43 protein-coding genes and 2 tRNA genes (1 of these 45 running past the window's edge) are annotated in these 48,399 nt (G+C 50.3%); 13 read left to right on the top strand and 32 right to left on the bottom strand.

The features are described 5' to 3' along the window. Positions 1–202 precede the first annotated feature (202 nt). Positions 203–1,003, bottom strand: a complete 801-nt coding sequence (locus IQ256_RS04050) for an isoprenyl transferase (RefSeq protein WP_228024548.1) — start codon at positions 1,001–1,003, stop codon at positions 203–205. A 407-nt stretch (positions 1,004–1,410) separates the two neighbouring features. Between IQ256_RS04050 and IQ256_RS04045 the strand changes: the two genes are divergently transcribed. Then, the gene (locus IQ256_RS04045; protein WP_193854267.1) at positions 1,411–2,730 is read left to right on the top strand and encodes an ATP-binding protein; all 1,320 of its coding nucleotides are present in this window, start codon (positions 1,411–1,413) and stop codon (positions 2,728–2,730) included. A 105-nt stretch (positions 2,731–2,835) separates the two neighbouring features. Here IQ256_RS04045 and IQ256_RS04040 read toward each other — a convergent pair whose 3' ends face one another. The 7 genes from IQ256_RS04040 to IQ256_RS04010 form a co-directional block, all read right to left on the bottom strand. Further along, positions 2,836–4,578 carry a serine/threonine-protein kinase gene (locus IQ256_RS04040; RefSeq protein ID WP_193854266.1) on the bottom strand — a complete coding sequence of 581 codons (1,743 nt, stop codon included), beginning with the start codon at positions 4,576–4,578 and terminating at the stop codon, positions 2,836–2,838. A 274-nt stretch (positions 4,579–4,852) separates the two neighbouring features. Beyond that, positions 4,853–7,012, bottom strand: coding sequence for a ribonuclease catalytic domain-containing protein (locus tag IQ256_RS04035; RefSeq protein WP_370623343.1), 2,160 nt, complete (start codon positions 7,010–7,012; stop codon positions 4,853–4,855). Between the two features lie 122 nt (positions 7,013–7,134). Then, positions 7,135–7,350, bottom strand: coding sequence for a 30S ribosomal protein S18 (gene rpsR / locus IQ256_RS04030; protein ID WP_006456672.1), 216 nt, complete (start codon positions 7,348–7,350; stop codon positions 7,135–7,137). A 41-nt stretch (positions 7,351–7,391) separates the two neighbouring features. After that, positions 7,392–7,580, bottom strand: a complete 189-nt coding sequence (gene rpmG / locus IQ256_RS04025) for a 50S ribosomal protein L33 (protein ID WP_071776896.1) — start codon at positions 7,578–7,580, stop codon at positions 7,392–7,394. A 191-nt stretch (positions 7,581–7,771) separates the two neighbouring features. Then, positions 7,772–8,407 carry an NYN domain-containing protein gene (locus IQ256_RS30280; protein WP_370623342.1) on the bottom strand — a complete coding sequence of 212 codons (636 nt, stop codon included), beginning with the start codon at positions 8,405–8,407 and terminating at the stop codon, positions 7,772–7,774. 174 nt (positions 8,408–8,581) lie between these two features. Next, on the bottom strand, positions 8,582–9,151 hold the full coding sequence (locus tag IQ256_RS04015; protein WP_193854264.1) for a phycobiliprotein lyase: 570 nt from the start codon (positions 9,149–9,151) through the stop codon (positions 8,582–8,584). 66 nt (positions 9,152–9,217) lie between these two features. Continuing rightward, the gene (locus IQ256_RS04010; protein WP_193854263.1) at positions 9,218–10,480 is read right to left on the bottom strand and encodes a HEAT repeat domain-containing protein; all 1,263 of its coding nucleotides are present in this window, start codon (positions 10,478–10,480) and stop codon (positions 9,218–9,220) included. A gap of 135 nt (positions 10,481–10,615) precedes the next feature. On the opposite strand from IQ256_RS04010, the gene IQ256_RS04005 reads away from it, so the two are divergent. Together IQ256_RS04005 and IQ256_RS04000 are read left to right on the top strand one after the other, a co-directional pair. Beyond that, positions 10,616–11,515 (top strand): HEAT repeat domain-containing protein, encoded by a 900-nt coding sequence (locus IQ256_RS04005; protein WP_193854262.1) that lies wholly within the window; start codon positions 10,616–10,618, stop codon positions 11,513–11,515. Positions 11,516–11,579: 64 nt separating this feature from the next. After that, entirely contained in the window at positions 11,580–12,686 is a 1,107-nt protein-coding gene (locus IQ256_RS04000; RefSeq protein WP_193854261.1) for a hypothetical protein, read from the top strand. 24 nt (positions 12,687–12,710) lie between these two features. Here IQ256_RS04000 and IQ256_RS03995 read toward each other — a convergent pair whose 3' ends face one another. Beyond that, on the bottom strand, positions 12,711–13,298 hold the full coding sequence (locus tag IQ256_RS03995) for a Uma2 family endonuclease (protein ID WP_193854260.1): 588 nt from the start codon (positions 13,296–13,298) through the stop codon (positions 12,711–12,713). Positions 13,299–13,385: 87 nt separating this feature from the next. Then, complete coding sequence (locus tag IQ256_RS03990; protein ID WP_193854259.1) at positions 13,386–14,267, bottom strand: glycosyltransferase; 882 nt, start codon at positions 14,265–14,267, stop codon at positions 13,386–13,388. A 176-nt stretch (positions 14,268–14,443) separates the two neighbouring features. Here IQ256_RS03990 and IQ256_RS03985 point away from each other — a divergent pair, with 176 nt between their 5' ends. Further along, the gene (locus IQ256_RS03985; protein ID WP_193854258.1) at positions 14,444–15,232 is read left to right on the top strand and encodes an alpha/beta hydrolase; all 789 of its coding nucleotides are present in this window, start codon (positions 14,444–14,446) and stop codon (positions 15,230–15,232) included. A 69-nt stretch (positions 15,233–15,301) separates the two neighbouring features. Here the strand turns inward: IQ256_RS03985 and IQ256_RS03980 are convergent, their stop codons facing one another. From IQ256_RS03980 to IQ256_RS03970, 3 genes are all read right to left on the bottom strand, one after another. Then, positions 15,302–17,296 carry a DUF3054 domain-containing protein gene (locus tag IQ256_RS03980; RefSeq protein WP_193854257.1) on the bottom strand — a complete coding sequence of 665 codons (1,995 nt, stop codon included), beginning with the start codon at positions 17,294–17,296 and terminating at the stop codon, positions 15,302–15,304. A gap of 283 nt (positions 17,297–17,579) precedes the next feature. Beyond that, the gene (locus IQ256_RS03975) at positions 17,580–19,058 is read right to left on the bottom strand and encodes a pitrilysin family protein (protein ID WP_193854256.1); all 1,479 of its coding nucleotides are present in this window, start codon (positions 19,056–19,058) and stop codon (positions 17,580–17,582) included. Positions 19,059–19,093: 35 nt separating this feature from the next. Then, the gene (locus IQ256_RS03970; protein ID WP_193854255.1) at positions 19,094–20,899 is read right to left on the bottom strand and encodes a pitrilysin family protein; all 1,806 of its coding nucleotides are present in this window, start codon (positions 20,897–20,899) and stop codon (positions 19,094–19,096) included. Between the two features lie 446 nt (positions 20,900–21,345). Between IQ256_RS03970 and IQ256_RS03965 the strand changes: the two genes are divergently transcribed. Continuing rightward, entirely contained in the window at positions 21,346–22,140 is a 795-nt protein-coding gene (locus IQ256_RS03965) for an MlaE family lipid ABC transporter permease subunit (RefSeq protein ID WP_193854254.1), read from the top strand. 37 nt (positions 22,141–22,177) lie between these two features. After that, complete coding sequence (locus tag IQ256_RS03960) at positions 22,178–22,573, top strand: DUF3119 family protein (protein WP_193854253.1); 396 nt, start codon at positions 22,178–22,180, stop codon at positions 22,571–22,573. 28 nt (positions 22,574–22,601) lie between these two features. Here IQ256_RS03960 and plsY read toward each other — a convergent pair whose 3' ends face one another. The 10 genes from plsY to IQ256_RS03910 all read right to left on the bottom strand — a co-directional run bounded on the left by plsY (position 22,602) and on the right by IQ256_RS03910 (position 32,813). Further along, positions 22,602–23,258, bottom strand: coding sequence for a glycerol-3-phosphate 1-O-acyltransferase PlsY (plsY, locus tag IQ256_RS03955; protein ID WP_193854252.1), 657 nt, complete (start codon positions 23,256–23,258; stop codon positions 22,602–22,604). 41 nt (positions 23,259–23,299) lie between these two features. Next, the gene (locus IQ256_RS03950) at positions 23,300–24,391 is read right to left on the bottom strand and encodes a DUF3086 domain-containing protein (RefSeq protein WP_193854251.1); all 1,092 of its coding nucleotides are present in this window, start codon (positions 24,389–24,391) and stop codon (positions 23,300–23,302) included. A gap of 105 nt (positions 24,392–24,496) precedes the next feature. Continuing rightward, positions 24,497–25,342, bottom strand: coding sequence for a pyrroline-5-carboxylate reductase (proC, locus tag IQ256_RS03945; protein ID WP_193854250.1), 846 nt, complete (start codon positions 25,340–25,342; stop codon positions 24,497–24,499). Positions 25,343–25,559: 217 nt separating this feature from the next. Continuing rightward, complete coding sequence (locus IQ256_RS03940; protein ID WP_193854249.1) at positions 25,560–26,165, bottom strand: cell division protein SepF; 606 nt, start codon at positions 26,163–26,165, stop codon at positions 25,560–25,562. A 672-nt stretch (positions 26,166–26,837) separates the two neighbouring features. After that, positions 26,838–27,530, bottom strand: coding sequence for a YggS family pyridoxal phosphate-dependent enzyme (locus IQ256_RS03935; protein WP_193854248.1), 693 nt, complete (start codon positions 27,528–27,530; stop codon positions 26,838–26,840). A gap of 15 nt (positions 27,531–27,545) precedes the next feature. Next, a complete protein-coding gene (pipX, locus tag IQ256_RS03930) occupies positions 27,546–27,812 on the bottom strand; it encodes a transcriptional coactivator PipX (protein WP_193854247.1) in 267 nt (88 codons plus the stop codon). A 236-nt stretch (positions 27,813–28,048) separates the two neighbouring features. After that, the gene (locus tag IQ256_RS03925) at positions 28,049–29,584 is read right to left on the bottom strand and encodes an anthranilate synthase component I (RefSeq protein WP_193854246.1); all 1,536 of its coding nucleotides are present in this window, start codon (positions 29,582–29,584) and stop codon (positions 28,049–28,051) included. Continuing rightward, entirely contained in the window at positions 29,581–30,531 is a 951-nt protein-coding gene (locus IQ256_RS03920; RefSeq protein ID WP_193854245.1) for an energy-coupling factor transporter transmembrane protein EcfT, read from the bottom strand. The genes IQ256_RS03925 and IQ256_RS03920 overlap by 4 nt, the downstream gene beginning before the upstream one ends. A gap of 36 nt (positions 30,532–30,567) precedes the next feature. After that, on the bottom strand, positions 30,568–31,968 hold the full coding sequence (gene der / locus IQ256_RS03915) for a ribosome biogenesis GTPase Der (protein WP_193854244.1): 1,401 nt from the start codon (positions 31,966–31,968) through the stop codon (positions 30,568–30,570). Between the two features lie 134 nt (positions 31,969–32,102). Further along, positions 32,103–32,813 carry a J domain-containing protein gene (locus IQ256_RS03910; RefSeq protein ID WP_193854243.1) on the bottom strand — a complete coding sequence of 237 codons (711 nt, stop codon included), beginning with the start codon at positions 32,811–32,813 and terminating at the stop codon, positions 32,103–32,105. 96 nt (positions 32,814–32,909) lie between these two features. Between IQ256_RS03910 and IQ256_RS03905 the strand changes: the two genes are divergently transcribed. Together IQ256_RS03905 and IQ256_RS03900 are read left to right on the top strand one after the other, a co-directional pair. After that, positions 32,910–32,994 (top strand) — tRNA-Tyr (locus IQ256_RS03905). Between the two features lie 16 nt (positions 32,995–33,010). Continuing rightward, positions 33,011–33,082: transfer RNA gene (locus IQ256_RS03900), tRNA-Thr, on the top strand. 91 nt (positions 33,083–33,173) lie between these two features. On the opposite strand, the gene rpe is transcribed toward IQ256_RS03900, so the two are convergent. Beyond that, positions 33,174–33,875, bottom strand: coding sequence for a ribulose-phosphate 3-epimerase (gene rpe / locus IQ256_RS03895; RefSeq protein ID WP_193854242.1), 702 nt, complete (start codon positions 33,873–33,875; stop codon positions 33,174–33,176). 252 nt (positions 33,876–34,127) lie between these two features. Between rpe and IQ256_RS03890 the strand changes: the two genes are divergently transcribed. Next, a complete protein-coding gene (locus IQ256_RS03890) occupies positions 34,128–35,762 on the top strand; it encodes a S8 family serine peptidase (RefSeq protein WP_193854241.1) in 1,635 nt (544 codons plus the stop codon). 20 nt (positions 35,763–35,782) lie between these two features. Here the strand turns inward: IQ256_RS03890 and stpA are convergent, their stop codons facing one another. From stpA to minC, 4 genes are all read right to left on the bottom strand, one after another. After that, positions 35,783–37,090, bottom strand: a complete 1,308-nt coding sequence (gene stpA / locus IQ256_RS03885; RefSeq protein WP_193854240.1) for a glucosylglycerol 3-phosphatase — start codon at positions 37,088–37,090, stop codon at positions 35,783–35,785. Between the two features lie 25 nt (positions 37,091–37,115). Continuing rightward, positions 37,116–38,021, bottom strand: a complete 906-nt coding sequence (gene minE, locus IQ256_RS03880) for a cell division topological specificity factor MinE (RefSeq protein ID WP_228024547.1) — start codon at positions 38,019–38,021, stop codon at positions 37,116–37,118. Positions 38,022–38,171: 150 nt separating this feature from the next. Beyond that, a complete protein-coding gene (minD, locus tag IQ256_RS03875) occupies positions 38,172–38,969 on the bottom strand; it encodes a septum site-determining protein MinD (protein ID WP_193854239.1) in 798 nt (265 codons plus the stop codon). Further along, a complete protein-coding gene (minC, locus tag IQ256_RS03870; protein WP_228024546.1) occupies positions 38,966–39,919 on the bottom strand; it encodes a septum site-determining protein MinC in 954 nt (317 codons plus the stop codon). Before minC ends, minD begins: the two co-directional genes overlap by 4 nt. Before the next feature lie 386 nt (positions 39,920–40,305). Between minC and IQ256_RS03865 the strand changes: the two genes are divergently transcribed. The 3 genes from IQ256_RS03865 (at position 40,306) to psbA (ending at position 44,754) form a co-directional block, all read left to right on the top strand. Next, entirely contained in the window at positions 40,306–42,177 is a 1,872-nt protein-coding gene (locus IQ256_RS03865; RefSeq protein WP_228024545.1) for a substrate-binding domain-containing protein, read from the top strand. Between the two features lie 44 nt (positions 42,178–42,221). After that, positions 42,222–43,304 carry a tRNA lysidine(34) synthetase TilS gene (gene tilS, locus IQ256_RS03860; RefSeq protein WP_193854237.1) on the top strand — a complete coding sequence of 361 codons (1,083 nt, stop codon included), beginning with the start codon at positions 42,222–42,224 and terminating at the stop codon, positions 43,302–43,304. Positions 43,305–43,671: 367 nt separating this feature from the next. Further along, positions 43,672–44,754, top strand: a complete 1,083-nt coding sequence (gene psbA / locus IQ256_RS03855; RefSeq protein WP_193854236.1) for a photosystem II q(b) protein — start codon at positions 43,672–43,674, stop codon at positions 44,752–44,754. A gap of 177 nt (positions 44,755–44,931) precedes the next feature. Here psbA and queA read toward each other — a convergent pair whose 3' ends face one another. Beyond that, positions 44,932–46,029 carry a tRNA preQ1(34) S-adenosylmethionine ribosyltransferase-isomerase QueA gene (gene queA, locus IQ256_RS03850; protein WP_193854235.1) on the bottom strand — a complete coding sequence of 366 codons (1,098 nt, stop codon included), beginning with the start codon at positions 46,027–46,029 and terminating at the stop codon, positions 44,932–44,934. A 249-nt stretch (positions 46,030–46,278) separates the two neighbouring features. Here queA and IQ256_RS03845 point away from each other — a divergent pair, with 249 nt between their 5' ends. Continuing rightward, the gene (locus tag IQ256_RS03845) at positions 46,279–46,668 is read left to right on the top strand and encodes a hypothetical protein (protein WP_193854234.1); all 390 of its coding nucleotides are present in this window, start codon (positions 46,279–46,281) and stop codon (positions 46,666–46,668) included. A 48-nt stretch (positions 46,669–46,716) separates the two neighbouring features. Here IQ256_RS03845 and IQ256_RS03840 read toward each other — a convergent pair whose 3' ends face one another. From IQ256_RS03840 to IQ256_RS03830, 3 genes are all read right to left on the bottom strand, one after another. Continuing rightward, entirely contained in the window at positions 46,717–47,226 is a 510-nt protein-coding gene (locus tag IQ256_RS03840; protein WP_228024544.1) for a YraN family protein, read from the bottom strand. Between the two features lie 11 nt (positions 47,227–47,237). After that, positions 47,238–47,657 (bottom strand): DUF4346 domain-containing protein, encoded by a 420-nt coding sequence (locus IQ256_RS03835; RefSeq protein WP_193854233.1) that lies wholly within the window; start codon positions 47,655–47,657, stop codon positions 47,238–47,240. Positions 47,658–47,796: 139 nt separating this feature from the next. Continuing rightward, positions 47,797–48,399: the 3' portion of a GNAT family N-acetyltransferase gene (locus IQ256_RS03830; protein ID WP_370623341.1), read on the bottom strand. The gene runs 597 nt beyond the window's last position; the window shows 603 of its 1,200 coding nt (coding positions 598–1,200); its start codon lies off the right edge, out of view; its stop codon occupies positions 47,797–47,799.

The raw sequence follows: 48,399 nt of genomic DNA, 5'->3' as shown, positions 1-48,399 counted from the left end.
GGACGTTAATTAAAATGCTTGTCGAGACGGGCTGACGGGGGTACTTAAGCTTGCTTAGGTATCTAGTTAAGAGTCTTTGAAGCAAGAATCTCCGACTATACCCATAGGGTTAGGGGGAGAGCGTCAATAAATCAAGATCAGTTAGGGAATGAGAAAACTCAGATGTAAGCTATTCCCTATCCCCTACTGCCCGTCTCACCCCCTACGCCGTTAGCGCTGTCTTCTCTTCTGCTTTTTGTAGGGAAATAGCATCTTTCGCGTTTCCGAATCGCCGATCGCGCGCCTGATAGGTCAATAGCGTCTGATGGAACTGCGCTCGGTCAAAGTCTGGCCAAAACGCATTCGTAAAGACCATCTCGGTATAGGCTAGCTGCCAAAGCAGAAAATTGCTTAGCCGCTGCTCACCGCTGGTGCGAATCAACAGATCGGGATCGCTACCTCGTGTGTACAGATGCTCAGCAATCGTATGTTCAGTGACGTCGCTAGCAGCCATGTCCCCTTTCTCTACCTTCTGAGCTATCTGCTGACAGGCAGTCGCAATCTCGCTGCGGCTGCCGTAGTTGACAGCAACGTTAAAATCGATTGCAGTATTGTTCGCAGTTTCTTCTACTGCCCGGCTCATTTCTCTTTGTAATGCTGGCGATAGCGCTGAAAGATCGCCAATGAAGCGAACGCGAACGCCTTCTTTGTGCATCGCCATTAGCTCTTTTTTCAGCATCTTTTCAAACAGCACCATGAGAAAATCAACTTCTGTTGTCGGACGTCTCCAGTTTTCTGTAGAAAAGGCGTAGGCAGTTAGCGCGCCAATTCCCCAATCCTTGCAGCAGCACAATAGATCTTTGAGCACCCTAGCGCCTTGTCTGTGTCCAGCAATTCTAGGCAGTCCTCGCTGATTGGCCCAGCGGCCATTGCCATCCATAATCACAGCCACATGCCGAGGCACACATAGAGGATTGATATCATCAGGAAGCACAGAATAGGTGTGCATATCAGTTAGCCGCATAGATGGTCACAAAGACGTTGTCAGAATTCCCGTCGTTTCACTGGAGCTAGCAGTCCTTGCTAATATGCGTAGGCGCAGCCCGCCAGAACAATCGCTGAATCGGTTGGCATCGTCAAGGGTTCAGGCTATCGGACGCATCGCTTCGATGTCAGTCGGAAAAAGTCGGCTGTCTCTTTGGCCTAATTATTTGGGCAGTCTCTTTGGACTGGCTCTCTGGTCTGGCTCTCTGGTCTGACTCCCTAGCCTAATGTAGCTGTGACCATCAGAGGGTTGTGACTAGCTAACGCTTATTCCCAAAGATTTAGTTTGTTCGGAACATTCCCCCTAGGATAGGTAGTCTACTATGCAGGCAGAACTACGATGTCTGCCTAATTTAGCTGAAGCCAGTACATACACTTGAAGGGGTTATGAGTATAGAGCAAGCTATTGAGTACGCCGATCAGTTGCTATTCGACCAGACCGGAAAACATCTGAGCGATCTGCAAAGCCACATCATTCAGCAGAGCTGGCATGGCAGAACCTATGGACAGGTTGCCACTTTGGCTGGATATAGCGAAGGCCATGTAAAAGATGTCGCTTCTCAGCTATGGCGGCTATTGTCTAGTGCGCTAGGAGAGCGAATTACTAAGGGAAATTTGCGATCGCGCCTAATCAACCGCATCAAGCGTACTCTCAAAAAAGCCTCTACTGCTAACTTCCTAACGGCTTCTCACGTGCTATCGGCTCCAGATTTCATCGGTCAAGAACAGACCCTTTCAACGCTGCAGGCCCTGAGTCAGCGACAGCCTATCATTGTTATTCAAGGAGAAGGTGGCCTAGGCAAAACGACGCTTGCTCAGCGCTACTGCCAACCGTTCAAACAGGTGCTAGAGCTGCTAGTAGCCAGAGAAACTAGCCACATTGTCAAAGCAGAAAGCGTCGTGGAAGAATGGTTGCAACATCACTTCAAGCAGCCACCTGCCAAGGCGTTTGGCATTACGCTTAGTCGGCTAAAGCATCAGTTAGAACAGAATGAAGATAGCGTAGTTTTTATTGACAATCTAGAGTCAGCGCTGCTAGGCAACGGACAGTTTGCCACAGAGTACAAAGGCTATGTAGAACTCTTGCGCGTATTAGCTACGACAAAAACAACAACAATCATCACCAGCCGCGATCGCCTTTGCGAACCTAGCTTGAAAGTCTATCACTATCGCCTGCCTGGTTTGCCACTATCTGCCTGGTGCCAGTTCTTTCAAGCGCACATCAAGCAAACCAACATTAAGCAAACAAATCTTAGAGAATCCGATTTCACTAACATCTTGAAAAGCATGCACCGGGCCTATGCTGGTAACGCAAAGGCAATGGAAGTGCTATGTTCAGCGGTTGTAGAAGACTTTGGCGGGGATATCAGTGCCTACTGGCAACAGAACGAAACTAATCTGTTGGGCAGCGCTGAGCTGAGGAACCTGATTAGCAGCCAAGTTGACCGTTTGCGCGCCCTAGATCCAGAATCATATACAGTGTTTTGTAGATTAGGAAGCGAGCACATGCTAGATAAGTCGCGTTGGCATGCGGCTGAGATCTTGGCATTGATGTGGGATATTCCACTTGAACGGCAGCGAGCAATCTTGAGTTCGCTGCGCGATCGCTCGTTATTGCTGCTGCAAAAAGGTATCTATCGCCTGCATCCTGTGATTAGAGCCGAGGCTGGAATGCGATCGCGCACTCCTAACGCCTTCACAACATAACCCGAAAGAGTTGAATGGTTTAGCTGGGGGCCTCACTTCTAGAGACTTAGACCAGTGCGACGCCTTTTCTTGAGGTAGGATAGCGAAGCACCTCACTGAGCCTATTCACTGACCGGTTTTATTTCTGGCCTTGATGACGCGCACGAATCGAGAATCAACAATACGGGGTTGACCGTCAATTGTTTCTAGTATGAAAGTTCGCTCTTCTCGCTGAATCTCACCGTTGGGATATACATAGGTGTTGTGTCCAGTCAGCGTCAGTGCTTCCTCTGTTTGATCGACAACCACAAGATTTTCTACGGTGACACGCTCAAACCTCTCAAAGAACTCTCGGCTAAAGCTAGGAGCAAGGTCTTCTGAAAAGACAGCAACCGCATTATTCCAAGATTGACTAGAGATGTCGCTATAGAGCGTTTCGACTAGGGCGATCGCCTCTTCAGGATTAGGCGTAGGTTCTTCTGTAATATCGGATGTGGATCTAGGTGTGGGTTCATCTGTAGATTCAGGTATGGACTCAGGTTCGGGTGCAAAGCCTCCATCGATCGAGGGCTGTTCTAAAGGCTGTTCAACCCGCTCAAAGCCACCTGTTTGCACGGGTCTATCTGGTTGCACAGCAGGCTCCGACACAGTAGGCTCCGACACAGCAGGCTCTGATATATTGTTACGCCAAGCTAGTAGACCAGTGCTAAATATAGCAACGGTACCTATCGCAAGGCCAAAGGGCAGCAAAACGTTTCGACTAGAAGCGGGGGTTGAAGGTGCTGCTGGTTTATGGGTCTGTAGCGACAAATCAGCTTGTGATGAGTCAGCCTGTCCTGCTTGCGATGATACAGCTACAGTTTTAGCCATAGTAGGCGATAGCAGCGTCTGGGTAGATAACGACAGCGTTCGGGTAGGATCCGCAGGATAATAGTCCGAACTATTTGAGCCAAGATGTGCATACTCCTCAGCAGCTAGGGTAGTGAACTGGCTCAGTTCGCTAGGTAGACAGTTCAAAGCGCTAAGTGCAACTGAAGCAGTTGGGAAACGGGCGCGAAAGTCATAGCGCACCATGGTGTCTAAGAATGTTTTGAGGGCAGGGTGAATATGGGGTATGGTTGTCCACCAGCTAATTTCTCCGGTCTCAGGATCGATTGGAAGCGTGCTGGGGTGACGTTGGGTTAAGCCTTGGATCGCAATCATGCCGACGGCATAGATATCGCTGCTAAAGTGGGGGCGACCTGCGACCTGTTCACTGGGCATATAGCCTCGAGTCCCGATAGAAATAGTTCTACCTAAGCTTGACTGCGATCGCGTAAGCTGAGTAGTTACCTGTTTGACCGAGCCAAAATCGATTAGCACTAGGCGGCTATCAAGTTCGCGACGAATCAGATTTGAGGGCTTAATGTCGCGGTGAATCACCTGCTGCTCATGCACAAACTCCAAAGTATTTAGTAAATCGCCTAAAAAGCTGATTACGATAGCTTCTGACCAGCGGGCTGCCGGCTGCGTAGCCAAACTCAACTCAAATTCTAATGAATGGCCCCGGACCAAATCCTGTGCTAGGTAGAACTCTTGGTTTTCTTCAAAATGGGCTAATAAACGAGGAATTTGAGGATGATCTCCAAGCTCAGAAAGTACCCTAGCCTCTGTTTCAAACAGTCGTCTAGCAACTTGTAACTCTTCAGCACTACTAACTTGAGGCTTGAGCTGTTTGACAACGCACTCAGGGTAACCAGGCCGATGACGATCTTGCGCTAAGAAAGTTTGTCCAAATCCGCCAGCGCCTAACTGTCCTGTAATCTGATAGCGTCCACCCAGCAGAGGTAGACCTTCTGTGTAGTTCGGCGGATGAGGTTGATTGCTCATAGAAGATTGACTGTGGAAAGAGCGCGCGTCAGGCAGTGGGTATAGACTTTAGTCCATACATCTGGCATTGCACTTAGCACCCTAGTTACGCTTAGCGCTCTAGCTCTATTAGCGCCTTATAGGATAAGAGAAGATAAGAGTTACCGCTTCTATCAATAGTTTAAGCTAAGCGCGGGTTGCTATAGCTAGCGTGTGAATGCATCCGCCCGCTAGCTGACCACTTTACTTTTCTATACACAGTGCAAATATATACAGTGCAAAGATGGAACGGTTTCTAGCTAGCTGACTCTTCAATAACAGCTTCCGCCTGGTCTGTTGCCATGATGACTTCTTTGAAGCGAATCATTTCTTGACGAGGGTCAGCGTAGCTTACCTGAATCGTTAGCCGCTCGCCGACTTCTACGGCCCGGTCGAAGCGCATAACGAATTCTAAACCCAAGTCCTCGAAGATAATCAGACCTAAGCTTTCATGTTCACGCAGCCAGCGCACCATGACCACATCCCAGGGCTGTCCTGGGTTTGCTTCATCCTGCCGCTTCAGGTACTCGATCGCCCAGTATTTCTTCGTCTGTCGCTCTACCATCACGGCTTCATAGGCGGCGTTAGCGACGCTAGCAATAATCTCAGGCATCTCTACGGGCGTGAACGGCAGATCGGCTCCGCGCAGGTGGGCTTTGAGCTGAAAGTGTCCCATCAGATCTGTGTAGCGACGAATCGGTGAGGTGACTTGGCAGTAGCGATCTAGCCCCAAAGTGGCATGACGCGCGGGGGTAATGCTCATTTCGCTGCGAGTCATGCATCGACGAATAGCAGAATCACGTACCCATCCGGCTTCTAGCTGCATCAGTTCTTCTTCAGAAGGGAGTTCGGGCTGTGGCTGAGCGCGAAAGGGCAGTGGAATCTTGTTGTCTTCGCCGTAGCGAGCCGCTATCTCGCCAGTGAGGATCATCATCTCGGCCACCATCTCACGAGAGTTCGATGATTCGAGGATATCGATGGTAATGACGTCATCGTCAACTTTAATCACAGATTCAGGCAGCTGAATATCAATAGCACCTTGTGATTTTCGCCAGGCTAGACGCCGTTTAGCATGCTCGAACAGCGTTAGCAGTTCGCTCTCTGCCTGAACGCCTAGCTCGATCATTTCGTCTGCATCATCATAAGTCAGTCGATAGGTCGGCTTCACGAGGCTAGGCTGAATGCTGTATTCTGCAACACTGCCGTCTTCGGCTAATAGCACACCGAAGCTGAGCGCGTTGCATATCTGGCCTTGAATCAGGCTCATCGGCCCAGCAGCTAGCTCGAACGGGAACATAGGAATGACGCCAGTGGGCAAATACACAGTGGTACAGCGTCTGCGAGCTTCTGTGTCTAGGCTGTCATTGATGCTGATCCACCGGGTGGGATCGGCGATGTGAATCCACAGCTTGTAGCGGCCATCAGCTAGAGTTTCACAGCTCAGGCCGTCATCGATTTCTCGGGTGCTTTCATCGTCTACGGTGTAGACCTTTAGGTGAGTTAGATCGGCGCGATCGCCCTCAACTTCAGCAGGCGGTGATTCAATAATCTGCGCGACCCTTTCACTAAGCTCTTCAGGAAACTGAGTGGGAATCTGTCGGCGTCGCAGCGCTAGATTTTCATGCTGAGCCCACAGCCCTAAAGCAACCAAGAAGTCAAAAGCTGCCTCTGGCGACTTGTCTTGATCAAGCTCAGCGAGTAGCTCTTGGGCGGCGTTCTTTTGACTAGATTCATCACCTAGCAGCGCATAGCGTTCAACAATTTCTAGGCGCGGGCGATCGCTCTTCTCCCACTCAACTGACTCACCCGATAGGCCCGCCTGAATCCGCGCCAAAAAGCCTTCTCGCTCCGCCTGATTAGCGGCTTCACGGGCAATTTTGTGCTGCAGCTCTTCAACTTGGCTAGCAGACCGGGGCTCGTAATGATCGCCCTTTTGCTTGAAAAATATTTTGTCTTCGCTTAGCAGACGATGTGCCGCGTAGCACAGGGATGGACTTTGGTCTGAAAATAATAGCTGCGCTAGAGAAGCGGGTGTGGCTGGTTCTTCTAGCTCTAGCAATAGCTCCCATGCGACCTCTAGGTTATCTGGGTCGATGTAGTTTTGCGCTTCAGTTACAAACCCTTCGATCTCTGTCGGCTCGTAGCTGGTTCTACCTTCTTCTGTGCCCACTTCGTAGATGATCTGCCGAGGATGAATGATATGCGACTGTCCAGAGTAATCGACCAAAACCCAGTTCTTTTTGCCCTCTGGTCTATCGGCGACGGCTAGATGGGGCGATCCCTTCAGCTTGAATTCTACGAGCGTTCCCTTTTCCACAGTTCCTTGGGTGCGAGTTTCTGGTGTAAGCCTTCTCAGTACAGATCTGTTTGCTACAGCAAAAAAGCTACCTGCACTACTAGTCAAAGTAGCAGACAAAAGAAACGAGTCCTTGCCTAGTGCAGATAGCTTGATATTTATTTGTTTGTCCGACACAGAGTCTCTTCGGCGTGGTCTCTTCAGGACAATTGCTTCAGCAGGGCAAAAAGCCCAATAGCAATCTAGCCGTCTTCGTTGACGTAGGGTAGCAAAGCGACCACACGAGCGCGCTTGATTGCCTTGGTTAGGTCGCGCTGCTGCTTGGACGTCAAACCCGTAATCCGGCGAGGCAAAATCTTACCGCGCTCAGTGACAAACTTGCGAAGCAAATCTACGTCTTTGTAGTCAATTTTTTCTTCTGGTTTAATCGGGGAAACCCGACGACGGAAGTAAGCCATAACCTTTTATTCTCTATATCCTTAGCTTGTCGATCTCTGGTCTACTTAATTTCTTTATGAACGGTGTGCTTGTTGCAGTGCGTGCAAAACTTCTTCAGCTCCATGCGGCCAGTCGTATTGCGACGGTTCTTCTGGGTGGTGTAGCGCGAGACCCCATTAGAGCGCTTATCGGGATTAGTGCGGCACTCGGTACATTCGAGTGTGATTACGAGACGGACGCCTTTTGCCATGATTGCTGGAAGAACGAAGAACTTTGTGTCAATGCAGTCTTCAATTATGCCACAGGAAGGATAAACATGACTTTCTCAACTTGAAAGGTTTGAAAAGTTTCCTGCGAATATACTCTTATGAAGTATTGGCTTTTTTAATATTTCGAAGATCAAAGAAGGTACAGCTCGGCTAAGACCTAAGTTTGATTCTGTTACCAAGAACTTGGTTTGCTTATCACGTCTCCTCGAAGATTCGTCAGATTTTGTGGAAGCTGAGTTCTCGGGAGAAGGGCAGATGGTAACGTTGCGTGCTTATCAGCGGCGCTTCTAAGTTCCCTAGCCCCTGCTCTTTTTTTGTTCTGGGCAGGGACGTAAACGCTGACCTTAATGTGAGGATGTCGATACTTGACAAGGCTGATAGCAGGAGCTAGGTCAGAGTCCCCGGAGACTAAAACCATTCGCTCGCAAGCTCCTTGATATGCATCATCAAGCATTTGAAGTGCAATATTGACGTCCGTTCTTTTTTCTTCCGGTTTGCGGAAGGTTCTACGATGCCGATGATGGCAAGATTGAACCCTACACTTCACTTCCTTTAGTTTGTAAAGTCCTAGAACCGTTCGTATCTTTGGAAATGTCTCAAGCGCTTCCAGATAAGTTCTCTGACGAAGGAGCTGGTTGCCGCTGACTTCAGCCGTAAAGTACCAGATCCGCTGTATCTGGTCGTCTTGTCTAAGCAGCTCGAAGTACTTTTGCAGATTTAGCCATTTGTAAGGCGTGGACTTTAAGGCACCGTAATATAGATTGAATCCATCAATGTAGATAATGCTTCGCTTGCTCAAAACTGACACCTTTTCAACGAATAAGGTCCACTAACTTCCGCTAGTGGACCTTATTTCAATAATGTAGGTAGCCATATAGGCTACCTGACCGGCTTGCACCGGGGAGTCGTTTTAGAATAATAGCGCGCTTCAGTGAGACGAGTCAACCAAGCATCCGTTACTCCAATACGCCACGAACGTAAGTCAAATTTGCTGTTTCTGTTCGACGCCGAAGCCGACTAAGGCGAGCTGATCTAGCGGCTGGTTTTCGGGGGGGCGGATGTAGTTGAAGATGCGGCGGATACGCATTTGGGGATTGATCAAGGTGATGGAATCGACGGAGATGATGCGGGTGTAGCGGGTAGTCATTAGCAGTTCGCGGGTGCGAGCGTCGAAGCGAAAGTCGGAGATGATCGGGCGATCTTCTTCATAGGCCCGGTCGCGCAAGTAAGCCCCTTCTAGAACCTGCTCGGCATTCACGGTTTCATCGTTGGGCACGAAGGCTAGATTCAGTGACTGATCTTTGGCGACGCCGGCTTCAGAGACGGTGTGAAAGACTAGATGAAAGCCGGGACAGATTTCCATATCGGCTCCCTGCTCAAAGCGGTTGTCTGAAAGGACTTTGGCTTTTTTGTCGGCGGTTAGGGGTTGGACACGGAATTCGGTGTGCGATCGCTCTATCGCCCCTTCACTCAAATAATGATAGGTTCGCTCAGAATCCCAGCCGCCGACGCAGCTATCGAAAAACTGATGAAAGATCGCAAGTGCTGACATCGCTAGGCATCCTAAACTCGTCGTTGATATCTATTAGGTTACAAAAGATAGGTTACAGAGAGTAGATTACAAAGAACTTAGCTTTTCTTGAACTAGCCAATTGGTAGAGTCTATTTCAGATTCGTCAACTGATACGCCTAGCTGGTCTAGCGCCAGAATTGCCGCATATTGAAGATCCCAAATGGGCATGGTCGTGGCTGTTTTCAATTCGTCAATCGCTGCCGAATTGCCAAGCTCGCCCAGCGCGATCGCAGCCGCCACTCTAGACTTTTGAAACTGCGGCGCTTTGTTATGCAGTGCCTCTACTAGCAAATCGGATGCTTCACTCATCTTTAGCCAGCCGCATAGCCGCATGATGTGATAGTGCGCGCCGTAATCGTTGTAGCCTTCAGCCTCATAACTTTCAATTAGCGCTGTAGGTGCCGTCTGTGCATAGTTTTCTATCAGCGTTTTGCTGCCTAAATAGCAGCGGCCAAAGTCGGTGCCGTACAGCTCTTGGATCAGTTCTTCGATGGCAGGCGGCGAGCTATAGGAATGAACAAGCGCTATGTCATTGGGATGATCGCGCAGGGTTCTTTCTAGCCAGGGTTTGACTTGAGCAAAGGCGATCGCACCCGCTTCTATCCCCGCTGCGGCCAGCAGCTTGATACCCCGCAGCCGAAACACCATCGAGACCGGGCACTGCGCTACGTTGGGAATCGCCTTAGAGTAGCGAGCATCGATCAAGTCTTGAATACTGCCGCGCCGCGCGTTTACATTCGTATTCTGCAAATAGCCTAGGATTTTCGGCATGACGCTTTCATCGCCCTGCAGCTGATAGAGGGCTGATAGCGCCGCGCTGGCAATTGGCGCACTTTCGCTATTGATAAAAGGTCGAATCCGTTCAACCGCTGGGGCATAACCCAATGCTGCCAGAGTGTGGATGATAGTTCGATAGCTTTGGTCGGGCCGCTCTAGCTGCTGAGCCAGTTTCTCTAACGTAGCTGAGCTGTCTGTGCCGATCTCGCCTATCGCCCAGGCCGCATTCTCAACCAAATAGTTATCGTCATCGTCTAGGCAGGCTTTGATCGCAGGAAGCGCTGATTTCACTTTCAGTCGGCCTAGGCTTTCTACCGCCTTGCGTCGTACGATGCGATTGTCTAGATCGGGTGATGTGTTGTTGGCTGCTCGCATGAGAGATGCGATCGCCCGCTCCGTATTAAAATTCACTAGGTGAGAGGCCGCAATATACCGACTCGATGCCTCATCCGAATCATCCGCAGGTCCATCTAAAATCTCAATGGCCTGAGCCTCGCTGAGATTAAACAGACCGGAAAACCGATTAGTCATAGCACTTATATACCGGTCAAACGCGGCCTGAAAAAACTGTTCACTGCCTATAGGATCGCATTAGAAAGCGTCCAAATCAAAACCAATTCAAAAGTACAGCCTTTTAAGGTAATCACCCGTATATAACAAACGTTCATGACTAGTTCTAGGCAACCGACGATTCTCTCTCAGGCAGAAGCTGATGCGCTGATAGTCGAAGTTCAGACTCAGCAAAACACAGGCACCTTCGATGCCACTGACACTCAGCTAATAGAACAGCTCGTCGAAGGGTTCAACGATACTCGTGGGATGAAACGTCTGGCCTTTGCCGAAATTTTGGGCAAAGTTGGAAAACCCGCAACGCCAGCGCTGATTAACGGGCTGACACATCATCAAAACCCCACGGTTAGACGAGCCTGCGCTAAAACCATGACGCTGATTGCCGATCCGTCAACCATTCCCACTCTGGTCCACTCGCTGCTGCACGATGATGACACCGTTGTGAGGGGCTCAGCCGTGGGTGCCCTCGCTGTTATGGGAGAAGCCGCCGCGTCAGTGCTGCTCGACATCATTGCCTCGCCCGATTATCCCGATAGCTCAAAGGGACTAGCGACTTGGGGACTGTCTTTTGTTGGCACAGCGGGCGCACCGCATCTGTACCAAGCAATCGATTCCGCTCACGAAGAGGTGCGTAGCGCGGTTGTCGGGGCGCTGACTAACCTGGTTCAAGAAGATGACGACCAGGAGGCGCTCGGCCTGATTGCCAGCAGCCTGAGTGATTCTTCTCCTATGGTTCGCTCTGAAGCCGCCGCCGCGCTAGGAAAGCTCAGTAATTCAGAGGTAGTGCCCCACCTGGCTACGGTGCTGACCGATAGGGATAGTGATGTCAGAAAGACGGCGGCTATGGCCCTGATGAAAATTGGAGATAGCGGTGCGATCACGCCACTCAAAACCGCATTAGACAGCGAAACCGACGAAGCCCTGCAGCCTGTTTTGCGGCTAGCCATTTCCCAGCTAGAAAGCAGGCAAGAAGAAGCGGACGATGGCTGGGACTAGGGAAATATAGGGCATACAGCGATGTTCTTACGCATCGTTATAGATCCGCTCTTTATTCCTAGCTATGGAAACCAACGTCGCCGCCGCTCTTGAAGTTCACGATTATCAGCAAGCCACTCGTCTGCTAAAGCAGTGGCAGCAGCAGGAGCCGTCGAGCCTGTTAATGCGGCTATATGCGGCCAAGCTGCACGAGCAAACCAACAAACTAGACACCGCCCAGAAAACCTATCTAGCCTTGCTCAAGCAATCCACCAGCACGAAGATAATTCGACAGGCAAGAGCGGGGCTACAACGGATAGAAAACGCTCAACAATTGGCAAAAGCTCAGGCATTAGAGCAAGCAAAAGCCACAGCGGACGGCAAAGAACTGGCTATCTTGGCGATCGCATCTCTCCCGACCGCTGCGTCTACTCAATCAGCTAGTGCGACTCAATCAACTAGTTCGCCAGTCACCCGGCAAGCCGCCATCGACAGCATTGCCAAAGTCTTCAATCTCGATCCTTACACCGCCCGTCAAAAGCTCCCTAGCAGCGGCTTTCGCATTCACCGCCTCGGGCCTTTAGGGGCAGTTAACTACTACGCTCAGCAGCTAGCCGCTCCCGCCTTCTGCGCCAAGATTAGCCAGATAAAATCGCTGCAAACGTTTCAGGTAACTCACTTTGAAGCGCTTTTACCCAGCCCGCTTCTGGTATGCAAAAATACAGAGGGTCAGCTCGGAAAAATTAGCTTCGATCCGGCAGAAGTTAGCCAGATTGTCAGCGGTCAGCTCCCTATTTTTGAACAGGTTGCAGATCTAGGGAACTGGGGTAAGACCGTTCACAAAGAAAAAGTACAAGACTATGCTCAGGTGCTAGATTTGCACCTACCGGGCCGACAAATCGTGCTGAGATTGTGCGATCGCCTCTATCAATATCAGAAGGGCGTCGCCCTCAGCGCCACCGCCGAACTCAACAGCCGTATTTTGTGGAATGGGTTGCGATCACATCTGCTCGAAGCCATCGACGGCACGCATCACAGCGACTTTACTAAATTTGGCAAAAGCGCCTTGGAATTTATTCCATTGCTACCTGCGATCGCTCCAAACCTGGATCTAGACCGCCGTGCCCCTAGCGATTGGGATCTAGTCTTTCATCTCTACAGCAGCCTCTGCTACTTCAATCAGACCTTATGACATTAGAGCTGATAGAAAAGATTGCTAGCGTTTCGCATTAAGGATCTGGCGAGCCGTCAGCTTCAGCGTAGGGAATGTCGAAGAATGCACTAAGCAATCACCTTCAAACTCGGTGCAGTTATAGACTCTGTAGTCTAGAGTGCAGATGGTTACCTTCGACGCTAATGAATCTAGAATCCAATACTCAGGAATTTCTAACAGCGCATACTCGGAAGGTTTAGAACGATAGTCGTCCGCTTTTGTTGACTGACTGACGACTTCTACCACTAAAACAGGGGGTGGTTCGTTCAAGTCGATGACAGATTCGCGCTCACTCATCGAATCCCATTGTTCTACACGCAGGACAGTCACCTCAGGAATTCTACTTGTATCCCAGCGCGTGCCTCTAGGAGAACGAACACCTACCAACATTTGTTTAGCAGTCCAAGGCTTTTGGATTGAACGGATATGGGCCCGAAACTCATCGTTGATAAATTCAGCGATCGCACCGTGTTTACCCGTTCCAAGACTCATAGGAATAAGTACTCCGTCTACCAATTCATAGCGAGTGTCGGTACCGTCGGCATAAGTCAGGTATTCATCAAAAGCTATCTTCTTGAGTGCGACTGTCATAGCTTTAAGCCCAAAATTGCCAAGCCCAAAATTGCTCGAGCTCTCTTGTCTCTTATTCTACTGCGTTCCGATGATTGCAGAGATTTGCTATGCATAGCTTTTATAGTCTGCGGCTAAGGGAGCAGGCAAGTAGGTTCTCCACAGATCTGCAAAGCGGATTTTAGGCGATGACCAGGGTTTGAAAGGACCGCTCCAGTGAATAAGCTTGGCCTCTGACAAGAATTTTTCGCCCGAAGCTAATAGCAAGTTAGTGACGGCTGGGTGAGTGCCGTAGCCACAGCGGTTCCAGTTCTTGTCAGCTTGTAAATAGTCTTTAAACATTAGATTAAAGACTGGCTCATCGCCTAGGGTATATAGCTTGTAGTCGCTCTCGGCATCCAAGTCTAGATAATAGTTCAAACGCTCGTAAGTTTCTTCGTTCCAGAAAGAAAGGTCGGTGAACCAAACGCCTGCATTAAATGTTTTGTTGAACTTTGGAATTTCCTTTCGCATCTTAAAGAGATTACTGAAATAGAAAATGCAAGGGTAGAAGTGAGGAATAGAGCCGAAATAGCGATGTTTGTCTAGCGCTTTTGTGTAGGCATATAGCTCTGCGATATCTCCTAACACGATTAGATCTGTATCCAGATAGATTATTCTTTCTAGATCTTCAAAAGCATCTCTAAAGAAAAAACGAGAATATTGAATATATCGACTGTTTCTTCGATCTTCTGTCTTTTCTTTAAACCGATTGTCTAAATACTCTCGTAAAAAAGCAGGTGGCAGATACGATTTTACTCGCCACTGGGCGGCTAGTGTAGGCAAAGACGCCCCAATTTTCTCTTCAAAGAACTGTTCTTCTCCAGGCGGGACTAAGACATTGAATCGAATAGCCTCAGGATTTGCTGCGTTGCTTGTAATAGAATTCATGGCAACAATCAGCGATAGCCAGATTTTTCTATTGAGAGAAAAGACGATTTCTACATTCATTCCTTTCACCGCTATTAAATTAGCGAAGCATCATTCAGCGCTCATTATACAGGGCAGAGCTACTACAGGGCAGAGCTACGGGTCAAGCAGAAATAACGATCACCGTTTATAGCGTCTGTTTCCAGTTATATAGGTAGAATTGATGAAAATCTTCGATCAAAGCATCTTCATCGATAATGAGCAGCCCTACGGAGCCAACTGAACAATCAGCATTAGACTCAACGTCAGAGTCAACTTCAGACTTAATATCAGAAGTTCAAGACATAGAAAGCGACTCGTCAGCAGTCACGCGCGTTGATGAACTTGTCGCTAAGCTAGTACCTATCTATTTTGTCAGCGGCTTGGGCGCGGATGAGAGAATTTTTCAGTGGCTGCGCTACGAAGGCTATCGCCCTGTCCATATTCAGTGGGTATCGCCAGAGCCTGATGAGCCAATTGCAGACTATGCTAAGCGGCTAACAGCGCAGATACAAGATGAGTGTCCAGTTGTGGTTGGTCTCTCTTTCGGCGGGCTAATCGCGGTAGAAATAGCTAAACAGATTGAAACTAAACGAGTAATTTTACTTTCTAGCGCCAAAGATAGCTCAGAAATACCTTTCTATTTCAAGCTATTTCGAGCCTTTCCGATTCATCGTGTTTTTCCATTCAAAAGCTTACTCTGGGCGTTTTATTGGCTGCTCTATTGGCTGTTTGGGCCAGAAGGAGCTGATCAAAAGAAACTGCTAAAGACGGTGCTTGTAGAAACCGACCCGCACTTTTTGAAATGGGCGCTGCACAAGGTGGTGACTTGGAAAAATCGAGAGATTCCAGACGATCTGGTGCATATTCATGGAAAAGGCGATCGCATCTTCCCCTATCGATTTGTCAACCCTAACTACAGCGTTGAGAACAGCGGCCATCTGATGGTGATGAACCGAGCCGAGGAAGTCTCTGATCTACTAGAGGAGTTAGTGCTACGAGCGTAGTTTTCGGTTCGCTGGTGCCTTGTCCGAGGTGCCTTGTCCGAGGTGCCTTAGGCCAAACCTCTGTATGAACTAGACACGAGATACCAGTGCATTACCCTCCACCTTTTCTAGCATCTGCTGCTTTGCTTCAGCTAAGTCTTTTCCCTGTACATTAACCCGGTAGCGTAGAGGGGACAAATACACTTCAATACCTTTGTCTTTTAATTTTTCATCCAAGATATGAAGCGCTACTTCTGCGCTGTTCTCGGCGCTTTTCACAGTTGGTTTGGCTTCATGGGCGATCGCATCCAACATCCCTTCAAACCCCAAAAAAGCAATTCGATACATCAGCTCACGGCTGTACTTGCCATCAAAATAGCCCCCATGAACATTACATCGATTAGGACTTTTGCGCTGAGTCCCTATATGCAACATCAGCTCGACATAGTCCCAAAAGCTTAGGCTATGGCGACGGTGAGCCCTAGTCAGCAGGGCGACAGGTTGCTCGGAAGGTTGATAGGTTCCCTGGTGTTGGATGTTAAGACGAATGTCCTTATAGTCTGTGCAGTCAAAAAAGGTAAACAGGTCAGCTAAGCTAATCGTCTCGTCGTCTCGATCGAATAGGGTAGAGAGATTGGTATGAGGACGCTTTGGCGCACGGTTTCGATTGAACAAGCTTTGAATCAGGTAGGGTAGCGTTGGCGTACTACGGGTGACAAACAGACACTCCAAAACATTCATGCCATCATTGGCGATCGCCTTACCCAGATGTAGCGTTGGATCATAGCAATCTTCCAATGTCTTCAGGTTCACAATGCCACGCTCTTTGCCGTTCTCAATATCTGGGTTAGTCAGAGCCAAACTGCCTAACCTGTGTCCATGCACCTGTTCAGCGCTAGGGAAAAATATATAGTTAGCAATCGTTGAGGCCAGCCGCAGCACCAGATCCCCTTCGTTGCTAAAAAGATAGGCTTCCTCGAATCGACGCAGAGAAGACGCCAAGTTATTGGCCCGGTTCGACACGATAGAAAGAACCGGAATATCTGGTGAGGCCAGCACTAGGCGGCCTAAGCTGAGCGTTCTGCCGATCTCTGAAACAGGCGTTTGATCGACGGCTCTTTGGTCAAAGACGTTAGAAAGCACTCGTACAGCGTTGGTAATGACCAGGCTGCCCATGCTATGACCGATGAAATTAAGCTTAATTCGTTTAGAGAGTTCTGGGCGCTTCTCTTTTGCTATTTGGATCGCTTCAGACCGAGAGCGCGCTTCATGCTTGATATCTTCTATCCATATGTTGATTAGCTCTTTTTCAATCTGCCGCATCAGCTCGACTAAATCTGGCACCGCAAAGTTGATGGCCCGGTACACATCGCGGAAATATACAGACAGCCGTAGCAGTACTAAAGCAACAATCACGAATGCTAAAAAAGCAATGGCTGATGTAGCAACCCTAAAAAACAGAGGCAGCAAGACAGTTGCGAGCCAATTCGGTACGGCTTGTTGAAGGGCCTCAGCGGGCGCTGGCGACCACAGCAGTTTGATCAGTGCGTGGGTCGCAGGCCACATGACATAGTTGATCAAAATGACTAGGCATATGCCTAGCAAAAACAAGAAAATGCCTGGTAGCGCCTTAGCATTGGCAATAATCTTGTGCGAGAATCCTTCAGACGACCAGCGATAGCCAATATAGACTAAGTTTTTCTTTTGAGCGATTTCGCTATCTTCTCTAGAAATATATCGGTATATATTGTCACAGCGATTACAGGCATCCTTTAGAAGGGTGTTATAGCCATGGACAAAGACGATCAGCTCAGGTGATGACTCGATGTCAGGATCTGTTTGGATGCGATACAGATCGCGGGCGATCGCGCGGATTCCTTGACGAGCCTGTTCGGGCTTAGCCTTATCCTCGTATTCCTTTTTTTGCCAGCCGCTGACTCTATCGGTGTTTTCTGGCGCTGTGCTTCTAACGAAATAACCGGGAAAGCGATCGCCCCTAGAGGCTTGTTCTAGTGCCTCTTTGCGCTTAACCCTACTGACGCCATCTGAGAAGTATCTTTCAATGATATAGCGTGCAATCTTCATGCAAAGTTACGCTCCTCAAACGCTGATTTCTTTTATACCTTCGGCCACCGGCTGCTTTAGACCTATACGTCGGACGCTACGGCATTATGCCTGCGCGACTGAGCACAGTCGAACGTCAAAAACATACAGACAGCCTTAAAGAGATATCAGGTCTAAGCGCTCACTTGCTGCAACTTTCTAGAAAATCATACAAGAAAGACCTCAGTTTGTGATGGCTGAGGTCTTTCTTGCAGTGCTATTCCTAGAGGGCGGGGACTGTAAGTGAGGGACTGTAAATGAGGGACTATGCCGGGTTAGGAATAGTGATATCAATCGCTACGGGTTCTGTTCCCAAAGTTGCCAAATCTGGCACAATTTCCGCACTGTTGCCGACCACAATCGTAATCAACTTCTCTGGATCTAGATTGATCTGCGCTGCTTCTAATACGCTTGCCGCTGTTGCTTGTTCTACCCCGTCTCTAAACTGAAAGACAAAGTCAGTAGGATAATCGTAATACTCGTAGCGAATCAGCCGAGACAGCGTTTGGTTTGGCGTTTGAAAGTTAAAGACGAAGCTATTGAGTACAGAGTCTTTAGCAAAGGCTAGCTCAGTGTCTGTGATGGGTTCTTCGCGCACTTTTTCTAATTCTTGGTACATCGACTCAATGAAAGGCACCGTCGCTTCTGAGCGGGTCGATCCGCCGCCGATGAAGATGCCGTTATAGTCAAATCGAGGGCTCCAAAAGGCATACACGCTGTAGGCTAGTCCCTGCCGCGAGCGAATTTCGTTAAACAATCGGCCACCAAAGCCGTTGAGTACCTCGTTGAGCACTGCCATAGAGGGGTGATACGGGTTTCGCAATTCGCCACCGATATGACCGACATGAATGGTGCTTTGGGTGAGCTGTGGCTGATCGACGAAGAACAGTCCGGTTTCTTGCTGCTGACCTTCTGGGGGAGGAGCGATCGCATTGCTATCTCCGCTCTGCCAGTTTCCCAACGTTCGATCGATCAGTGCCTTCATCTGCGCCGGATCAAAATCGCCAACAATGCCCAAAATTGTATTCTCAGGTGCGAGCGTCCGCTCATAGAAATCGATGACATCGTCCCGGCTAATACTCTCCAAGTTGGCATACTCAACCATGCGCGCATACGGACTTTCGTCGCCGTAGATCAGCTTGCGAAACTCTCGCGAGGCGATGTCCCCTGGATCGTCGTTTCGACGAGAAATGCCCCCTTCTGTCCTTCCTTCTATTAGGGCTATTTGAGTCTCGTCGAAAGCAGGCTGCATAATTACATCTGCATACAGCTCAAACACATCTGCTAAATCTTCTGTCAAAGTAGAAAACCCAGCCGACCCAGAGGTACTACCGATGGAAGTCTCTACCGATGCGGCCCTTTGCTCTAGTAGCTGATTAAGCTCGTCGGGCGGATGGTTGACGGTCCCACCTAGGCGCATTGCTTCGCCAGTGATACCAGCCAGCCCTGTCTGCGCCGCAGGCTCTAGATAAGATCCTGTGCGAAACGTCGCTGAGCCGCTAACCAAAGGCAGGTCATGATCTTCCATCAAATAGACGACTAGCCCATTATCTAGCTCATAGCGCTCGAATTCTGGGATCTGAATTTCACCTAGAGGCGGAAATACTAGCGCTTCGTAAGGTTTGGGCTCTATGGCCTGAGCTGGCTTCGGCCAAGACAGTGTCAGCAGCACCACGCAAGTTGCCACTGCTAAAAATAATAAAGCGATGAAACGTTCGCGCGATCGCCTTGAGAATAAACCCATGAATTTCCTTAAATAACTTTCAAAAGCCTCTCTCATTACCAAAGCCCTCTAATAGGAGCCGCTGGCATGCGAGTCGCTGGCTCTTCAGCCGCAGCAGTGTCTTCGACAGCTACTTCAGGCGGCGCTTCAGGTTCCGTAGTCGATTGGGCAGCAGATTGGGCGCTATCTAACTCAGAGGTTTCCGCGTCCGGTGCAGATTCTGGCGGTGCGGATTCGGGTGGTGCAGATTCTGGCGGTGCAGATTCTGACGGCGCTGCTTCAGCCGATATCAATTTGCCCACAGTTCGATTGGTAGGCCGAAACGTCTGCCTTGCAACCCGCTGCACATCCGCCGCATCCACTGCTTCTATGAGCTGAAGCTCTTGAAACACACTGCGCCAGTCGCCTGTCTTGGCCTCGTATTCTGTCAACAGGCTAGCCATTCCCTGATTGGAATCGAGCTGCCGCAGCAGACCCGCCCGCGCCTGAGTTTTTACCCGATCTAGCGTCATCGTATCTACGGGCTCCTGCTTCAAGCGCTCTAGCTCGGCGTCTAACCCCACTGCTAGTTCTTCTACCGTATGATTCGGCGCAGTTAGTCCATAGAGCAGCATTACAGAAGACAGCTTATTTCCTGGGAAACCATTAGCACTACCGACATCTAGCGCAATCTGAGGCTCTACCAATGCTTTATAAAGCCTTGCCGTGCGGCCACCTGTCAAAATGCTGCTGATAATCGCATACACCACATGGTCAGGATCGTTGACTCCAGGTCGGTGATAGCCCTCTAAATACCAGGGCTGAGAAGCCAGTTCTAGCGTGAACGAGCGCGGCTCAGTCTGCTCGGGCTCATTAGCAACTAGCTCGGGTGGATCGACTCTAGACTCGTAGCGGCCAAAGTAGGCTTCGGCTAGCTGCTCTATCTGCGTAGGATCGACATCACCAACGACCGCCGCGATTAGATTGCTCGGACCATAATAGGTATCGAAGAATTCTCGAACGTCGGCGCGCGTTGCGATCCGTAAGTCTTCTTGATAGCCGATAACGGGACGACGATAAGGGCTCTCGCTATAGGCAACTTCTGAAAAGCGTTCGACCATCTGACCGATAGGAGAATTATCTACCCGGCTACGACGCTCTTCTAAAACCACCTCTTTCTCTTTGTAAAATTCTCTAAAGACCGGGTCTAAAAAGCGTTCGGACTCTAGCGAAAACCACAGCTCTATCTTATTAGAAGGCAGGCTGTAAAAATAGCGGGTAGCGTCTGCGGAGGTGGTTGCGTTTAGCCCGGTGCCACCTGCTTGCTCAATGATTTGACCAAACTCGTTTTGCTTTACATAGGTAGCGGCTTCTGCTTGTAGCTGGGTAAATTCCTCAGTGAGCTCAGCAACTTTTGCGGTGTCTCCGGTCGCTTCAGCCGCAATTAGCTGATCGAAAACGCTATCTAGCTGATCGAGTACGACTCTTTCGGCGGCGTAGTCGCGGGTGCCGACGCGAGTTGTTCCTTTAAAGGCAAGATGCTCTAGATAGTGGGCGATTCCTGTCTTGCCATCTTCTTCGTACGACGCCCCGACGTTGGCATACAGCATCACCGAAGCGACAGGGGCTTTATGCTGCTCTAGCACAATAAACTTCATGCCATTGGGCAATGTAAATTCGGTAACGGCTTCGGCAACGCCATCTAGGTAGGGCTGAATGGCGTTAGTTGCGGCTTCTGCCTGAGCTAGAAGAGGCGGCGATAAGCTAAATTTGACTGGGCCCGCTAGAGCCCGGAGAGGAAAGGCGCTAGAACTAAAGCAAATGATTAGCGCGATCGCAACTAGGCGAAGCCACACCGTACGGCATTGAACCCAAAAACCCATAGCACCTGAACGACTCTGTTGAAAAACACTGTTTACTAGCATAAGTTTTTTTGAAAAAATCAGAGGAGATATCGCAAATTCGCGAGATGCGTTTAGTCAGAGTGCTAAGTACTTAGCTTTTCATAACAAGGATTGTAACTTCCGATGATGATAGACAAGTGGGGATTGCTACAGCCCGAGCACAACAGACGCTGTAGCCACTGATAGGGATTGAGGCGAAGTACACGCTGTAGAAGGCGAAGTGACCTGTACATACCTTTTGGCTATATTTTTGGCTACCTTTTGGCTATATATAGAGAGTTTTGATACATCGACATACCTGACCAGAAAATGTAATAAGGTAGCGGTGATAGCTATACATCTAAACCCACTTCGTCAAAATCATTGGTCTTTATCCAAAGATCTTCATACAAAGGTGATTAGAACCGTCGCCCACCTCACAGCCTATGGCCCGCTCTCTTGTCCCACCGAATCTTGCGCTTTGGTTTCAGCGACTGCTCTCAGCTATCTTTCTAGGCGGGCAGGTCCTCATTCATGTCATTTCTAAACCTATTCACCGCCGCAATACCATAGAGCAAATGTCAGCCGTTGGCCCAGAGTCACTGCTGATTGCCCTGGTTACCTCTGTATTTGTCGGTATGGTTTTTACTATCCAGGTTACTCGCGAATTTATTACGTTCGGGGCGACTACGGCGATTGGTGGCGTGCTAGCGATTACGCTTTCTAGAGAGCTTGCGCCAGTTCTAACTGCAGTGGTTCTAGCGGGTAGAGTCGGTTCTGCCTTTGCCGCAGAGATCGGCACAATGAGAGTCACCGAGCAAATTGATGCATTGCAGATGCTAAGAAGTGACCCGGTAGATTATCTAGTCATTCCTCGGGTCATCGCCTGCGCGTTGATGGTGCCATTGCTGAATGTGCTAGCTATTATTACGGGTTTGTTAGGCGGCTTAGCCGTCGCAACGACGCTTTACAACATTCCCTTCGCCGTTTTTCTCAATTCGGCTCGCAACTTTCTGACTGTCTGGGATTTGGCCGCTTCTTTGATCAAGGCGCTGATCTTCGGCATATTGATTGCCGTCATTGGCTCTAGCTGGGGCTTGACCACGACAGGCGGCGCTAAAGGTGTAGGTCAATCAACCACAACGGCTGTCGTCACTTCACTGCTGGCTATCTTCATCAGCAATTTCTTTTTATCCTGGATGATGTTCCAGGGGATGGGCGCGGCCTTCGTTGGCAACTAAACTGATAAAAGCTCCTTACGTTCAGGAATGTTTGCCAGTGACTAGTACGCCTACCGGACCCAGCGCCAGCATCACCACAACTTTAGCGCCTAGCTACAAACTGCCAATTACCATGGTGTTGCTCTCTTTACCGCTGTTGTTTATACAACTGGCTGTTGGTATTGTTTGGGCGCTGTTTAGCCTATTTTTGCTGTACCAGACCACCGCGATTCGGCTCACTTTTACATCTGTAGCGCTAGAGGTCAGCCGCAACGACAACTTGCTCAAAACCTTCCCCTACGCTGACTGGGAAAGCTGGAAAATCTTCTGGCCCGCCGTTCCTATTCTGTTCTATTTCAAAGAGATCAACAGTATCCACTTCGTCCCTGTACTGTATGATCCGCAGCAGCTGAGAGAACAGTTGGAGCGCCACAGTTCTGAGCGTGCGGTCTAAGATGTACTTGCTCGAAATGTGCTGTTCGCTAGCTGCCAAAGGTCTTAGGCTCTGTGCCTTCTAGCAATCGTATGATGTTGCTACGATGGCGCAGTACGACATACAGACCACCTGCGATCGCCAGCCAGATGTAGGCAACCGGCTGACGGGTCAACCACATAAACACCACAGCCGACATCGCCGCTGCAATCGAGCCTACCGACACCGTTCGCGAAATTCCTAGCGCCACGCCAAACACCGAAGCAACGCTAAGGCCCACTGGCCAAGTCAGCGCCAACAGCACGCCCAATCCAGTCGCAGCCGATTTTCCCCCCGTGAAGCCCAACCAGACCGACTTGCTGTGACCCAGCACAGCCAGCGCCGCCGCTAAGACACAGGCCCAGGCTGCGGCCTGATCGGAAAGGGTTCCTCGCAGCGCTGACCCGGCCAGTCCAGAATCGGTCACCAGCCAGCGCATTAGCCAGACCGCCATTATCCCTTTCAATAGATCGATAGCTAGCGCCGTAATGCCGGCCCCCTTGCCCATAACTCGAAAGACATTAGTCGCCCCCGTGTTGCCCGAACCGTGCTCGCGAATATCAATTCCTCCAAGCGCTTTAGCCAACAGAAAACCTGTTGGAATAGAGCCCAAGAGATAGGCCATCAGCAAAGCCAGCAAAAGTAGCGCGATTGTCAAACCAGGCATAACACTTCGCCCAGGCATAGGCGTAAAATTATCAACAGTCGTTAGTAATAGTCGTAGTCAGTCGTTGGATTAGCCGGGTCAGGCGCAAATCCAAGCCAGAGGGGATATTGCAACAAAGACAGGCTGACTTCGCGCTCTGCCTCATCCATGATTAGAAAAGGCAGCCTGCCATTATCCATCAGTCGCTCGGCTCGCTGGGCCATCGATTCGGCGGATTCAAACAGCATCACCCCCCGATTTGTGCCAAAGTCGGCGCGGGCAATCCCTAGACAGTCTTGCAGCCAGCGTCGCCACTCGCCTAGACGTTCAGGCGTTGTAGCTAGCACCAGTACGCACAGCCGGCGGTCATACAGCGTATACAGACAGGAAATCGCTGCCGAAGCCACCAGCACATTTTGCAAACGGCTAGTCATGCTCTTGACTGCGCCGCGTCCGCCCTGGGTAAAAAACCAGTTGGCAGTCCGCTCAGCGTGAATGGGCTCAAAGGTTCGCCTTAGCTGCCATGGTGGGCCGTAATAGTCAGGGCGAGTACGGTATTGGTCTAGCAGGCTGTGAATGCGATCGCGTTGCTCAGCAAACCGCTGCGCCGCTAATGGAATGATGCTGCCTTCCTGCTCCGTCGCTGGTACAGTCGCTGAAGCCACTTCGCGACTAGGCGCAGGTGGCTCCACTACAGGCTGAGCCACCAAGTTGACCTGCTCAGCTGCCGTCGCCAGATCTTGCAAACTACCGATTAAGTAATCCTTAAAGCCTTGAACTCGAATCGCGATATCTTGAGACGAGCCAGCAAAGCTAGAGCGCATCTCTTCTTCTAACCTAGTCTTTCGTCGCTCTAGCTGCTCGATTTCACGCTGGAGAGCGCCTCGCTGCTGTTCTAGCTCTCGCAGCCCCTGACGGACCATCTGGTTGATATCGGCCTGAGTCCTTGCCTGAGTACTAGATAGTTGAGGGTTTGATAGCTGGGAGCCTGGTCCTAGATCTCCAGAAGCCATGCTGCTGCGACTGCTGCGATCAGAGCGCCTAAGACCTAGCGGCGCGGCTGAAGGCGAAACCGATTGGTCTGAATCAGACGCCTGAGAAGCACCGCCGATATTTTCGGTATCTTCGTAGGGAGTAGTGTCTTCTGGGGGCACGGTCTTAGGCCAATTATCTTTACGCTTTCGAACTGGGTGCTGCTGCTAACAGTCTAGATTTGGTGCTCTCTATCTAAGCTAGCTCTTTTTCCTCGACTGCATTTTCTAGCTAGGTGGCTTTCCGTTCGCAGGTCTGCCTAGCTCACGCGATCGCGAACTCGCCGTGCGTACCGACTCAATCAAAGCCGATCGCAACCCTAGCTCTTCTAAGCAGGCAATGCCCGCAATCGTCGTTCCCCCTGGACTAGTCACCCGATCTTTTAATTCTGCCGGATGCATTCCCGTTTTTTGGAGCAGCTCGGCTGTGCCCAATACGGTTTGCAGCGCTAGCTGATTGGCAATTGCCCGTGGCAGACCAGAGGCGACTCCGCCGTCTGCTAGCGCCTCAATGACGATCGCCACATAGCCAGGTCCAGAGCCAGATAGTCCAGTGACCGCGTCTAGCATGCCTTCTGGCACCTTGACCACCTGGCCCATCGCCGCGAAGATTTTCTGGGCCAGCGCGCCATGTTCAGCCAGCGTCCTGGTTCCTAGTGCGATCGCGGTCATACCACTACCCACTGTCGCAGGCGTGTTTGGCATCGCCCGCACCACTGGCCAACCAGCCATCACCGACTCTAGCTTGGACAGCGGTACTCCAGCTAAAATCGAAAGAACCAAAGGCGGAGTCTCACAGCGCACACCTTGAAAGTCCTTGGCAACAATGTCAAAAACTTGTGGCTTGATAGCAAGCAATACGACCTCGCTAGCTTCAAGCACTTCTCTATTGCTATCTGTTGTCTTAATTGAATACTGCTCAAAGAGCACCTGACGGCGCTTAGGCGCAGGCTCACTCAGCATCACTTCTTCAGCGGCATACAGACCCTGACCAAGAAGGCGGGATAACAGAGCTTCGCCCATTACCCCGCCGCCAATAATGCCAAGTCTTACAGACAAGAACACAGCCCTCATCAAATTTCATCCATAGCATACCGCGAATAGTCACTACATCAAGAGAAGTCAGCCTATTGATGACAGCGCCTTATCAGCACCCTAAAGATAAATCTGATACAGACCTTTTGCTTTGTCAGTTCGTGCCAGCGTGCTCTGGTCAGCTTCTTCGTTGCTAAGCCGACCAGTAGGCAGTCCTAAATCCCGTCGGCTCGCAGAAGGGATTGGCTTAATAGCACTAAGCCATCCGAGCGATCTGCTCAGTAGCCCATGCTGGTGTCGGTGCAGCCTGGCTAGGGCCGTTCACAGGCTCTTGGTCGATAAAGCCATCTTCACTTTCGCTCGGCATGCTGACCTGTACACAGTTAGGCGTGAATAGAAAGATGCTCTCACCGATTCGCTCTTGATGGCCATCCATGGCGTAGGTACCCCCCGCGACAAAGTCAACGGCCCGTTGCGCTTGATCAGGATCCATGATGGTCAAATTGAGCACGACAGACTTACGCTCGCGCAGCGCCTGAATAGCCTGTGGCATCTCTTCAAAAGTGCGTGGCTCCATCACCATCACTTCAGACATTCCATTCATTGCACCAGGCATACCAATCACGTTATTCATTGACACCATTCCAGATTCAGTAGATAGAACTCTTTCACGAATACGACGGCGGGCGGGGCGCTCCGCTTCCTCAATAGGCATTGGGGGCACGAGGGCTTCAGGCTCAGTATTTTCTTCTTCGTAGAGGCTCTGGTACTCATCGCCTTCTACTTCTTCATACTCATATTCATAATCTGCTGGATCATTCAATCCAACAAAATCTTTGATCTTTCCAAATAGACCACTCATTAACTTTCGCTCCAACACGACATTGACAACCTGGCATGACCCTACGCGGCAATTAAGTCATTAAAAGCGCTGCATAGAATTGTGTCAATAAAACTAGGGCCTTTCTGAATAGAGTCCCCTCTTCGCAGCAGGATGTAGTCTAACAATGGCTGACAATTAATAATTATCAATCTGTAGCCTGCTAGCTGGCCACTAGAGTCAGCTAGCAAAAGACCGCTGTGAGCGAGAGGGCATTCGTAAGTAACAGAAGTTCTGGTATGTAGCCAAACATAGTCAGCAAAGTTGAGCTGATGTGATTTCTAGGAATAAAGTCCAAGACTTTTGGCTGATTTGACTGGCTTATAGGCTTTGCTAGGCGCTACTGCTACATCTGCATGCTCAGTAGTGCTAGGAGTTACCGGAATTGGCTACCTTAGTTTTCTAGAACACTCATAATTTAGAGTCATCAGCATTACGCCACGGTTTCTAAGATATGTCAAGAGTTTTTTGTGCTTTTTTTTTACTTCCTCTGTGAATGTAAGAAGAGGGCAGATAAAGTGCTAGGGGCTACAAAAAAGGTTTGGGGATCATATAGTAATTCGCTGATGCATTATTTGCGTTCTATGCAGCCAGGACTTACAGCTAGGACTACAGCTTCTAGATACGGCTTGAGCTAAGTGCAGACCGTTACAACTATCGCGGCCCAAATAGCCCGCTGCCGATCCGTACCATAGTGGCACCTGCTGCGATCGCCTGCTCAAAATCTCCAGACATTCCCATTGAGAGCTGATCCATTGTCATATTTACTGGCGATCGCCTAGCAATTTCTTGTGCTAGCGTTGTGCCCCTTTCAAAGATCTCGCGAACTTCTGACGCTTTGAGTCCATACGGCGGAATCACCATCAGCCCGCGAATATCAATCGCTGATAGCCGATCCAAATCGGCCAGCGCCGACATCAGCGTGTCTACTTCAAATCCAGTTTTGGCAGGATCTGGGACGAGTTTGACCTGAAGGCAGCAGCTAGGCCGCTTACCCAGTATCTTAGCCTGCCGATCGAGCCGCGCTGCCAGCTTTAGACTGTCTACTGAATGAATCCAATCAAAATTTTCTACAACCTTCAGCGCCTTATTCGACTGGATATGACCGATGAAGTGCCAAATAACATCCGTGAGACTTCCTAACTCGGCCTGTTTAGGTAGCGCCTCTTGCACTTTGTTTTCCGCGAATTCCCTCAGGCCAGCGTCGTAGGCTTGTTGAACAATGTCAGATGAAAAAGTTTTGGTGACACCGATCAGCCGTACGGAAGGGGGAATTCGCTGGCGAATATCAGCTAATCGAGTAGACAATTCATGGTTTGCGCCCGACTGAGACAACCCAAAGGACATGTTCAAAAAGCTTGTTCAAAAAGCCTGCTTGTAAGTTTTTTGCAACTGTTCGTATTCTGCCTGATGACCCGTGCGACGAATCAGCCGTAGCCGCTGCTCTATTAGCTGCTTTGACTCGACGCGGCCAATCGGCTCAAACGATAGTCCACTAGCGTCGTTTCTAACGATAAAAAACAGCCGATGTGCATATAGCGTCGCGAATAGCTCTTGGCCCTCACCCACCAAGCAAACTCTAAACAATAAACCAAAGTTCGGATGGTTCAGATAGTTTTCAGTACTCATTCGAGCTTCGGGAGATAGTGAGAACAAAGCAATGTTGAAATCGAGTCTTAGGGTTGTCTCTATACTGCCCGAGAGTGTCTCGTCTGTAGGCAGCTAATTACATAGCTGTATTTATGTCTGTCTGGAGTTTACAGCGTTTTTTCCGCAATTTCGAAGAAATTAGGCAGAAATAGCAACCGACGGCTGTAATCGTACATGGCCATTAGCATGCAATTCTTTGGCGATCGAAATGGCGGCTACAGTCCTAGAGCCAGCAGCTGAGCTTTGGCCTTTTGCAAGGATTCAAACCACTCTTTTTCAGGCTCGCTATCTGCTACGATGCCAGCGCCGACTTGTCCCCAGACGGTCGTTAAGCTATCTGAATCATCGGTGCTATCTGAGCTTGCTAGCAGCAGCGTTCGGATCAAGATATTCAAATCCAATCGTCCTCGCCGATCTAAATATCCACAGGAGCCATAGAAAAGGCTACGTCTAACAGGTTCTAGCGCTTCAATGATCTCCATACAGCGCACCTTTGGGCAGCCGGTAATGGTGCCGCCCGGAAATAGCGCCGCAATCAGCTGGGCTATTGAGCACTCAGGCGTTAGGTATCCGACGACGTTGCTTACCAGATGCATTACATGACTATAGCGTTCTATAGTCATCAGCTCTTCTACCTGAACCGACCCCCATTGACACACGCGGCCTAGGTCGTTCCGCTCTAGATCAACTAGCATGATGTGTTCGGCCTGTTCTTTGCGATCGCCCCGTAGCTGCTTCGCATAGTCCTCGTCTTCCTGTCGATGCGCTCCGCGAGGCCGGGTGCCCGCAATCGGTCTAGTCTGAGCTCTGCCGTCTTCTACCTGTACTAGTCTTTCAGGAGAGCAACTTACCACTGCGCCCCACGGCGTATGCCAATAGCTAGCAAAAGGGGAAGGGTTAATTGTATGCAGCGCCCGATATACGCTCCAGCTATCGGCGGTGGTCTGCGCCTGAAACCGTAAGGAGTGATTGACTTGAAAAACATCACCCGCTTTAATATGAGCCTTTGCTTTGGTTACGGCTGCCTCAAACGCTGCTTTTTGAGTTCCCAGTCTGAGACTTTTTGTTTTGTGACTGTTCTGCGCTAGGTCTTCCCGATCTTGGTCTATGTTTCTTGGGTCTGTGTCTTCTTGATCTATTGCGTGTTCTTTATCTTCTTCCTTATATATACAGAGAAGTTTTGTACTGAGACCAGAAAGCTGACTGATACTTTCTGCGGCGAGCCACACCTGCTGCAGTTGATGATCGATCACAGCAAACTCACTCGGTTCGTACCAAAAAGCAACTGGAAAGGGCAGGTTGTCTTCTTTGAGCCACGGTAGGTGCTCGATTTCCCAGGCTAAATCGTAGCCTAGCCAGCCCAGCCAGCCGCCGGTAAAAGGCAGATATTTAGGCAGGGCATCTTCTTTACCACCATTTTCAAAAAGGACAGTGGCGCGAGGCGGATCTACCGTACTCAACTGCTCTAAAAAAGGAACGATATGACCAACTGAGGGTGTCCAAAGCTGAAGCTGCTGATCTACTGTGCGAGGCGTGCCGCCACAGATTGAGTAGCGGGCGATCACACTTGCCTCGCTAGGGCCAGACTCAGACGGCAGCAGATAGGGACTTTCTAACAGAGTCGCAATCCCAGCAGTGCCCGCCTTGGTGGTATTAGACTGAAAGAGGGCAGCGAAAATATCCGAGCCCGTCCTTTCTTCTAGCGGCAAAGAGCGCCAGTAGTATACAGAGCAAGGAGATAGTCCTCTCAAGCGACGCCTCCATACGCTAGCCGACTCCACCAAAAAAGTCCTAGTCCGCTCAGCACTATCCAGTCGCGCCAGCTCAAGCGCATCTGGTGCCAAATTACCCGGTGTGTGTTTGGGCTAGTGAAGCCGCGAACCTGCATTGCGCTAGAAATTTGTTCTGCGCGCAGCAATAAATTTTGAATCAGGCGTTCGGCTACCATTAACCAAATTTGCAGCGCCCCGCGAATGCCTAGCTTTTGCCACTTGATCGCTCTTGTTCGAATAGAGCGTACTAGGTTCTGCACTTCTTCTAAAACTAGCGGAATAAACCGCAGAGCCAGTGTCAAGGTGAGAGCAATTTCAGTGACGGGTAGCTTAAAAAATCGCAGAGGCTGCATTAACAGCTCAAAGGCTTCTGTGATCTCTTCTGGGGCAGTGGTCAACAGAAATAAAGTGGTGGAGTAGAGCAAGGTAAATAGTAAGGTGCTGATCTTAATCGCGATTCGACGCGATCGCTGCGTGATCTGAATTGAGAAGTTGAAAGGCGGCAGGCGGGTGAGCTGCCAGTCTAGAAGATTGTATCGATAGCCAGCTGTAGGCGGCACCTCTGGTAGCAAATCGGGGGCCGTTAGCGACTCTGGCCAAGCCTGTATCATCTGCTCGGTGGGCAGTCTAGGCTGCTGAGACACAGCAATGCCGTCGGGCATAATCAGCAGCAGGCCCGTGACTAGTGCGCCGACTAGCAGCAGCCATCCCATCTGCTGACGCCAAACGCGCAGAGGGATTTTGGCGCTGATGGTCAGCAATACCAAAAAAACCACAATGGCAACTCGGCAAGCTGAGTTAGCCAAAATCGGCGCTAGCAGTATACTCAGCAGCCAAGCCGCTTTGACTCTAGGATCGATTCTGTGTAGCCAAGTAACTGGCTGTTCTAGATACAGACCGATGGGGAGCGATCGCAATAAATCCATTCAGCGCTCTTACTAGTTCAACTCCTTTAGACAGCCTCAGCCCAGGTAGCGAACCTTCGTCGCCCGGTTCGGCCCACTGCTAGAACTGTGGCCACGCTCGACATCGCGTATGCTCTTACCTCGCCACAGCAGTCGGATCGGCGTGCCATCATAGCCTAGGTTCTGGCGAAACTGCTTTTCGATATAGCGACGATAGCTTTCACCAAACAGCTTGGGATCGTTGACGAATAGGGCAAAAGAAGGCGGCTGCGATCGCACCTGCGTCCCATAGTAAATCCGGCCCTGTCGCCCCTGCCGCGTGGTCGGTGGCGTATGCCAGCTCACCGCATCTTCTAAAACTTCATTGACCACAGACGTAGTCACCCGGCGACGATGCTCACTGACGGCCATATCGACCGCGTCCAAAATTTTCGGCAGGCGCTGTCCGGTTAATGCACTCACGTACAGTCGCTTCGCCCAGCCCAGAAAGTGAATCTTGGCCTCAATCTTCTTATCAAACTCGTAGATAGTATGCGAATCCTTATCGATCGCATCCCATTTGTTCACCACGATCACGCAGGCCCGGCCTTCTTCTTCTATTCGACCCGCTAATTTTTGGTCTTGCTCGGTCACGCCATCTAACGCATCGATCACCAGCAGCACTACATCTGATCGCTTAATCGCCTTAAACGCCCGGTTGATGCCAAAGTATTCTGGGCCAAAATCTACGTTCTTCTTCTTACGGATGCCGGCTGTATCGATTAGTCGATAGCGCTTTTGATCGTCGCCTTCGCCGCGAGTTACCACCATGTCAATCGCATCGCGCGTGGTGCCAGAAATGGGGCTAACGATCGATCGTTTCTCGCCGACAAAGGCATTGAGAATACTAGACTTGCCGACATTAGGACGTCCGACGATGGCCACTCGGTATTCGTCTACCGTTTCAATCTCGTCAGTCGGCGGCAGGTGTTCTACTAGCGCATCGAGCAGTTCTCCGGTGCCGCTACCGTGAATCGCTGAAACTGCGTAGGGCTCGCCCAAGCCTAATTCCCAAAACTGAGCGGCCTGAATGATGCCTTCGTCAGGTGATTCACATTTGTTGACAGCCAGTACGACTGGGATGTTTTGCGATCGCATCCAAGAAGCAATCTCCTGATCGCCTTCTGTAGGGCCAATCTGACCATCGACGACAAACAGCGCTGCTGCTGCCTCACTCAGCGCAGTCATCGCCTGCTCACGGATGTAGGGCAAAAATTCAGTATCGTCGTCAAACACCAGTCCGCCCGTGTCCACCGCTAAGAATTCGCGATCTTTCCAAAATGCCGGTTGATAAGTGCGATCGCGCGTGACGCCGGGCTGGTCGAACACAATCGACTGCCGCCCGCCCGCGAACCGATTCACCAGCATAGACTTGCCCACATTAGGGCGACCAATAATTGCGACGACAGGAAGAGCCATGATAGGAAAGGCCCAACAGCGGCCCGACAATACAAGCAATCATTGTAGCAACTCCCCCTGACTTTCATAGCCGGGTTTCGACTACGCTCAACCCTCAGGTGCCGATCCCTCCCGGTGACTGAGCGTAGTCGAAGTCACAACACCGCCTTGATCTCCGCCTTGGCATCCTTACGCAGCCCAGTCGAGATCCGAAATAACTCCTGTCCTGTATGCAGATAGTGCTCGTCGTAGGTGTAGGTGAATCGCTCTATCTCTTCTATCCCATCTTCTAGCTGATTCAGGCAGTAGTACATATTCGCCGCGCCCCCAGCCACACCTGCTGGGTTGGGCATCGACTTAAACAATGTCTGCGCCTTCTCCAGATTCTCTCGGCAAGCTTCTACGTAGCTTTGAAACGCTGCCATTAGCTCATCGTCGAAAGGGTCGGCAGAGAGCGATCGCACTTCCGCTTTCAACGGCTGGATAATCTTGCCAACTAGCCGATCGATCGGATTAAAAACTTTGCGAAGCCACTGCTCGATCGTCGTTGAATCAACCGTCCGACTTTTTCGCTTACGGTACTGATTTTGAGAGTCCACAGTTCTAGACGTTCGCTCTCGCTGCTTTGTCTTTGCTAGCAGTTGCCGTTCTACATCGTATTGCTGCCGCGCACTAACATCACCTAGCACTTCGTAGGCAGCGTTCACCGACGCAATCTTCTCGTGGTTGGCTCCCTGGTTTTGACTGTCAGGATGAAACTGCTTAGCGAGCTGACGATACGCCTGCTTCACCTGGGTCTGACTTGCCCCCTCAGCAATACCTAGGGTTTTGTAATGGTTAATGTTGACGCGCGTCTGATTTTCCATAGGCGTATTTTAACCCGATAGGCCAATCTCGGTCTCTAGAATGACTCGTGAATCGGGCGCGTCGTATGATACATTTTATAGGCTGCAAATGCGCGAGGGTCAGTGCCCGAGTGGTTAATGGGGGTGGACTGTAAATCCACTAGCTATGCTTACGCTGGTTCGAATCCAGCCTGGCCCACCATCTCGCCGTAGCCTTTGCCCATGTGGCTCAGTGGTAGAGCACACCCTTGGTAAGGGTGAGGTCACGAGTTCAATCCTCGTCATGGGCTTTATCAAAAAAACTGAAAAAGACCTGCTTCTCTATGTCGAGGGCAGGTCTTTTTTGCGTGCTCTTTATCAGAGTTTCCTAGCTGGCGCTACTTAAACAGCGGCTAGCTCAGGGCGGCGGCTGTTACGAATGCTTTCAATAGCGTTGGCATAGTCATCCGCTTTGAATACCGCAGAGCCCGCAACAATAGCGTTAGCGCCTGCTTCGATGACTTGCCAAGTGTTATGGCTCTTCAGACCGCCGTCTACTTCGATCCAGGGATCGAGGCCGCGCTCATCGCACATCGCACGTAGCTTTTGGACTTTGGCAACCATTCCCGGAATAAAGCTCTGACCGCCGAAGCCAGGATTGACACTCATGATCAAAATCAGATCGCACAGCTCTAGGCTGTACTCGATCATGTCTAAGCTAGTTCCAGGGTTCAAAACGACGCCAGCCTGCTTGCCTAGCTCCTTGATTTGACCGAGCGTTCTGTGTAGGTGAGGAGAAGCGTTGTGCTCACAGTGAACGGAAATGATATCTGCGCCTGCTTTGGCAAAATCTTCTACGTACTTCTCGGGTTCAACGATCATTAGGTGAACGTCAAGAGGCTTTTCTGTATGAGGGCGAACCGCATCTACAATCATCGGCCCAATGGTGATATTAGGCACAAAGCGACCGTCCATGACATCAACATGAATCCAATCTGCACCTGCTTTGTCAACTGCGCGGATCTCTTCACCTAGACGACCGAAATCAGCAGACAAAATCGATGGTGAAATAACAACGGATTTATCAGATTGAGTTCTTGCCATAGGGAGGAGCCTCCTAAGAAATGAATGTTTGATATAGATGAGGATCTATATTTGGTTGTAGCTATTGTAACAAAATATTTCGCTGGCTCGACAGTTTGAGTCAATAGCTTAACATTTGTCGATTTTGCCGGTTGGGGGGTGGGCGATCGCAGCTTCAAGCTTACGCCACCAAAACCTGCATTTCTACTGAGCATAATCCAAAGCGTTACCTTCAAATTAAGCTAGAGTTGCTCTGTAGCAATCTGGCACGATATGGCCTCGGATAAAGTAGCAAATTCGACCGATTATCCTAAGCGTGGCTTGGGTTCACGGCTTAGCGGCTTGGGGTTAAGCTTAGGCGCTTTAGCTATCGGTGTTCCAGCTTTGGCTCTGTCTTCATCGGTGGGCAGTGATGGGATCGACGCTCGCCGCTTGCAGGCCGAGCCCTATAACCTGACAGGTCGCAAGATCGCGATTGGGCAAGTAGAAATTGGTCGGCCTAGTCAGTTCGGCATCGACAAGATTGCTGTCGAAAATTCGATTGTGCGCGTGGGCAGAGTATTTGAATTAGATGGGCCTGCGATTCCAGATGAATCGGTCGATGGCCACGCAGCTAACGTTGCCAGCGTGATGATTAGCCAAGATAAAACCTTCAAGGGCGTTGCGCCTAACGCGGTGCTCTACTCTGATGCGATTGGCAACCTGACAGAATTTATTGGTCAAAACGAAGAATGCCTCGCCTCCCAGCACATTGCTTTGCAAAACAGCGGCGATGTCCGGGCGATGAACTTCAGCTTTGGCGAACCTCTTAGCCGTGATCCTAGGCCCGGCGCAATGCTAGATGGCAACGCCCTCCTCACCCAGTGTATCGACTGGTCTTCTCGCGTCCACAAGCTGCTGTACGTAATCGCAGGTAACCAGGGACGCGGCGGCATTCCTATCCCTACCGACAACTTCAACGGTATCAATGTTGCCTACTCCCGGCGAATCGATGGCCGCTTCGTTCGGCTGGACCGGGCCAATCTCACCAGCGAACCCGCCGCTAGCGCTACGAGAGGGCCAGATATAGAGACAAACGTAGGGCTTCGTCGGTCGATTAATCTGGTCGCGCCAGGCCGAGAGATCGAGATGTTTGATCCTGACGGTCAGCGAACGGTCAGTAGCGGCACCAGCTTTGCTGCGCCTCATGTCGTAGCGACTATTGCGCTGCTGCAAGAGTTTGGCGATCGCCAGTTTCGCGCTGGTGCTGAGCACTGGAGCCTAGATTCTAGAGAACCGCTCGTGATGAAATCGGTCATCCTTAATGCTGCCGACAAGCTGCAAGATCCTGGCGATGGCTCGCTGCTTGGCATGGCTCGCACCCTGCTCGACGAAGGCGGCAAAGATTGGACCGAGTCTGATGCCTACACCGATCAGACCATTCCCCTTCACGTTGAGCTAGGCACCGGTCATCTCAATGCCTTTAGAGCCTATGAGCAGCTAGCAGGTGGCCAATGGCAGCCCGGAGAATCCGTTCCTGAAAAAGGCTGGAGCTACAGCGCTTTGGCCGAAGCAGGCGGCATAGAAGACTACATATTTGAGCAACCGCTCAAGGGCGGCAGCTATCTCAACGCTACGCTTAGCTGGGAGCGGATAGTAGAGCTGAACTCTACCGACGAATATTTCGACGTGGGAGAAAGCTTTACAGGACAGCCTGTTAGCAACCTAGACCTCTATCTCCTACCTGCGGACACTGATAATCTTGATGAAAGTGTTTGGTCTTCAGTCAGCGATGAAGACAGCCTAGAGCATATCTTTATTCCTATCCCAGAAACAGGACGCTACAAGCTTAGAGTGATCCAGAAGGAAACTGTGCTTGAAGAAGCGCAGCCTTACGCTCTAGCCTGGTGGGCACAGACTGCCGACTAACCTCACTCTGCCGACTAACCTCACTGCTGACTACCCCCCCATGCTAACTGGCCCCGGCTATCTGCCGCAGTCTCAAACATCTGACAGTATTCCGCTGGGCCGCCCGGAAAGACTACGTTGATCGCTAGCGGATCACGCTCGTCTTTAGGATCGCCAATACCGTCCAACACGGTGGGATTACCTTGGTCATCGGTGCCTAGCTTGAGGGGTCGACGATTACGTAGCTCACCGCCGCTGCTGTCGACAAATACTCTCAGGGTTGGTGTGTTGGTGGCTTGGCCAATATTTTGGATGAGCTGCAAGAAGTTGCGATCGCTCCCACCTCTTTTAAACGTCAGCTTGCTGTTCTGTTCTACGGCCTGACTAGTCACGGTATCGCCCACGCCCACAATCGCTGGCATCAGCGAGAAATCAAAGTTTTGAACGACTAGCTCAAGCATGTCACCTAGCGATCGCGGTGCCTGCCTAGCGTTAAAATCCACCCCTAGCGGATAGTGTCCAGTATGCACAAAGAAATAGTGATTTAGCAGCGACAGTACCCCAGCTTCTTTGACAGCGCCACGCAGCATAAACTGAAAGTCAGTCGTACCTGCCATCTGGGCATCGGCAAACCAGACCACCTCATGAACAAATCCATCGCGGCCCAAATTAGGTGCGTAGTGGACAAAGAACTGATCGGTGAGCCCAGCGGCTTCTGCTTCTTGCAGCAGTTCTTCCATAAGGGTAACTACATGCTGCTGAAGCTGAACAAACCGACTAATATCTTCACTAGAAGCCTTATCCAAATCGCCTACTATCGTCTGGTAAAGGGAATTGAGATTGGCTGTGGGCGAGGCGACATTATCTAAAACCGACGCCTTTACGAGCTGAGTCCGCTCAGCGTCTGAGAAAGAATGCTGAGCCTTTAGAAAATCATCTAGCGTCCGCTCGATGCGCTCAGCCACCTCCGTCAAAAAATCTAACTCAGCTTGACCAACGCCCGGATGGCTGACCTGTCCACTGCGATCTTGCCACTGTACACCGCCCGCTGCTAGTCCTGGCAAATAAAGCTTTTGAGATCGAGCAACGGCTGCGCCGCCGACAGCGCTTTCAATGATGGTTTGTAGCCCGCGCTGACCGATATGCTCACCATTGGTCAGTACAAAAAAATGCTCATCGAACCGGGCTGCTGCCTTCAGATAGGGTTTGCTGATGGTTCGAGTCAGCGGATCGTTCACCAAAGGCATGCAGACGCCGTCTAAGTCTTGGATGATCAGCAAGTTCTCTGTCTTGCCTAGGTAATCTGCTAAAGCCGCGTGATCTAAAGAGACTTTCTGGTGATGTAGCATCGATTTTGCGCCGTTTGGCCGACCGCTATGTAGTTTCTGTGCTCACCTTACCAATAGTTTCGACCGATGATTCTGGAATTGACATATCTGGAACTTCAATCGGGGGCTCTACCGCTATGTCACTTTCTGGAGGTTCGCTATTCTCATCAGAAAAATCACTCTCTAAATTGCCTAGTTCCGCCTCAATCACATCTGAGCTGTTGAGATCTGGCTCATCAAGCTTTGATTCATCTAGTTCTGAATCGCCAAGACCTGGTTCATCTAGCTCTGACTTATCTAGCTCTGACTTATTGAGGGCTAGCTCGTCTAGATCCGAATCACCTATATCTAAATCATTGTTCGAGTTATCTAAGTCTGAATTCTCTGGACTCAGACTGCCTAGATCTGAATCCTCTAGATCTGAATCCTCTAGATCTGAATCCTCTAGATCTGAATCCTCTAGATCTGAATTCTCTAGATCCAGATCGCCTGGTTCGGAGCGATCGATATCTAGCGGTTCGTCGAGCGAAATAGAATCGTCGTCTTCGGCTTCGAGTCTTTGCAGCTTAGCCTTAGCAATTTCTGCGTTCATGGCCATAATCTCGCCTTGAGAAGCAAGCTCTATCTCACTAGCTTCTGCCTCCGGCGCGATCGGTTCGTCTGCCCCACGGTTCAAAGGGCGAATACGACGAATAGGTAAGTTAGCCGTCAGCGCTGTCATCCGCTGATCGGTGCCAAGCGAAAACTCTAGTGAGTCAAAATCAATCTCTACATAGCGAGAAACCACAGCAATGATTTCCTGGCGCATCATCTCTAGCGTCTGAGGATCTATTGCGAGGCGATCGTGAGCTAGCACGACCCTGAGTCTTCTTTTGACATCATCACGGCTGTGCGGATCTGCAGGTGGGCCAAAGAGTTTTTCTAGTAGATCGCTGATGATAGGAATTGCCATAAGAGTGTCACCATGATGTCGATGCCAAAATAAGGATGGCCGATCTAAGCTAACGTTTGCCGAAGTGTTTGTAAAAATAGGTCTATAGAGACGAGCGATCGCACTATTGACCTACTTACCAAACAATTTATCCACCCAGATCTGCCAAACTTATCCGCCAAACAATTTTTTGAGCCTAGTAAAGAACCCTTCTTTTTGGATACTTAGATCCATTAAGGGCACTTTTTCGCCCTGCAGACGCTGAGAAACGTTGGTAAACGCTATCCCGGCCTGAGAAAGATTTTCTTCTAGAACCAAAGGCTCTCCCTTATTGGTAGAGACAATCACTTGTTCGTCATCAGGGATTACACCTAGAAGCGGAATCGATAGAATACCTTGGACATCTTTAACCGACATCATCTGATCAGCTGCGACCATCGATGGCCGCAAGCGGTTGATGACTAGCCGGACTGCCTTGATATCGTTTGCTTCTAACAGGCCAATGACGCGATCGGCATCGCGGACGGCTGAGATCTCTGGGGTAGTGACGATGATAGCTTCACGGGCAGCGGCAATCGAGTTGCGAAAGCCCATTTCAATTCCCGCTGGGCTATCGATCAAAATAAAGTTATAGACTTTGGTTAGCGCTTTGACTAGGCGCTTCATCTGCTCTGGTTTGATCGATTCTTTGGAACGGTTCTGAGCGGCGGGCAGCAGCGCTAAGTTTGGCTGCCGCTTATCTTTGACCAGCGCCTGGTCGAGGCGACACTCTCCGGCCAGCACGTCTAGGGCAGTGTAAACGATACGATTTTCTAGACCCAGCAGCAGGTCTAGGTTTCGCAAGCCAAAGTCGGCGTCAACCACGGCGACGCGCTGTCCTGCTTTAGCTAGGGCCATGCCTAGGTTGGCTGTGCAGGTGGTTTTACCAACGCCTCCTTTGCCGGAGGTCATAACGATAATGCGGCTCATGTATTTTCTTGGGGGGTCCCTGTGGTGGTTCCTGAATGAGTCAAATCGGCAAGAGCGAACTCCGAGGCCAGCGCAATCCGAATGCCGTCGGGGCCGATGTAGGCAACTTCTGGCTGATATTGGACTGGAGGAGTATCGGGCGATCGCGCCACCTTATCGGCAATACGTAGCTGAGTCGGCTGCATGTGCAGGGCCATAATGCGGCACTGGCTGTTGCCACCTGCACCCGCATGGACTACCCCGCGCAGGCGGCCCCAGACAAAAACGTCACCTTCAGCCACGATAGAGCTGCCAGGATTGGCATCACCCAGCATGATGACGGTACCCCGATGTCGTACCTCGACGCCAGATCGAAGGGTAGTCTGCATATACAGCGGCTCGTCCATTGCCTGGCGGGAAGCTTCTTGCCCTTGGCCTAGGTGATTGAGGGTAGTTTGCTGTTCTACTGAATATCCGGCAGTAGCAGCGGCAACAGCGGTTTGGCGGCGGCTGGCATAGATGCGCTTGAGGGGTAGCTGCGCGTCATTGAGCAGGGCGTCTATCTCTTGTACCTGCTGACTATCTAGTAGGCGATCGCGAGCAATCAGATGGACAGGCGTGTGCGGCTGCAAAAAGCGCTCACCACCGCTGATGCGTCCTTTTAGCTGCTGCCTAAGCTCTTCCCAATAGACTGGGTTGCGGCTTTTTTCAGGCGCAGGTGGCAGAATCAGCAGTAGCCGTCCCCCCTCACTCTTGAACTGCACCTGTAAATTAGGATTATTTTCCGACTTCATCTGCCCCTTTACAGAGGCGGGCAAAACCTCTGCCGACGCTGAGTCCGGCTCAATTTCCAATATGAAGTTGTTAAAGTCAATTTCCTCAGATTCCTGGCTATTCTGAGAAGAAGAAAAATCTGGAACCATCTGCCGACACACCTTTTGGCCGATATGTTCTAACTCGAATGAGACCAAGGCAAAAGCCCTATCCACCTAGCCACAAGACTTGGCTATCTTAGAACACTGGCTATCTTAGAACACTATTGCTTTATGCAACATAGCGCGGGCCAAATATACCCAGATTTATCAAAATAAATTGATATCTTTCAATGTATCTTTCTTAAGCAGCAATACGCGGCAGTTGGCAACATGAGCGTCTAGCAATACGTTCAGCTATTTTCTGCTCAGAGAAAATATAAAGTCACGTAATCATCCAAGGACTGCCTTAGCGTGTAATGTTCATAGATATCTCTGACAGCTATATCCAGCACTGATTTATTTCCACTTAACTTCCCTTAAACATTCCAAGCGCTACCGTGCTTCAAAAGTTAACAACCATACCGGAGGTGTCCATTGGCACAATGGCTCATCAAAAGAAAGTTTTAATCCTGACCACTGCCGCGCTTGTTGCCTGTGCCATACCCGCCAAACTTGCGATCGCCCCGTCACAGCCAGCGCTAGCCCAGTCGATCACGGCCCAGTCGATTGCTCAGGCAGCCAGCTTTTCTGTGCCAGAGTCTGTCCCACAGGGCACTCGGGTTCGCATCAGCAGCGGTTCTCGCAAGGTGAATACCCTTAGTGAAGCGCTACAGCAGGGTTTTGAAGACAGCTACCCAGGTAGCGAAATCGAGATAGAGACAAAAACTGCTGAGCAAGCTATTCAAGATGTTCTAAGCGACAACGCCGATCTTGCGGCTATCAGCCGCCCGCTAACGACAGAAGAAGAAGCCAAGGGTCTACAGGCAATTGCGCTCAGGCGAGAAAAAATTGCCATCGTTGTTGACCAGAGCAATCCTTTTTCTCAAAGCCTGACTGGCAATCAGTTTGCTCAAATTTTTCGAGGGGAAATCACCGACTGGGCTGCGGTCGGAGGAACGTCTAGACCGATCACTCTCGTAGATCGACCAGCAAGCAGCAAGATTCGACAGTCCCTTAGACCTTATCCTATTTTTGATCCAGCGCCCTTTGAAACAGGCGCTAATGCAACCACCCTTCAAACGGATACAGCAGAGGCTCTAGCCAGTACTCTAGGCTCTGACGGCATTGGCTATCTGCTCGTTAGTGAGCTAGCTAGTCAGCCTAGCTTGAAAGCACTGCCGCTACATCAAACTCTTCCTACAGACGACCGCTATCCTTTCTCTCAGCCTTACTCGCTCGTCTATGCAGAGGGTGCTACATCGCTAGCTGTCGATGCGTTCTTAGGCTATGCCACAGGCCAACCTGGGCAGGATATCGTAGCGAACACCAACCTGACTGAGGAAGATCGGCCTGTCGCTGCTAGCCCGACGACAACGATAGTTGGAACGCCAAATGCCGACGGCCAGTTAGTCGATGCTGAGGGCAATTTGATCAGTCCAGAAGGCTTTTTGATTAATTCGGAAGGCGAACTAATCGATGCGAATGGCAATTTACTAGCTGAGGAAGCAGAGGGTGTGCTCGGCGTTGGAATTGATCCAAGTGCAGGCGATCGCAACGTGGGTGATCCAACAGTCGATATTGATGAAGAATTGAGTAATATCAGCGATCGCCTAGCTGAGGAGGGCCGATGGTGGTGGCTGTTACTGCCGTTGTCTGGACTGGGGCTGCTGATTTGGGCGGCAAGTAAAAGCTCTGATGAAGAGACTGACTACAAAGTGAGTGCTGGGTCGAGTAGTGCTCAAGGCGATCGCATCATTAGTGATTTTGACAGCGAAGGGGTTGACAGCGACACTAGCTCCGATACTGACCCCAATCTGACATCTAGCACAGACATAGTTAATCCAGAAGTTTCTAATGCAGGTATGACCAGCACAGGCGCAGTGGCTACCCCACCCATTACAGAAAACTATTCAGATGAGACTGCGAATATTGCTGCGGATGTCAATGGCGACTCAGCTAAGGTAGCAACGAATGCAACGGCTATAGAAGGTATAGAAACAGTTGGATCAGGGGACATGCAAGAGACTCCAACCACGGCTGAACCCATATCTCCGATGGATATTCCTGCAAACGCTAGCTTCGAAGGCAGCCCTGAAATCCCCCGCCAAAGCCTTCTAGAAGAAAGCCCGAAAGAAGGCTTTGACGGATTGCGTGGTGACGCGCACGAGTCTGAACCTGTAACTACAGAACCTGCTACCAAGGCTGTAGATAACGGAGATTGGCTACAGCGAGCAAAGCAGCGTATCAACGAAGCCACGGAGCAGATGAAGCAGACGGCTGTTGAGATTCAAGATGATACGACAAGAGACAACTAGTACATTTCATAGCTGTGTAGAGTTAATAGCTGTGTAGAAGCTCGATGCCTGGTTCAACGGATATATCAGCTAGCTGGTCAGCTGCTCATGCCAAGCTGCATGTTCTATTGCGTCAGCAGACCTTGCTTCCTAGAGGTAGCCGCATTTTGGTCGCTGTCTCAGGCGGGCAAGATTCGCTGTGCTTGGCGCGGCTACTGACCGATTTAGGTGCTAAGTGGGGCTGGGCTCTGGGATGGGTTCACTGCGACCACGGCTGGAGAGCAGATTCGGCTAAGAATGCAGCGCACGTGGTGGAACTAGCAAAGACATGGCAGGTGCCAATCTGGGTGGAACTCGCCAATAGCCTGACCAAAAGCGAGGCCGCCGCTAGGCAGTGGCGTTATGAAGTGTTCGCTCGGATTGCTAAAGAACAAGGCTATAGCTATGTAGTGACCGGGCATACGAAGAGCGATCGCGCTGAAACCGTTCTTTATAACCTGCTCAGGGGCACGGGCACCGACGGGCTAGGCACTCTCCGGTGGACTAGACCTCTCAGTCAAGCTTCGCCCCTAGACTTGCCTTCAAACCTGAGTGCCAACCAGTACGCAAAGCAGTCTCAAAGCACCACATTGGTGAGACCTCTGCTGGACTTTACCCGCGCCGAAACCGCTCGGTTCTGCCAAGATCAGCAGATTTCTGTGTGGGAAGACAGCAGTAATCAAGACCTAAACTTTCGGCGCAATCGCATTCGACTAGAGCTGATGCCTTATTTGCGATCGCACTTCAATCCGCAGATAGAACAGGCAGTTGCTCAGCTTGCTGAAATCACCGCTGCCGATATCGACTACCTAAACGCTCAAACTGAACGTATATATAGACGGACAGTTCATGGATCTGCAGGAGATCAGGCTTGGAGCATACGGCGAGAAGCCCTAATCGCTGAACCGCGATCGCTTCAGCGCCGCGTCATCAAACAGCTATTACACAATGTGCTTCCTAGTCCACCTAGCTTTGCCCAAGTTGAAAAGCTGCTCGCGCTATTATCAGCCGCTAATGGGAGCCAAACAGATCCTTACCCAGGTGGCTGGATTGCTATTGTCAAAAAACCAATCATCAGTTTGGAGCTATTGGGGCTATTAAAGGAATAGAGCTGTTACAAAATAAGACCTAACGATAGAAAAAGATCGACATTAACTGAGAAAAGTCGCAGATTTGCCTGACTTTACCTGAGAATCTGATAGTTTCTTAAGCTTTTCGTAACAGTGTCGAATAGCTGAGTTTTGATTGATCTTCAAGCTAGTCAAGCGTCATTACACTCATCGAAACCCCTGATAGCTTAGCCTTTGGCCGCTTCTATCTCTTTCGACAAGGAGACCTATGTCGATAGGAGTGAACACTCGCACGCAGACTCAATAAACTTTACAAAACTATTTGCTTCCGCTAATATAAGTTCATAGGCGAGAGCTGATTTTTTGCGGCTCCGTCCCGTACCTCGATAACTAAAAAGGATTCATAATGACTACTACTCTTCAGCAGCGCCAAAGCGCTAGCTTGTGGGAGCAGTTCTGTCAGTGGGTTACAAGCACCGAGAACCGCCTCTATGTAGGTTGGTTCGGCGTCTTGATGATCCCGACACTGCTCGCTGCCACTGCATGTTTCGTCATCGCGTTCATCGCAGCCCCTCCCGTCGACATCGACGGCATCCGTGAGCCCGTTGCAGGTTCATTGATGTACGGCAACAACATCATCTCTGGTGCGGTTGTGCCTTCTTCTAACGCAATTGGCCTGCACTTCTACCCCATCTGGGAAGCTGCTTCACTTGATGAGTGGCTCTACAATGGCGGTCCTTACCAGCTGGTAATCTTCCACTTCCTCATCGGCGTTTTCTGCTACATGGGTCGTGAGTGGGAGCTATCCTACCGTCTCGGTATGCGCCCTTGGATCTGTGTTGCTTACTCTGCGCCAGTCGCAGCGGCAACTGCAGTGTTCTTGATCTACCCGCTCGGTCAGGGTTCGTTCTCTGACGGTATGCCTTTGGGTATCTCTGGTACGTTCAACTTCATGTTGGTGTTCCAGGCAGAGCACAACATCCTGATGCACCCCTTCCACATGTTGGGTGTAGCGGGTGTATTCGGTGGTTCACTGTTCTCAGCTATGCACGGTTCACTCGTTACTTCGAGCTTGGTTCGTGAAACAACTGAGACTGAGTCACAGAACTACGGATACAAGTTTGGCCAAGAAGAAGAGACATACAACATCGTTGCAGCCCACGGCTACTTCGGTCGTCTGATCTTCCAATACGCCTCGTTCAACAACAGCCGTTCGCTCCACTTCTTGTTGGGTGCATGGCCTGTCGTCGGCATCTGGTTTACTGCTCTTGGTATTTCCACGATGGCGTTCAACCTGAACGGGTTCAACTTCAACCAGTCGATCATCGACTCACAGGGTCGCGTGATTGGTTCTTGGGCAGATGTCTTGAACCGTGCGAACCTGGGTATGGAAGTAATGCACGAGCGCAATGCTCACAACTTCCCGCTCGACCTAGCTGCTGGCGAAGCTGCTCCTGTAGCTTTGACTGCTCCTGCCATCAACGCATAGATCTTTTTTGTCTAGCGTTGGCTGGATGACTACGACTTTGACTAGTTGATTAGTGTGAATCCTTTTGTCAGATGCACTGCATTCTGACCTGGGTTCACCAGCGAAAAGCGCTTCCTTAGGGAGGCGCTTTTTTGTTGTCTATATGTCTTTATATAGACAGATTCTATTGTATAGATATTATATTTTCGCTTCTGGCAGGACCAGCATGGCGTCACCAAACGAATAGAAGCGGTAGTCGTGGGCGATCGCATCTTGATAAATTGCCATCAGTCGCTCTCGACCGATTAATGTACTCACCATCATTAGCAGGCTAGAGCCCGGTAGATGGAAGTTGGTAATCAGTCCGTCTATCACCTGCCATCGGTAGCCTGGATAGATAAAGAGATCGGTTTTACCGCTGTAGGGTTGCAGTCCGCCGCAAATTGCAGCGACGCCTTCTAAGGCTCTAGTTGATGTGGTGCCAACGGTAATTACTCTTTTGCCCTTGGCCTTTGTCTGCTCAATTTTTTTGACTGTTTCGGCAGATACCTCAATCCGCTCTTTGTGCATTTCATGCGTTTTGATATCGCTGACTTCGACTGGGCGAAAGGTGCCGATGCCGACATGCAAAGTAATTTCAGCAGTCTGGATACCTTTACTACTTAGTTTGTCTAATAGGGTTTGAGTGAAGTGAAGCCCAGCGGTAGGGGCTGCGATCGCACCCTTTTTCTGAGCAAACACGGTTTGATACTGTTCTGGCAGTGACGCTGACTCGGTGATATAAGGCGGCAGCGGCATCTGACCAAGCTGATGAATCAGCGCATCAATAGTTTTGTCTACCTTTGGTAGCAGTCGCAAAAGTCGGCCACCAGTCGAGTCATCTCGCGACTCTACTAGCGCCGACATTAAAGGGTGGTCTTTCTCTCCAAACAAAATCTCAGTTCCTGGCTGGATTCTTCTGCCAGGGCGAACCAAAGCTAGCCACTTATCATGCTCTACTGGCTCGATCAGTAACACTTCGACTGCGCCGCCGCTAGCTTTGTAGCCATATAATCTAGCAGGAATTACCTTGGTGTCATTGAGTACTAATAAATCACCCGGCAGCAGCCAGTCGACCAGGTCGTAGAAGTGGTTGTGATGATGGCTTTGCGGTCCGTCTATCACCAGCAGCTTTGAGCTATCACGCGGGGTCACTGGATTTTGGGCGATCCGGCCTTCTGGCAAGTTGTAGCTATAGGCATTGAGCTGGTGATCTGGGCTGGAGGAAAGTCGATCACCTGGTGGAATATTCGTCATAAGGTAGGCACTCACCTCTAAATAAATGTCTATGGTTTGTCTGCGATCTAAGCTATAACCCGATTAGGAAAGTAGCGTTTCTAGTGAAGGCTTAAGGCATAATAAAGGAGCGTTCTGAGTAGAGTAGGGTGTCAATACCAGCCACGAACGCAAGGCTAGCTGGTCGGCACTTATCACAATATTTTGAGACCGTAGATATCTTAAGCACCTGTAGATATTTTAAGACTGTAGCTCTCTCTTCATCGACTGATGGAATACATCTACTACTTATCCAATGCAAGTCTGTCGCTACGAGTGGTTGAGCGGTTGCTGTGCGCTACGCAGCTACCTGTAGAATTCATCACGGTCATTCACCAGATCAACGGGTGGATCGTCAAAGTCAAACTGCATGAGAGCGCTACGGTGCGATCGCAGCAAAACTTCTTGGCTTTTCTCAACGAAATCGGTACACCCTATGAGCCTGGTTTTCGGATTCGCATGGCACTTTGGGGTTTAGAAATGGGCCAGTCTGCGGTGGATGTGATGCGCCGCTACCAGGTCGCTGTCGTTTCGCACGGCAAACCCGATCGCGTAGAAATAGAAGAATTTCGTGAGCAGTTCGTCACCGGTCTTGGCTACTGCCCTGAAACATTGGCATAGCTTTGGCGGCTAGCAACTTGACTGTAGAACTTGACCTCAAACAGCTCTTCAGCAGAATGCGTCTCGTATGTACGTCTGTAGTCCCAGGTATTGCTGGGTACTTGGTATCTGTAAGCTAAGCCGATTTTGTGGTTGTGTCGAGTGACAGCTAACTAACGCCAAATCAAACCGACAGGGAATCTCTGACAGGTGCGGATGTCTCACTAAAAAATAGCGAGCCGTCGTCCTTATCTTCTGCTGCTTGGATCGGGTCAAGGCCAGCAGTCCATCTGCATCCCAGTTTCCTTTACTACGAGTTTTGACTTCGATAAAGGCCAGCGTTTCAGCTTTTAGTCCCCCTTGTCCGCTGATTCCTTTGGCAATCAGATCGATTTCGCCAAACCGACTGTGCCACTGGCGCTGCAATATCTGACAGTTCTTTTGGGTGAGCCATTGACAAACTAGCTGCTCGCCATAGTTACCTAAGTCTTGAGGGTTGAGCACAGCAGAAAAGCCAGATTCTGAATGGGCGTAGATAGAGAATGCCCTATTGCAGCCGTCAGGTCTGAAAGTGACCAACGCTATAGATCTCAGTCTTGAACGTAGTCTGTGCCGTTGATCAAGGCGATCTCTGCCCTGACAAACTCCCGTCCTAAATAAGCGGCATGGTCTAGATAGGTGAGCGGGCAGAGAATGTCTTTGTCTTCAAAAATTGTCATGCAAAGCTCTTTGGCCGTGCGACCTGTGAAGACTGTCGTTTCTTGACGAACGGTATTACCTCGCACCGACAAAGGCTTACCTGTTTCTGGATCGCAAGCAAGACCTTTTTCGTTGATGGTGTTAGTGAAGTGTTTGGCACAGATTAGCGCTGCTGCTCTGTCTAGATAGATCAAGAAATAGCCCGATGGATCAAGTGCTATGTAGCGCTTGGAGAGCTTGTTGTCTAGCGCAGCTAAAGCCTGTTTTGTCGGCGTTGTCGCTTCTGACTTGGTGGGGGTTGCGGCTGTCATTAGAAGATCTAGATTGCATAAACTGCGGGCTCACCATTTTATCGCGATGGGCTCAAGGTAAAAGCGTTCAGTTTGCAAACCTTGTTGATAGGACACAAGCAAAAGCGCTCATGCAGCAGGTTCTAACTCCAAAAAGAACCTACTTTTCTATTAAAGGGACATCTTCGATCAGATGTTTGATGGGTAAGTTGGCGTTGATTTCATCTATCTGAAACTGTTCGGCCTGATTGATACGATCGATGTAGTTTTCTAGAATTTGTCCCAGCTTAGGGTGGTAGAAACGATGCAGGCTGTAGTTGGGGGTGGCAGGAAAGCCTCTGCGCTTTTTGTGTCTGCCGCCCGCACCGGGATCGAAGGTTTGGATATTGTTTGCGATCGCCCACTCAATCGGCTCATAGTAGCAGGCGCTAAAGTGCAGATTGTTGTACTCCTCAAAGCAGCCCCAATAGCGACCGTAGAGGCGATCGCCCTTAGTCAGACAAAACGACATCCCCACCGGATCGTCAGGATTATCTTCTGTATACGCGGCAAAAATTACAACCCGATCTTTCCACGCTGGAAATAGCTGGCGGAAAAAGTCCCTAGTCAAATACTTACTGCCCCACCAGCCGAACTTATCGCAGGTATCGCTATAAAAGTCATACACCTTCAGGCAAAGCTCCGGCGTTAGCGACTCGCCCGTATGCACCTTGAAATGAATCCCCACCTTCGCTACCGACTTGCGCTCGCGCTTGATATTCCG

The sequence above is a fragment of the cf. Phormidesmis sp. LEGE 11477 genome (genome assembly GCF_015207105.1).
Lineage (GTDB): Bacteria > Cyanobacteriota > Cyanobacteriia > Phormidesmidales > Phormidesmidaceae > Phormidesmis.
This window is presented reverse-complemented; position numbering and strand designations above follow the sequence as displayed.

Excerpts from the sequence above, each read along its gene's own strand:
- IQ256_RS03890 (WP_193854241.1), top strand. The coding sequence starts at position 34,128 with ATGGCCTCGGATAAAGTAGCAAATTCGACCGATTATCCTAAGCGTGGC.
- IQ256_RS04015 (WP_193854264.1), bottom strand. The coding sequence starts at position 9,151 with ATGTCAGCACTTGCGATCTTTCATCAGTTTTTCGATAGCTGCGTCGGC.
- rpsR (WP_006456672.1), bottom strand. The coding sequence starts at position 7,350 with ATGGCTTACTTCCGTCGTCGGGTTTCCCCGATTAAACCAGAAGAAAAA.
- IQ256_RS03865 (WP_228024545.1), top strand. The coding sequence starts at position 40,306 with ATGGCTCATCAAAAGAAAGTTTTAATCCTGACCACTGCCGCGCTTGTT.
- pipX (WP_193854247.1), bottom strand. The coding sequence starts at position 27,812 with ATGAGTACTGAAAACTATCTGAACCATCCGAACTTTGGTTTATTGTTT.
- IQ256_RS04000 (WP_193854261.1), top strand. The coding sequence starts at position 11,580 with ATGGAAACCAACGTCGCCGCCGCTCTTGAAGTTCACGATTATCAGCAA.
- IQ256_RS03970 (WP_193854255.1), bottom strand. The coding sequence starts at position 20,899 with ATGGGTTTTTGGGTTCAATGCCGTACGGTGTGGCTTCGCCTAGTTGCG.
- queA (WP_193854235.1), bottom strand. The coding sequence starts at position 46,029 with ATGACGAATATTCCACCAGGTGATCGACTTTCCTCCAGCCCAGATCAC.
- plsY (WP_193854252.1), bottom strand. The coding sequence starts at position 23,258 with ATGCCTGGTTTGACAATCGCGCTACTTTTGCTGGCTTTGCTGATGGCC.
- psbA (WP_193854236.1), top strand. The coding sequence starts at position 43,672 with ATGACTACTACTCTTCAGCAGCGCCAAAGCGCTAGCTTGTGGGAGCAG.
- rpe (WP_193854242.1), bottom strand. The coding sequence starts at position 33,875 with ATGGCAAGAACTCAATCTGATAAATCCGTTGTTATTTCACCATCGATT.
- tilS (WP_193854237.1), top strand. The coding sequence starts at position 42,222 with ATGCCTGGTTCAACGGATATATCAGCTAGCTGGTCAGCTGCTCATGCC.
- IQ256_RS03835 (WP_193854233.1), bottom strand. The coding sequence starts at position 47,657 with ATGACAGCCGCAACCCCCACCAAGTCAGAAGCGACAACGCCGACAAAA.
- minE (WP_228024547.1), bottom strand. The coding sequence starts at position 38,021 with ATGGCAATTCCTATCATCAGCGATCTACTAGAAAAACTCTTTGGCCCA.
- IQ256_RS03935 (WP_193854248.1), bottom strand. The coding sequence starts at position 27,530 with ATGTCCTTTGGGTTGTCTCAGTCGGGCGCAAACCATGAATTGTCTACT.
- IQ256_RS03940 (WP_193854249.1), bottom strand. The coding sequence starts at position 26,165 with ATGAGTGGTCTATTTGGAAAGATCAAAGATTTTGTTGGATTGAATGAT.
- IQ256_RS03980 (WP_193854257.1), bottom strand. The coding sequence starts at position 17,296 with ATGAAGATTGCACGCTATATCATTGAAAGATACTTCTCAGATGGCGTC.
- IQ256_RS04005 (WP_193854262.1), top strand. The coding sequence starts at position 10,616 with ATGACTAGTTCTAGGCAACCGACGATTCTCTCTCAGGCAGAAGCTGAT.
- der (WP_193854244.1), bottom strand. The coding sequence starts at position 31,968 with ATGGCTCTTCCTGTCGTCGCAATTATTGGTCGCCCTAATGTGGGCAAG.
- IQ256_RS03975 (WP_193854256.1), bottom strand. The coding sequence starts at position 19,058 with ATGGGTTTATTCTCAAGGCGATCGCGCGAACGTTTCATCGCTTTATTA.
- IQ256_RS04010 (WP_193854263.1), bottom strand. The coding sequence starts at position 10,480 with ATGACTAATCGGTTTTCCGGTCTGTTTAATCTCAGCGAGGCTCAGGCC.
- IQ256_RS03965 (WP_193854254.1), top strand. The coding sequence starts at position 21,346 with ATGGCCCGCTCTCTTGTCCCACCGAATCTTGCGCTTTGGTTTCAGCGA.
- IQ256_RS04045 (WP_193854267.1), top strand. The coding sequence starts at position 1,411 with ATGAGTATAGAGCAAGCTATTGAGTACGCCGATCAGTTGCTATTCGAC.
- IQ256_RS03845 (WP_193854234.1), top strand. The coding sequence starts at position 46,279 with ATGGAATACATCTACTACTTATCCAATGCAAGTCTGTCGCTACGAGTG.
- IQ256_RS03995 (WP_193854260.1), bottom strand. The coding sequence starts at position 13,298 with ATGACAGTCGCACTCAAGAAGATAGCTTTTGATGAATACCTGACTTAT.
- IQ256_RS03920 (WP_193854245.1), bottom strand. The coding sequence starts at position 30,531 with ATGGATTTATTGCGATCGCTCCCCATCGGTCTGTATCTAGAACAGCCA.
- minD (WP_193854239.1), bottom strand. The coding sequence starts at position 38,969 with ATGAGCCGCATTATCGTTATGACCTCCGGCAAAGGAGGCGTTGGTAAA.
- IQ256_RS04050 (WP_228024548.1), bottom strand. The coding sequence starts at position 1,003 with ATGCGGCTAACTGATATGCACACCTATTCTGTGCTTCCTGATGATATC.
- IQ256_RS03990 (WP_193854259.1), bottom strand. The coding sequence starts at position 14,267 with ATGAATGTAGAAATCGTCTTTTCTCTCAATAGAAAAATCTGGCTATCG.
- IQ256_RS03910 (WP_193854243.1), bottom strand. The coding sequence starts at position 32,813 with ATGGAAAATCAGACGCGCGTCAACATTAACCATTACAAAACCCTAGGT.
- IQ256_RS03985 (WP_193854258.1), top strand. The coding sequence starts at position 14,444 with ATGAGCAGCCCTACGGAGCCAACTGAACAATCAGCATTAGACTCAACG.
- IQ256_RS04040 (WP_193854266.1), bottom strand. The coding sequence starts at position 4,578 with ATGAGCAATCAACCTCATCCGCCGAACTACACAGAAGGTCTACCTCTG.
- rpmG (WP_071776896.1), bottom strand. The coding sequence starts at position 7,580 with ATGGCAAAAGGCGTCCGTCTCGTAATCACACTCGAATGTACCGAGTGC.
- stpA (WP_193854240.1), bottom strand. The coding sequence starts at position 37,090 with ATGCTACATCACCAGAAAGTCTCTTTAGATCACGCGGCTTTAGCAGAT.
- proC (WP_193854250.1), bottom strand. The coding sequence starts at position 25,342 with ATGAGGGCTGTGTTCTTGTCTGTAAGACTTGGCATTATTGGCGGCGGG.